This is a genomic window from Mycobacterium sp. 852002-51971_SCH5477799-a (genome assembly GCF_001667145.1).
Classification (GTDB): domain Bacteria; phylum Actinomycetota; class Actinomycetes; order Mycobacteriales; family Mycobacteriaceae; genus Mycobacterium.
Map to the genome: position 1 here is coordinate 115,343 of NZ_LZIF01000014.1, position 43,948 is coordinate 159,290.

At 67.3% G+C, this 43,948-nt stretch carries 55 protein-coding genes and 1 pseudogene (1 of these 56 only partly in view); 46 read left to right on the top strand and 10 right to left on the bottom strand.

Features of this window, described 5'->3' with window-relative positions; translation table 11 throughout:
• Together A5753_RS01480 and A5753_RS01485 are read left to right on the top strand one after the other, a co-directional pair.
• Window positions 1-611, top strand: the 3' portion of a protein-coding gene (locus A5753_RS01480) for a PaaX family transcriptional regulator C-terminal domain-containing protein (protein WP_067122444.1). 109 nt of this gene lie to the left of the window's left edge; the window shows 611 of its 720 coding nt (coding positions 110-720); its start codon lies off the left edge, out of view; it ends in the stop codon at window positions 609-611.
• Window positions 608-1,375, top strand: a complete 768-nt coding sequence (locus tag A5753_RS01485) for a crotonase/enoyl-CoA hydratase family protein (RefSeq protein WP_067122447.1) — start codon at window positions 608-610, stop codon at window positions 1,373-1,375. Before A5753_RS01480 ends, A5753_RS01485 begins: the two co-directional genes overlap by 4 nt.
• 51 nt (window positions 1,376-1,426) lie before the next feature.
• Here A5753_RS01485 and A5753_RS01490 read toward each other — a convergent pair whose 3' ends face one another.
• The gene (locus tag A5753_RS01490) at window positions 1,427-1,921 is read right to left on the bottom strand and encodes a DUF3060 domain-containing protein (RefSeq protein ID WP_067122450.1); all 495 of its coding nucleotides are present in this window, start codon (window positions 1,919-1,921) and stop codon (window positions 1,427-1,429) included.
• A gap of 42 nt (window positions 1,922-1,963) precedes the next feature.
• Entirely contained in the window at window positions 1,964-2,341 is a 378-nt protein-coding gene (locus A5753_RS01495; RefSeq protein ID WP_067122453.1) for a DUF3060 domain-containing protein, read from the bottom strand.
• Window positions 2,342-2,534: 193 nt separating this feature from the next.
• On the opposite strand from A5753_RS01495, the gene A5753_RS01500 reads away from it, so the two are divergent.
• From A5753_RS01500 to A5753_RS01540, 9 genes are all read left to right on the top strand, one after another.
• Window positions 2,535-3,179: a TetR/AcrR family transcriptional regulator gene (locus tag A5753_RS01500; RefSeq protein ID WP_067122597.1), complete on the top strand. Its 645-nt coding sequence runs from the start codon at window positions 2,535-2,537 to the stop codon at window positions 3,177-3,179.
• Window positions 3,180-3,457: 278 nt separating this feature from the next.
• On the top strand, window positions 3,458-3,832 hold the full coding sequence (gene rpsL, locus A5753_RS01505; RefSeq protein ID WP_007767794.1) for a 30S ribosomal protein S12: 375 nt from the start codon (window positions 3,458-3,460) through the stop codon (window positions 3,830-3,832).
• Window positions 3,832-4,302 carry a 30S ribosomal protein S7 gene (gene rpsG / locus A5753_RS01510; protein WP_007767793.1) on the top strand — a complete coding sequence of 157 codons (471 nt, stop codon included), beginning with the start codon at window positions 3,832-3,834 and terminating at the stop codon, window positions 4,300-4,302. Before rpsL ends, rpsG begins: the two co-directional genes overlap by 1 nt.
• Before the next feature lie 85 nt (window positions 4,303-4,387).
• Complete coding sequence (gene fusA, locus A5753_RS01515; protein ID WP_067122456.1) at window positions 4,388-6,493, top strand: elongation factor G; 2,106 nt, start codon at window positions 4,388-4,390, stop codon at window positions 6,491-6,493.
• Window positions 6,494-6,603: 110 nt separating this feature from the next.
• Window positions 6,604-7,794 carry an elongation factor Tu gene (tuf, locus tag A5753_RS01520; RefSeq protein ID WP_067122458.1) on the top strand — a complete coding sequence of 397 codons (1,191 nt, stop codon included), beginning with the start codon at window positions 6,604-6,606 and terminating at the stop codon, window positions 7,792-7,794.
• Window positions 7,795-7,954: 160 nt separating this feature from the next.
• The gene (locus A5753_RS01525; RefSeq protein WP_067122461.1) at window positions 7,955-8,731 is read left to right on the top strand and encodes a PE family protein; all 777 of its coding nucleotides are present in this window, start codon (window positions 7,955-7,957) and stop codon (window positions 8,729-8,731) included.
• A 90-nt stretch (window positions 8,732-8,821) separates the two neighbouring features.
• The gene (locus tag A5753_RS01530; protein WP_067122600.1) at window positions 8,822-9,661 is read left to right on the top strand and encodes an SHOCT domain-containing protein; all 840 of its coding nucleotides are present in this window, start codon (window positions 8,822-8,824) and stop codon (window positions 9,659-9,661) included.
• A gap of 90 nt (window positions 9,662-9,751) precedes the next feature.
• Complete coding sequence (locus A5753_RS01535; protein WP_067122465.1) at window positions 9,752-10,579, top strand: mycofactocin-coupled SDR family oxidoreductase; 828 nt, start codon at window positions 9,752-9,754, stop codon at window positions 10,577-10,579.
• Between the two features lie 25 nt (window positions 10,580-10,604).
• Window positions 10,605-11,792 carry an NAD(P)/FAD-dependent oxidoreductase gene (locus A5753_RS01540; RefSeq protein ID WP_067122467.1) on the top strand — a complete coding sequence of 396 codons (1,188 nt, stop codon included), beginning with the start codon at window positions 10,605-10,607 and terminating at the stop codon, window positions 11,790-11,792.
• A 41-nt stretch (window positions 11,793-11,833) separates the two neighbouring features.
• On the opposite strand, the gene A5753_RS01545 is transcribed toward A5753_RS01540, so the two are convergent.
• On the bottom strand, window positions 11,834-12,880 hold the full coding sequence (locus tag A5753_RS01545; RefSeq protein WP_067122603.1) for a DUF2332 domain-containing protein: 1,047 nt from the start codon (window positions 12,878-12,880) through the stop codon (window positions 11,834-11,836).
• Window positions 12,877-13,473, bottom strand: coding sequence for a mycofactocin system transcriptional regulator (gene mftR / locus A5753_RS01550; RefSeq protein WP_067122470.1), 597 nt, complete (start codon window positions 13,471-13,473; stop codon window positions 12,877-12,879). The genes A5753_RS01545 and mftR overlap by 4 nt, the downstream gene beginning before the upstream one ends.
• 99 nt (window positions 13,474-13,572) lie before the next feature.
• On the opposite strand from mftR, the gene mftA reads away from it, so the two are divergent.
• The 22 genes from mftA (at window position 13,573) to A5753_RS01660 (ending at window position 31,947) form a co-directional block, all read left to right on the top strand.
• Window positions 13,573-13,662: a mycofactocin precursor MftA gene (gene mftA / locus A5753_RS01555; protein WP_067122473.1), complete on the top strand. Its 90-nt coding sequence runs from the start codon at window positions 13,573-13,575 to the stop codon at window positions 13,660-13,662.
• The gene (gene mftB / locus A5753_RS01560) at window positions 13,647-13,973 is read left to right on the top strand and encodes a mycofactocin biosynthesis chaperone MftB (RefSeq protein ID WP_197694548.1); all 327 of its coding nucleotides are present in this window, start codon (window positions 13,647-13,649) and stop codon (window positions 13,971-13,973) included. The genes mftA and mftB overlap by 16 nt, the downstream gene beginning before the upstream one ends.
• Window positions 13,970-15,175, top strand: coding sequence for a mycofactocin radical SAM maturase (gene mftC / locus A5753_RS01565; RefSeq protein ID WP_067122480.1), 1,206 nt, complete (start codon window positions 13,970-13,972; stop codon window positions 15,173-15,175). The genes mftB and mftC overlap by 4 nt, the downstream gene beginning before the upstream one ends.
• Before the next feature lie 2 nt (window positions 15,176-15,177).
• Window positions 15,178-16,365 carry a pre-mycofactocin synthase MftD gene (gene mftD / locus A5753_RS01570; protein ID WP_067122483.1) on the top strand — a complete coding sequence of 396 codons (1,188 nt, stop codon included), beginning with the start codon at window positions 15,178-15,180 and terminating at the stop codon, window positions 16,363-16,365.
• A 163-nt stretch (window positions 16,366-16,528) separates the two neighbouring features.
• Window positions 16,529-17,260, top strand: coding sequence for a mycofactocin biosynthesis peptidyl-dipeptidase MftE (mftE, locus tag A5753_RS01575; protein ID WP_067122486.1), 732 nt, complete (start codon window positions 16,529-16,531; stop codon window positions 17,258-17,260).
• Entirely contained in the window at window positions 17,257-18,669 is a 1,413-nt protein-coding gene (mftF, locus tag A5753_RS01580) for a mycofactocin biosynthesis glycosyltransferase MftF (protein WP_067122489.1), read from the top strand. The genes mftE and mftF overlap by 4 nt, the downstream gene beginning before the upstream one ends.
• Before the next feature lie 8 nt (window positions 18,670-18,677).
• Entirely contained in the window at window positions 18,678-20,117 is a 1,440-nt protein-coding gene (mftG, locus tag A5753_RS01585; RefSeq protein WP_067122492.1) for a mycofactocin system GMC family oxidoreductase MftG, read from the top strand.
• Between the two features lie 275 nt (window positions 20,118-20,392).
• Complete coding sequence (locus tag A5753_RS01590; RefSeq protein ID WP_197694549.1) at window positions 20,393-20,992, top strand: TetR/AcrR family transcriptional regulator; 600 nt, start codon at window positions 20,393-20,395, stop codon at window positions 20,990-20,992.
• A gap of 417 nt (window positions 20,993-21,409) precedes the next feature.
• Window positions 21,410-21,715 (top strand): 30S ribosomal protein S10, encoded by a 306-nt coding sequence (rpsJ, locus tag A5753_RS01595; protein WP_003873519.1) that lies wholly within the window; start codon window positions 21,410-21,412, stop codon window positions 21,713-21,715.
• Between the two features lie 13 nt (window positions 21,716-21,728).
• Window positions 21,729-22,382, top strand: a complete 654-nt coding sequence (rplC, locus tag A5753_RS01600; protein WP_067122497.1) for a 50S ribosomal protein L3 — start codon at window positions 21,729-21,731, stop codon at window positions 22,380-22,382.
• Window positions 22,379-23,062, top strand: a complete 684-nt coding sequence (rplD, locus tag A5753_RS01605; protein WP_156655855.1) for a 50S ribosomal protein L4 — start codon at window positions 22,379-22,381, stop codon at window positions 23,060-23,062. Before rplC ends, rplD begins: the two co-directional genes overlap by 4 nt.
• Window positions 23,063-23,365 (top strand): 50S ribosomal protein L23, encoded by a 303-nt coding sequence (gene rplW / locus A5753_RS01610; protein ID WP_007773589.1) that lies wholly within the window; start codon window positions 23,063-23,065, stop codon window positions 23,363-23,365.
• 27 nt (window positions 23,366-23,392) lie between these two features.
• Complete coding sequence (gene rplB / locus A5753_RS01615) at window positions 23,393-24,235, top strand: 50S ribosomal protein L2 (RefSeq protein WP_064883828.1); 843 nt, start codon at window positions 23,393-23,395, stop codon at window positions 24,233-24,235.
• A 17-nt stretch (window positions 24,236-24,252) separates the two neighbouring features.
• On the top strand, window positions 24,253-24,534 hold the full coding sequence (gene rpsS, locus A5753_RS01620; protein WP_008260806.1) for a 30S ribosomal protein S19: 282 nt from the start codon (window positions 24,253-24,255) through the stop codon (window positions 24,532-24,534).
• Window positions 24,531-25,085 (top strand): 50S ribosomal protein L22, encoded by a 555-nt coding sequence (rplV, locus tag A5753_RS01625; protein WP_067122503.1) that lies wholly within the window; start codon window positions 24,531-24,533, stop codon window positions 25,083-25,085. The genes rpsS and rplV overlap by 4 nt, the downstream gene beginning before the upstream one ends.
• Window positions 25,085-25,924 (top strand): 30S ribosomal protein S3, encoded by an 840-nt coding sequence (gene rpsC / locus A5753_RS01630; RefSeq protein WP_067122507.1) that lies wholly within the window; start codon window positions 25,085-25,087, stop codon window positions 25,922-25,924. The genes rplV and rpsC overlap by 1 nt, the downstream gene beginning before the upstream one ends.
• A gap of 3 nt (window positions 25,925-25,927) precedes the next feature.
• Window positions 25,928-26,344, top strand: coding sequence for a 50S ribosomal protein L16 (gene rplP / locus A5753_RS01635; protein WP_007773582.1), 417 nt, complete (start codon window positions 25,928-25,930; stop codon window positions 26,342-26,344).
• On the top strand, window positions 26,344-26,577 hold the full coding sequence (gene rpmC, locus A5753_RS01640) for a 50S ribosomal protein L29 (RefSeq protein ID WP_066999296.1): 234 nt from the start codon (window positions 26,344-26,346) through the stop codon (window positions 26,575-26,577). Before rplP ends, rpmC begins: the two co-directional genes overlap by 1 nt.
• Window positions 26,577-26,921 (top strand): 30S ribosomal protein S17, encoded by a 345-nt coding sequence (gene rpsQ, locus A5753_RS01645; protein ID WP_067122510.1) that lies wholly within the window; start codon window positions 26,577-26,579, stop codon window positions 26,919-26,921. Before rpmC ends, rpsQ begins: the two co-directional genes overlap by 1 nt.
• 52 nt (window positions 26,922-26,973) lie before the next feature.
• Window positions 26,974-29,334, top strand: coding sequence for an arylsulfatase (locus tag A5753_RS01650; protein WP_067122514.1), 2,361 nt, complete (start codon window positions 26,974-26,976; stop codon window positions 29,332-29,334).
• A 110-nt stretch (window positions 29,335-29,444) separates the two neighbouring features.
• The gene (locus A5753_RS01655; RefSeq protein ID WP_067122517.1) at window positions 29,445-30,335 is read left to right on the top strand and encodes a formylglycine-generating enzyme family protein; all 891 of its coding nucleotides are present in this window, start codon (window positions 29,445-29,447) and stop codon (window positions 30,333-30,335) included.
• A gap of 118 nt (window positions 30,336-30,453) precedes the next feature.
• On the top strand, window positions 30,454-31,947 hold the full coding sequence (locus A5753_RS01660) for an HNH endonuclease signature motif containing protein (protein ID WP_067122520.1): 1,494 nt from the start codon (window positions 30,454-30,456) through the stop codon (window positions 31,945-31,947).
• A 15-nt stretch (window positions 31,948-31,962) separates the two neighbouring features.
• Here the strand turns inward: A5753_RS01660 and A5753_RS23530 are convergent.
• Together A5753_RS23530 and A5753_RS24175 are read right to left on the bottom strand one after the other, a co-directional pair.
• Window positions 31,963-32,398 (bottom strand): annotated as a pseudogene (locus A5753_RS23530) (adenylate/guanylate cyclase domain-containing protein); the annotation flags it as partial.
• Window positions 32,399-32,443: 45 nt separating this feature from the next.
• The gene (locus A5753_RS24175) at window positions 32,444-32,617 is read right to left on the bottom strand and encodes a hypothetical protein (RefSeq protein ID WP_156655857.1); all 174 of its coding nucleotides are present in this window, start codon (window positions 32,615-32,617) and stop codon (window positions 32,444-32,446) included.
• A 327-nt stretch (window positions 32,618-32,944) separates the two neighbouring features.
• On the opposite strand from A5753_RS24175, the gene rplN reads away from it, so the two are divergent.
• From rplN to rplO, 10 genes are all read left to right on the top strand, one after another.
• A complete protein-coding gene (gene rplN, locus A5753_RS01670) occupies window positions 32,945-33,313 on the top strand; it encodes a 50S ribosomal protein L14 (RefSeq protein ID WP_067122526.1) in 369 nt (122 codons plus the stop codon).
• On the top strand, window positions 33,314-33,631 hold the full coding sequence (rplX, locus tag A5753_RS01675; RefSeq protein ID WP_066999320.1) for a 50S ribosomal protein L24: 318 nt from the start codon (window positions 33,314-33,316) through the stop codon (window positions 33,629-33,631). It begins immediately after the preceding gene.
• A complete protein-coding gene (rplE, locus tag A5753_RS01680) occupies window positions 33,631-34,194 on the top strand; it encodes a 50S ribosomal protein L5 (protein WP_067122532.1) in 564 nt (187 codons plus the stop codon). The genes rplX and rplE overlap by 1 nt, the downstream gene beginning before the upstream one ends.
• Window positions 34,195-34,198: 4 nt before the next feature.
• Window positions 34,199-34,384, top strand: a complete 186-nt coding sequence (locus tag A5753_RS01685; protein ID WP_007167851.1) for a type Z 30S ribosomal protein S14 — start codon at window positions 34,199-34,201, stop codon at window positions 34,382-34,384.
• 85 nt (window positions 34,385-34,469) lie between these two features.
• Window positions 34,470-34,868 (top strand): 30S ribosomal protein S8, encoded by a 399-nt coding sequence (gene rpsH, locus A5753_RS01690; RefSeq protein WP_065056829.1) that lies wholly within the window; start codon window positions 34,470-34,472, stop codon window positions 34,866-34,868.
• Window positions 34,869-34,879: 11 nt separating this feature from the next.
• On the top strand, window positions 34,880-35,419 hold the full coding sequence (gene rplF / locus A5753_RS01695; RefSeq protein WP_067122535.1) for a 50S ribosomal protein L6: 540 nt from the start codon (window positions 34,880-34,882) through the stop codon (window positions 35,417-35,419).
• 41 nt (window positions 35,420-35,460) lie between these two features.
• Window positions 35,461-35,829, top strand: a complete 369-nt coding sequence (gene rplR / locus A5753_RS01700; protein ID WP_197513717.1) for a 50S ribosomal protein L18 — start codon at window positions 35,461-35,463, stop codon at window positions 35,827-35,829.
• 49 nt (window positions 35,830-35,878) lie between these two features.
• Entirely contained in the window at window positions 35,879-36,562 is a 684-nt protein-coding gene (rpsE, locus tag A5753_RS01705; protein WP_067122541.1) for a 30S ribosomal protein S5, read from the top strand.
• Window positions 36,559-36,795 carry a 50S ribosomal protein L30 gene (rpmD, locus tag A5753_RS01710; protein WP_067122543.1) on the top strand — a complete coding sequence of 79 codons (237 nt, stop codon included), beginning with the start codon at window positions 36,559-36,561 and terminating at the stop codon, window positions 36,793-36,795. The genes rpsE and rpmD overlap by 4 nt, the downstream gene beginning before the upstream one ends.
• Window positions 36,792-37,235 carry a 50S ribosomal protein L15 gene (gene rplO / locus A5753_RS01715; RefSeq protein ID WP_067122546.1) on the top strand — a complete coding sequence of 148 codons (444 nt, stop codon included), beginning with the start codon at window positions 36,792-36,794 and terminating at the stop codon, window positions 37,233-37,235. The genes rpmD and rplO overlap by 4 nt, the downstream gene beginning before the upstream one ends.
• On the opposite strand, the gene A5753_RS01720 is transcribed toward rplO, so the two are convergent.
• A complete protein-coding gene (locus tag A5753_RS01720; protein WP_067122548.1) occupies window positions 37,236-38,162 on the bottom strand; it encodes an LLM class flavin-dependent oxidoreductase in 927 nt (308 codons plus the stop codon). It lies immediately after the preceding gene.
• 38 nt (window positions 38,163-38,200) lie between these two features.
• Here A5753_RS01720 and sppA point away from each other — a divergent pair, with 38 nt between their 5' ends.
• Window positions 38,201-39,973 carry a signal peptide peptidase SppA gene (gene sppA, locus A5753_RS01725; RefSeq protein WP_067122551.1) on the top strand — a complete coding sequence of 591 codons (1,773 nt, stop codon included), beginning with the start codon at window positions 38,201-38,203 and terminating at the stop codon, window positions 39,971-39,973.
• On the opposite strand, the gene A5753_RS01730 is transcribed toward sppA, so the two are convergent.
• The 3 genes from A5753_RS01730 to A5753_RS01740 are packed head-to-tail and all read right to left on the bottom strand — an operon-like array spanning window position 39,970 to window position 42,757.
• A complete protein-coding gene (locus A5753_RS01730) occupies window positions 39,970-40,884 on the bottom strand; it encodes a class I SAM-dependent methyltransferase (RefSeq protein ID WP_067122555.1) in 915 nt (304 codons plus the stop codon). The genes sppA and A5753_RS01730 overlap by 4 nt on opposite strands.
• A 10-nt stretch (window positions 40,885-40,894) precedes the next feature.
• Window positions 40,895-41,797 (bottom strand): class I SAM-dependent methyltransferase, encoded by a 903-nt coding sequence (locus tag A5753_RS01735; RefSeq protein ID WP_067122558.1) that lies wholly within the window; start codon window positions 41,795-41,797, stop codon window positions 40,895-40,897.
• Window positions 41,798-41,809: 12 nt separating this feature from the next.
• The gene (locus tag A5753_RS01740) at window positions 41,810-42,757 is read right to left on the bottom strand and encodes a class I SAM-dependent methyltransferase (protein WP_067122561.1); all 948 of its coding nucleotides are present in this window, start codon (window positions 42,755-42,757) and stop codon (window positions 41,810-41,812) included.
• Window positions 42,758-42,854: 97 nt separating this feature from the next.
• On the opposite strand from A5753_RS01740, the gene A5753_RS01745 reads away from it, so the two are divergent.
• The gene (locus A5753_RS01745) at window positions 42,855-43,631 is read left to right on the top strand and encodes an SDR family oxidoreductase (protein WP_067122564.1); all 777 of its coding nucleotides are present in this window, start codon (window positions 42,855-42,857) and stop codon (window positions 43,629-43,631) included.
• Window positions 43,628-43,948: alcohol dehydrogenase catalytic domain-containing protein (locus tag A5753_RS01750; protein ID WP_156655858.1), on the top strand; the 321-nt coding region annotated here is incomplete at its 3' end. The genes A5753_RS01745 and A5753_RS01750, both read left to right, overlap by 4 nt.

Here is a 43,948-nt window from a genome sequence, read left to right on the forward strand (position 1 = left end):
AGGAGTCGACGCTTCGCGTGGCGCTGACCCGCATGGTCGGTGCCGGCGACCTGATCCGGGCCACGGACGGCTACCGGCTCTCCGACCGCCTGCTGGCTCGTCAACGACGCCAGGACGACGCCATCGACCCGCGGGTGCATCCGTGGAACGGGGAGTGGATCACCCTCATCGTGACCAGCGTGGGGAATGACGCGCGCACCCGCGCAGCGCTGCGAACCACGTTGCACGACAAGCGCTTCGGTGAACTCCGCGAAGGGGTGTGGATGCGCCCCGACAACATCGGCGCAGACCCCGGTACCGAGGTCCTCGCCCAGGCGAGGGTGCTGCGGGCCCGCGACGACGACCCCGCCGAACTGGCCGCGCAGCTGTGGGACCTGCCCGCCTGGGCTCAAACCGGCCATCGGCTGCTCGACGAGATGTCCGCGGCGCCAGATATTCCCGGTCGTTTCCTGGTGGCCGCTGCGATGGTGCGGCACCTGCTCAGCGACCCGGTGCTGCCCGTCGAGCTGCTGCCGCCCGACTGGCCCGGCGCCAGGTTGCGGGCGGCATACCATGGCTTTGCCGCTGAGCTGCTTCGGCGGCGCGAACCACTATTCGCGGAGGCGACATGACTGACCCGGTGCGTATCGAGCGCAACGGCCCGGTGACCACGGTGATCATCAACCGACCGGGGGCCCGCAACGCGGTCAACGGTCCGACGGCCGCCGCGCTCTACGCGGCGTTCGAGGAGTTCGATAGCGATGACACCGCATCGGTGGCCGTACTGTGGGGCGATAACGGAACATTTTGCGCCGGAGCCGATTTGAAGGCCTTCGGTACGTCCGACGCCAACGCCGTCCATCGCACCGGCCCGGGTCCGATGGGCCCGACCCGGATGGTGCTGTCCAAACCCGTAATCGCGGCGGTCAGCGGCCACGCCGTCGCGGGCGGCCTGGAATTGGCCATCTGGTGTGACCTGCGGGTGGCCGAGGAGGACGCCGTGTTCGGCGTGTTCTGCCGGCGCTGGGGCGTTCCGCTGATCGACGGCGGCACCGTGCGGTTGCCCCGGCTGATCGGGCACAGCCGCGCGATGGACATGATCCTCACCGGCCGCGGGGTGCCCGCGGAGGAAGCCCTTGCCATCGGGTTGGCGAATCGGGTTGTCCCCAAAGGCCAGTCGCGCCATGCCGCGGAGGAGATGGCGGCGCAACTGGCGGCGCTGCCGCAGCAGTGCCTGCGTTCGGACCGGCTTTCGGCGCTACACCAATGGGGGACAACGGAATCCGAGGCGATGGACTTCGAATTCGCCAGCATCTCCCGGGTGGCCGCGGAGGCGAACGAAGGAGCCGGGCGTTTCGCGGCGGGTGCCGGCCGGCACGGGGCACCGGCCGGCTAGGCACGGGGCGCCGCCGGCTAGGTACGGGCGCCGGGTGCCGGCCCGGTGCGGTCAGCCGCCCTTGTTGATCGTGTTGCCCGAACCGATCTCGTCGACCTTGGGGGCGCCGTCCTTGTAGGTGATGGTGTTGTCCATCCCCAGCACGGTGATTCGGGTGTTGACCTTGTCGAAGGTGATCTTGTTGTTGGCGCCGGTGATGGTGGTCGACTCGCAGGTGCCCGTAACGGTCAACGTGTTGTTCGAGCCGCCGACGTTCAGCGACTTGCCGTTGGCGCAGTCGAGGGTGGTGGTGGTGCCCATCGATCCGTAGTTCATCATGTTCCCGATCTCGAGGGACGCGGTGGTGCTCGCCCCGCTCGATCCCGTCGTCGGCGCGGCGCCGGCACTGGTCGTCGCGGTCGTCGCGGTGCTCTTGGTGGTGGTCGTCGACGAGCCCGACGGCGGGCCGGCCGTCGAACTGCAGCCCGCCAGCACCAGGGCTGCGGCGGCCGGTGTCAATCCGAGCACGGTCAGGCGCAGCGAACGGTCACGGATGTAGGCGGGCATCGTTCCTCGATTCTTGATCGGATTAGGTTGTGGCGCCGAGGTTTAGCCCGGCACCTGTTGGAGCCGGTTGGTCATGCCCAGTTCGCGGCCGCGGTCCCACAGGGCGGGCTGACCGCCCTTGTAGAACACCGTTTGGTCGTAGCCGTACACGGTGATGTCGTGCGACACCGAGTCGGCGATGACGGTGTTCGACGAACCCATCACCGTGACGGCGTAACAGTTGCCCAACGCGGTGACGTTGTTGCGGGTGCCGTTCACCATCAGGGTGGCGTCGTTGCAGTCGACGGTCTGCTCGATGCCCTCGCCCACGACGTGGGTGTCACCGTTCTTGGCCTGCGCGACGTGCGGCGCGGCGGCGGCGGTGGCAACGACGGCGATGGCACAGGTGGCCAGTGACCCGGCGACAGTCGTCCACTTCACTGCGGGCCCCCTCTTGGACAGGTCGGCTGCTCGAAACGGAGCAAGCATGACATTACGTCCAGTTGCCGGCCCGGCGGGAGACTTTGAATTCCTTTGCCCGGTGCTCATATCCCCATGACATTAGTGTCCGGACGGTCGTCAACTAGAGTCATTAGTTAACCGCAACCCGTTCATGCGATCGAAGGGCGACGCCATGGCAGCTCGACCGGATCCGCCGTCGGCGGCCGGGCGTCAACGCACGGGGCGGCCCGCCTCCCGTCCGGCCAAGCTGAGCCGGGACGGGATCATCGACGGCGCCCTGACGTTCTTGGATCGCGAGGGCTGGGACGCCCTGACCATCAACGCGCTGGCGATGCAGCTGGGCACCAAGGGGCCGTCGCTGTATAACCACGTCGACAGCCTGGAGGATTTGCGCCGTGCGGTGCGGATCCGCGTCGTCGACGACATCATCACGATGCTCAACCGGGTTGGCGAGGGCCGCGCCCGCGACGACGCGGTGCTGGTGATGGCCGGTGCCTACCGCAGCTACGCGCACCACCACCCCGGCCGCTACTCGGCCTTCACGCGGATGCCCTTGGGCGGCGACGATCCCGAATACACGGCCGCGACCCGCGGCGCGGCCGCACCGGTGATCGCGGTGCTGTCCTCCTACGGCCTGGACGGCGAGGCGGCCTTTCACGCGGCGATCGAGTTCTGGTCCGCGATGCACGGCTTCGTTCTACTGGAGATGACCGGCGTGATGGACGAGATCGACACCGACGCGTTGTTCTCCGACATGGTGCTGCGGCTGGCGGCGGGCCTGGAAAGGCGCACCGCCGCCGATGGTGCCCTGCACTAGCCGAAGGGCGACCCGCTACTACGAACTAGCGCCGCCGTCGCTTTGACCTGCGAGACCGGCGGCGGGTATTGTGGTTCCTCGTGCCTGGCGGCTTACGGCGCCTAACCGTAAGGGAGTGGATGCCGGGCGAATTCGCGTGTCCACGAAGCATCGGACCTCCTCCGGTGCGCAGCGCATGCGACACACCCGGGCGCGGGGTGATGCGGCCGGACATAACTGCAGTACACAGACTTGAGAACGCTCGAAGTATGCCGAACACGAACACAGAAAGCCGGTAGATGCCAACCATTCAGCAGCTGGTCCGCAAGGGTCGCCGCGACAAGGTCGCCAAGGTCAAGACCGCGGCCCTGAAGGGCAGCCCGCAGCGCCGTGGCGTATGCACCCGCGTGTACACCACCACCCCGAAGAAGCCGAACTCGGCGCTTCGGAAGGTCGCCCGCGTGAAGCTGACGAGCCAGGTTGAGGTCACCGCCTACATCCCCGGCGAAGGCCACAACCTGCAGGAGCACTCGATGGTGCTGGTGCGCGGTGGCCGTGTGAAGGACCTCCCCGGTGTCCGGTACAAGATCATTCGCGGTTCGCTCGACACCCAGGGTGTCAAGAACCGCAAGCAGGCTCGCAGCCGTTACGGCGCCAAGAAGGAGAAGAGCTAATGCCGCGCAAGGGGCCCGCGCCGAAGCGCCCGCTGGTCAATGACCCGGTCTACGGGTCGCAGCTGGTGACGCAGCTGGTGAACAAAGTTCTGCTGGACGGGAAGAAATCGCTGGCCGAGCGCATTGTTTATGGAGCGCTCGAGAACGCCCGGGAAAAGACGGGTACCGACCCGGTGATCACGCTCAAGCGCGCGATGGACAACGTCAAGCCCTCCCTCGAGGTGCGCAGCCGCCGCGTCGGTGGCGCTACGTACCAGGTTCCCGTCGAGGTGCGTCCGGATCGCTCCGTGACGCTGGCTCTGCGTTGGTTGGTCAGCTTCTCCAAGCAACGCCGCGAGAAAACCATGGTCGAGCGGCTGGCCAACGAGATCCTGGACGCCAGCAATGGCCTCGGGGCCGCCGTCAAGCGGCGCGAGGACACCCACAAGATGGCCGAGGCCAACCGCGCCTTTGCGCACTATCGCTGGTAGGGGCTCCAACGGCGCGAAAGGCAGTGTGGCCGGGCGCCAACCGACAGCGAACTAACCAAGCAATCGAAAGAGTGGGAAGACTTCTGTGGCACAGAAGGACGTGCTGACCGACCTGACCAAGGTCCGCAACATCGGCATCATGGCGCACATCGACGCCGGCAAGACGACGACGACCGAGCGCATCCTCTACTACACCGGTATCAGCTACAAGATCGGTGAGGTGCACGACGGCGCCGCCACCATGGACTGGATGGAGCAGGAGCAGGAGCGGGGGATCACCATCACCTCCGCGGCTACCACCTGCTTCTGGAAAGACAACCAGATCAACATCATCGACACCCCCGGGCACGTCGACTTCACCGTCGAGGTGGAACGCAGCCTGCGCGTGCTCGACGGTGCCGTGGCCGTCTTCGACGGCAAGGAGGGTGTCGAGCCGCAGTCCGAGCAGGTCTGGCGGCAAGCCGACAAGTACGACGTCCCGCGCATCTGCTTCGTCAACAAGATGGACAAGATCGGGGCTGACTTCTACTTCTCCGTGAAGACCATGGAGGAGCGGCTCGGCGCCAACGCCATCCCGATTCAGCTGCCCGTCGGCTCCGAGGGTGACTTCGAGGGCATCGTCGACCTGGTCGAGATGAACGCCAAGGTGTGGCGCGGCGAGACGAAGCTCGGCGAGACCTACGACACCATCGAGATCCCGGCCGAGCTGGCCGAGAAGGCCGAGGAGTACCGCACCAAGCTGCTCGAGGCCGTCGCCGAGACCGACGAGGCGCTGCTGGACAAGTACCTCGGCGGCGAGGAGCTCACGGTCGAGGAGATCAAGGGCGCCATCCGCAAGCTGACCATCAACTCGGAGGCCTACCCGGTGCTGTGCGGCAGCGCCTTCAAGAACAAGGGTGTGCAGCCGATGCTGGACGCAGTGATCGACTACCTGCCCTCGCCGCTGGACGTGCCGCCGGCCGTCGGCCACGTTCCGGGCAAGGAGGACGAAGAGGTCACCCGCAACCCGTCGACCGACGAGCCGTTCTCCGCGCTCGCGTTCAAGGTCGCGACGCACCCCTTCTTCGGCAAGCTGACCTACGTCCGGGTGTACTCGGGCAAGGTCGACTCCGGCAGCCAGGTCATCAACGCCACCAAGGGCAAGAAGGAGCGGCTGGGCAAGCTGTTCCAGATGCACTCCAACAAGGAGAACCCGGTGGAGACGGCGTCGGCCGGTCACATCTATGCGGTGATCGGACTCAAGGACACCACGACCGGTGACACCCTGAGCGACCCGAACCAGCAGGTCGTGCTGGAGTCGATGACGTTCCCCGACCCGGTCATCGAGGTGGCCATCGAGCCCAAGACCAAGAGCGACCAGGAGAAGCTGTCGCTGTCGATCCAGAAGCTCGCCGAGGAGGATCCGACCTTCAAGGTCCACCAGGACACCGAGACCGGCCAGACCGTCATCGGTGGGATGGGCGAGTTGCACCTGGACATCCTGGTCGATCGCATGCGGCGCGAGTTCAAGGTCGAGGCGAACGTCGGTAAGCCACAGGTCGCTTACAAGGAGACCATCCGCCGCGTGGCGGAGAAGGTCGAATTCACCCACAAGAAGCAGACCGGTGGCTCGGGCCAGTTCGCGAAGGTGCTGATCAACCTCGAGCCGTTCCACGGCGAGGACGGCGCGACCTACGAGTTCGAGAACAAGGTCACCGGTGGCCGTATCCCGCGTGAGTACATCCCGTCGGTGGACGCCGGAGCCCAGGACGCGATGCAGTACGGCGTGCTGGCCGGCTACCCGTTGGTGAACTTGAAGGTCACCCTGCTCGACGGGGCGTTCCACGAGGTCGACTCGTCGGAGATGGCGTTCAAGATCGCAGGTTCGCAGGTGCTGAAAAAGGCTGCGCAGCAAGCACAACCGGTCATCCTGGAACCGATCATGGCCGTCGAGGTCACCACGCCCGAGGACTACATGGGTGACGTGATCGGCGACCTGAACTCCCGCCGTGGCCAGATCCAGGCCATGGAGGAGCGGAGCGGTGCGCGCGTCGTCAAGGCGCACGTGCCGCTGTCGGAGATGTTCGGCTACGTCGGCGACCTGAGGTCCAAGACTCAAGGCCGGGCGAATTACTCCATGGTCTTCGACTCGTACGCCGAAGTGCCGGCGAACGTGTCCAAGGAGATCATCGCCAAGGCGACGGGCCAGTAAGCCTCAGCTCGGAGTACCCTTGCCGGGTCATTGCAAAGCCTTGGGCGCGGCACAACTGAAAACACCAACACTGCTTTAACAAGCACCAACTAGTCCAGGAGGACACACAAGTGGCGAAGGCGAAGTTCGAGCGGACGAAGCCGCACGTCAACATCGGGACCATTGGTCACGTTGACCACGGCAAGACCACGCTGACCGCGGCTATCACCAAGGTTCTGCACGACAAGTACCCCAACCTGAACGAGTCCCGCGCGTTCGACCAGATCGACAACGCGCCCGAGGAGCGTCAGCGCGGTATCACCATCAACATCTCCCACGTGGAGTACCAGACCGAGAAGCGTCACTACGCGCACGTCGACGCCCCGGGTCACGCCGACTACATCAAGAACATGATCACCGGTGCGGCCCAGATGGACGGCGCCATCCTGGTGGTCGCCGCCACCGACGGCCCGATGCCGCAGACTCGTGAGCACGTGCTGCTCGCCCGTCAGGTCGGCGTGCCCTACATCCTGGTCGCGCTGAACAAGGCCGACATGGTCGACGACGAGGAGCTGCTCGAGCTCGTCGAGATGGAGGTCCGCGAACTGCTGGCCGCCCAGGAGTTCGACGAGGACGCGCCGGTCGTGCGGGTCTCGGCGCTCAAGGCGCTCGAGGGCGACGCTAAGTGGGTCGAGTCCGTCGAGCAGCTGATGGAGGCCGTCGACGAGTCGATCCCGGACCCGGTCCGCGAGACGGAGAAGCCGTTCCTGATGCCTGTCGAGGACGTCTTCACCATCACCGGTCGTGGCACGGTGGTCACCGGGCGTGTCGAGCGCGGCATCATCAACGTCAACGAAGAGGTCGAGATCGTCGGTATCAAGCCGACCAGCACCAAGACCACCGTCACCGGTGTGGAGATGTTCCGCAAGCTGCTCGACCAGGGCCAGGCCGGCGACAACGTCGGGCTGTTGCTGCGCGGTATCAAGCGTGAGGACGTCGAGCGTGGCCAGGTTGTGGTCAAGCCCGGCACCACCACGCCGCACACCGAGTTCGAGGGCAGCGTCTACATCCTGTCCAAGGACGAGGGCGGTCGGCACACGCCGTTCTTCAACAACTACCGTCCGCAGTTCTACTTCCGCACCACCGACGTGACCGGTGTGGTGACGCTGCCGGAGGGCACCGAAATGGTGATGCCCGGTGACAACACCAACATCGCGGTCAAGCTGATCCAGCCCGTCGCCATGGACGACGGTCTGCGGTTCGCGATCCGTGAGGGTGGCCGCACCGTCGGCGCCGGCCGGGTCGTCAAGATCATCAAGTAACTTCGGATCACCGCAAAGCCCGGATTGCCGACTCGGCAATCCGGGCTTTGCGCGTTGGGACTACTGGTACCAAAGCGGAAGAGTCCCTGCGGCCGCGGTGCCGCCTGGTTTAGGATTTGCCCATCTTCTTCCTGACCGGAGCGTTCGCGCGGGGGGTGCCATGTCGTTCGTTCAAGCGACGCCCGAATTCGTCGAGGCCGCCGCGGGGGACCTGGCCAGGATCGGGTCGACGATCACCTCGGCCAACACCGCCGCGTTGGGTCCGACTTCGGGTGTGCTGGCCCCCGGCGCCGACGAGGTGTCGGCCAGTATCGCCGCACTCTTCGATGCGCACTCCCAGGTCTATCAGGCGCTCAGCGCCCAGGCGACCGCGTTCCACAGCCAGTTCGTCGAGCTGATGAACGGCGGCGCCGCGCACTACGCCTTCGCCGAGGCCGCCAACACCGCGCCGTTGCGGGCCGCGGCGGCCCAGGCGTCGGTGGCCGCGCAGGTACCGGCGGTGAGCGCCGGCGCCGTGGGTACGTCCGCGCCGGCCGCACCCGCGGGACCGCTGGTGGCGGCGGCGGCCCCGGCCGCGGCCGCGGCGCCACCGGTCGCGCCGGCCGGCACGCCGGTTGCGGCGGCTCCGGCGGGATCGGCGACGCTAGCCTCGGCCACCACGCCCGCCGGCGCGGCGCGAGCGGTGACACCGGCCTACGCTGCGGCGAGTTCTCCGGCCACCGTCCAGCCGGCGGCACCGGCGGCATTGCCGGCGTCGGTAGCGACACCGGCCGCCACTCCCGCCGCGGCCCCGCAGGCCGCAGTGCCGCCGCAGACCTCGCCGGCCACCACCATGCCGGTGTCCGCGCGCGCCGCGCCGCACGCCGCGGCCACCGCGCAGCCCGCGACGGGCACGCCGGTCAAGCGGGTGCCGGTGGTGCCCGCCGAACCGAGGTAAGGGCCCGGCGCGGTTTGCGTGTATCGCATTCGCCGCGACTCCTTGAGCGCTAATGTGACACGGATTCCCCAGCAAGCCGAGGAGGGGCATGTGTTAGCGCGCTACCTGAAGGCACAGTTGATCGTTTTGCTGTGCGGCGGCCTGGTCGGACCGATCTTCTTGGTCGTGTACTTCAACCTAGGGCAAGACAACCTGCTGCAGTGGATGTTCTACGTCGGCCTGCTGATCACCGTTGCCGATGTGTTGGTCGCGCTCGCGTTGGCGAACTACGGCGCCAAGTCGTCGGCCAAGGCTGCCGCGCTCGAGCAGAACGGGGTGTTGGCGCTCGCGCAGATCACCGGGATCACCGAAACCGGGACGTGGGTGAACAACCAGCAGGTCGTCAAGGTGCACCTGCACATCGCCGGCCCTGGAATCATGCCGTTCGACAGTGACGACCGGGTGATCGCCAGCGTCACCCGGCTCGGCAACCTCAACGCCCGCAAGGTGGTGGTGCTGGTCAACCCCACCACCAGCGAATACCGGATTGACTGGGAGCGAAGCGCTTTGGTCAACGGCCTGGTGCCCGCGCAGTTCACCGTGGCTGACGACAACAAGACCTACGACCTGAGCGGACAGGCCGGCCCGTTGATGGAGATCCTGCAGATCCTCAAGGCCAACAACGTCGCGCTCAATCAGATGGTCGACATCCGGTCGAACCCGGCTCTGCGCGCCCAGATCCAGGCGGTGGTGCGCCGAGCGGTCGAACAGCAGACCCTGGCGGCGCAACCGGCCCCGGCCGCCGCGGCGCCTGCGGCGGCGGCGGTCGTCACACCACCCGAACCGTCGATCGCCGCGCGGTTGCAAGAACTAATGGACCTGCACGCCAGCGGGGCGCTGACCGACGACGAGTACACCAGCCGGCGCGCGTCGATCATCTCCGAAATCTAGATGCTCGTCCGGCGACGCCGGGTGAATTAGAACACGTTTCAGTTGCGCTGCTAGCCTGACTTGATCTATCGGCGGTCGAAGGGGTTGCACGTGGCTGGACAGGCCGGATCACTGCAGGGGCGGGTCGCATTCATCACCGGGGCCGCCCGCGGGCAGGGACGCTCGCACGCGGTGCGGCTGGCCCGCGAGGGCGCCGACATCATCGCGCTGGACATCTGCGCTCCGGTGTCCGCCAGCGTGACGTACACACCGGCCACCCGCGAAGACCTCGACGAAACCGCCCGCCTGGTGGAGAACGAGGGGCGCAAGATCTTGAGGCGCGAGGTCGACGTCCGCGACGACGCCGCGCTTCGGGAGTTGGTCGCCGACGGGATCGAGCAGTTCGGCCGGCTCGACGTCGTGGTGGCCAACGCGGGGGTGCTGAGCTGGGGCCGCATCTGGGAGCTCACCGACGAGCAGTGGGACACGGTCATCGGGGTCAACCTGACCGGCACCTGGCGCACGCTGCGCGCCACCGTGCCCGCGATGATCGAGGCGGGAAATGGTGGCTCCATCGTCGTGGTCAGCTCGTCGGCGGGCATCAAGGCCACGCCGGGCAACGGCCACTACTCGGCCAGCAAACACGGACTGACGGCGCTCACCAATACCCTCGCCATCGAGCTCGGCGAATTCGGCATCCGGGTCAACTCCATCCATCCGTACTCGGTGGACACCCCGATGATCGAACCCGAGGCGATGATGGAGATTTTCGCCAAGTATCCCAACTTCGTCCACAGCTTTCCGCCAATGCCGGTGCAGCCCAATGGATTCATGGCGGCCGACGAAGTGGCCGATGTGGTGGCGTGGCTTGCCGGCGACGGCTCGGGCACCCTCACCGGCACGCAGATTCCCGTGGACAAGGGCGCCCTGAAGTACTGAGCGGCCATCGTGCTAAGAACTCCACGTGAGCAGTGACGAAAGCGCCAACAACGGGATCGTGATCGTGGGCGGCGGATTGGCCGCCGCGCGCACCGCCGAGCAACTGCGAAAGGCGGAGTATCCCGGGCCCATCACGATCGTCAGCGACGAGGTGCACCTGCCCTACGACCGCCCGCCGCTGTCCAAAGAGGTGCTGCGCAAAGAGGTCGACGACACCGCGCTCAAACCGCGCGAGTGGTACGACGACAACGACATCACGCTGCGGCTGGGGTCGGCCGCGAAGAGTCTGGACGCCGCCGCGCAGACGGTGACTCTGGAGGACGGGACGACGCTGGGCTACGCCGAACTGGTCATCGCCACGGGCCTGGTGCCCCGCCGTATCCCGGCCATCCCGGATCTCGAGGGCATCCGCGTGCTGCGGTCTTTCGACGAAAGCCTGGCGCTGCGCGAGCACGCGTCCGCGGCGCAACGGGCCGTGGTCATCGGCGCCGGCTTCATCGGCTGCGAGGTGGCGGCCAGCCTGCGCAGCCTGGGCGTGGACGTGGTACTGGTGGAGCCGCAGCCCACCCCGCTGGCCGCGGTGCTCGGCGAACAGATCGGGCAGCTGGTCGCGCGGCTGCACCGCGCCGAAGGCGTGGACGTTCGCCTCGGCGTCGGGGTGTCCGAGGTGCGCGGTGACTCACACGTCGAGGCGGTGGTGTTGAGCGACGGCACCGAGCTGCCGGCCGACATCGTCGTGGTCGGCATCGGGTCGCGCCCGGCGACCGAATGGCTCGAAGGCAGCGGAGTCGCGGTCGACAACGGCGTCATCTGCGACGAGGCCGGGCGCACCAGCGCGCCGAACGTATGGGCGCTCGGCGACGTCGCATCCTGGCGCGACGCGACGGGACACCAAGGGCGCGTGGAACATTGGAGCAACGTCGCCGATCAGGCCCGGGCCGTGGTGCCCGCGATGCTGGGCCAGGATGTGCCGCCGGTGGTCGTCGTCCCCTACTTCTGGAGCGACCAATACGACGTCAAGATCCAGTGCCTGGGCGAGCCGGAAGCCGACGACATCGTCCATATCGTCGAGGACGACGGCCGTAAGTTCCTGGCCTACTACGAACGCGACGGGGCGCTGGTCGGGGTGGTCGGCGGCGGGATGCCCGGCAAGGTCATGAAGGCCCGCGCCAAGATCGCCGCGGCCGTGCCCATCGCCGAAATGCTTGGCTGACACGGTCTTTCGTCCGACGGCGGCCGCTGGCACCTAGTCTTCTATTGCCAGTCGACGGGCGGGCCGTGCGGATGACATTCGCCCAGCACCTGCGGAGCGCCCCCCGGCCACACGCGTGCCCGGACCAAGAACTTGATCGATTCGCCCGGCCCGTCCCGCGCGGGCTCCATCGTGAGATGGGCGAACGGCGAGCGCGCATCCGCCCGTCCGGCCAGCGCATCCACGTGCGCGCGCACCGCTGCGCGTTCGTCGGCGGACAGATACTGCCAGGTGATCGAATGCCACAGGACGGTCAGCGCCCCCTCGGCCAATGTCAGGCCGGCGACCGCGTCGGCGGCCGTCCGACGCTCGAGCACGGCCGGGACCCGGCGGGCCACCTCGATGGCACCGCGCAGCCGCGCCAGCCGGGCACCCTGATCGGGCCACACATAGCTCAGCACGGTCATTTCCCCGTCGGCGTCGCCCACGTCGATGGGCGCGATGTCATACCCATGACGCGCCACGATCCGCACGTCGCGCCGGGGCGGCAGCGCGCCGCGCCACGCGTCGGCGATGGTCACCGGCGAGTCGGCCGGCCCCCAGTGGCCGCCGGCGAATTCGTAGCGGTACTGATCTCCACGCAGGTTCAGCCCGGCGCTCGACCCGATCTCGAAAAGCCTTATGGGCAAGCCGAATTCGTGGCTGATGTGCAGCAGTCCGCCGATCAGAGCGGCCGATCGGCCCACCTCGTTGGTCTGCGGTGGCTGGCCGAGCGCGGCGCGCAGCACGTCGACGTGACCGGCGGCGGTGTCCAGGATTTCCGGCCAGGCGGATCGGGCATCCCAGCCGCCCCCGGCACTGGGGTAGAAGCGGCGCAACCGCGCCGCCCGGCCGTCTAGCACCAGCCGGTGCAGCCCGCCGAGCAACCGCAGCGGCACCGCGTCGCGCGACGGCGCGTCCTCGCGCCCGGACAGCACGGTCGCGAAGACCCCGCCGGCTTCGACGTCGCCGGCCACCAACTCGAACAGCTCGCCATACATCGGCGAGCCCGACGAGGCGCAGAACCTGCCCTGTGACCGCAGGGTGTGCACCAGGTGCTCGACCGTCACCTGTCCCACCCGTCGAGTCCCGCGCCGACAATGTCGTAGGCATTGCCCAGGGCGACCGGCAGCGGGACGGATTCGTCGCTCAGCCAGTGTTCGTAGGCAGACAAGGCGACCCCGAGCATCGTCCAGGCGACGGTCTGGGGCGCCAGATCCGTCGCCTTGCAGTCCAGGCGGCGCGCCACGAACCCGGCGATCACCTCGCGCCAGCCCGCATACATCGTCATCGAATACGCTTGCAGCTCAGCGGTTTGCAGGATGACCCGCATGCGCTGGCGGTGCCGGGCCATCTCGGATTCGTCAAAAGTGTTGAACGCCAACAATGCAGCGCGCAGCGCATCGCCCAGGTGCACGTCCGCATCGACGTTGTCGAGCAGATCGCGCAGATGGGCGAGGTGGTTGTCGAAATCGCCCCAGGGGATGGCGTTCTTGGACGCGTAGTACCGGAACAGGGTCCGGCGGGAGATACCTGCGGCCTGAGCGACATCGTCGACGCTCACGTCGGCGAAACCGCGGGCGGTGAACATGTCGATGGCGACGTCGGTGATGTGGTGCGGGGTGGTCGAGCGGCGCCTGCCCACCCGCGGCTGCGGCACCATCGGACCCCGCCCTTCCATTTCGGCACTCGATGCCATATTCTGACGGCGAGTGTGACTCAGATCCCATCGTTGTCAAGACCGGACGAAAGGCAAGGCCCCGTGGACCACGAGACCGAAACTGACCCCCAGCTCGTCATCGAGACGCTGGTCGAAGAGGTGTCCATCGACGGCATGTGCGGGGTCTACTGACCGTGCCCGCGCCCGCGCAGGCTCGGACGGCGACCTCGTTCGATCCTGATCGCGGCTGGCGATTGCACCCGCAGGTGGCGGTTCGGCCGGAACCGTTCGGCGCGCTGCTCTACCACTTCGGCACCCGCAAGCTGTCGTTTCTGAAGAACCGCACCATCCTCACGGTGGTGCAGTCGCTGGCCGACCATCCCGACATCCGGTCCGCCTGCCGCGCGGCCGGTGTCAACGACGCCGCGCAGGCACCGTATCTGCATGCGCTGGGTGTGCTCGTCGAATCCAACATGCTGGTGCCCAGGGAGGATGATCAATGACAACAGCGGCCCCTGTACCCCGGCTGATCGAGCAGTTCGAGCATGGGCTCGACGCGCCGATCTGCCTCACCTGGGAGCTGACGTATGCCTGCAATCTGGCCTGCGTGCACTGCCTGTCGTCGTCGGGCAAGCGGGACCCGCGAGAGCTGTCCACCCGTCAATGCATGGATATCATCGATGAGCTGGAACGCATGCAGGTGTTCTACGTCAACATCGGTGGTGGGGAACCCACTGTGCGTCCGGACTTTTGGGAACTGGTCGACTACGCGACCGAACATCATGTCGGCGTGAAGTTCTCCACCAACGGCGTCCGGATCACGCCCGAGGTCGCCGCGCGGCTGGCTGCCAGCGACTACGTCGACGTGCAGATCTCGCTGGACGGCGCCACCGCCGAGGTTAACGACGCCGTCCGCGGACCCGGATCATTCGACATGGCGGTGCGCGCGCTGGAAAACCTTGCCGACGCCGGTTTCTCCGACGCCAAGATCTCCGTTGTCGTCACCCGGCACAACGTCAACCAGCTCGACGAATTCGCCGCGCTGGCAAGCCGATACGGCGCCACGCTGCGGATCACCCGGCTCCGCCCGTCCGGGCGTGGCGCGGATGTCTGGGAAGAGCTGCACCCCACCGCCGATCAGCAGGTTCAGCTGTATGACTGGCTGGTCGCCAAGGGCGAGCGGGTGCTCACCGGCGACTCGTTCTTCCACCTCGCTCCGCTCGGCCAATCCGGCGCCCTGGCCGGTCTGAACATGTGCGGCGCGGGCCGCGTCGTCTGCCTGATCGACCCGGTCGGCGACGTCTACGCCTGCCCATTCGCCATCCACGACCGTTTCCTGGCCGGAAATGTGTTGAAGGACGGCGGTTTTGACAACGTCTGGAAAAACGCCCCGCTGTTCCGCGAGTTGCGCGAGCCCCAGTCGGCGGGCGCCTGCGGCAGCTGCGGGCACTACGACAGCTGCCGGGGTGGATGCATGGCCGCCAAATTCTTCACCGGCCTGCCGCTGGAAGGACCGGACCCCGAATGCGTCCAGGGCCACAGCGCAACGGCGCTGGCGCACGACCGCGAGACGCCGCGTCCCCGCGCCGATCACTCCCGCGGCAAGCGCATCCGCCAACCGGTGCCGCTCACGCTGTCCCTGCGGCCGCCGGCCGTCACGCCGGCAGCGCCGCCGGCCCGCATGTGTAACGAAAGCCCGGTGTAGCAATGGCCGACGCATGGTTCGAAACCGTCGCCATCGCGCAGCAACGCGCTAAGCGGCGGCTGCCGAAATCGGCCTATTCGTCGCTGATTTCGGCCAGCGAAAAGGGAGTCACGGTCTCCGACAACGTGGCAGCCTTCAGCGAACTCGGATTCGCGCCGCACGTGATCGGTGCGCAGGAGAAGCGTGACCTGTCGACCAGCGTTATGGGACAAGACATTTCGCTGCCCGTCCTGATCTCACCGACCGGCGTGCAGGCGGTGCACCCCGACGGGGAGGTCGCCGTGGCGCGAGCCGCCGCGGCCCGCGGCACCGCCATGGGACTGTCGTCGTTCGCCAGCAAGCCGATCGAAGAGGTCATCGCGGCCAACCCCAAAGTGTTCTTCCAGGTCTACTGGCTGGGTGACCGCGACGCGATCGCCGCGCGGGTCGAGCGCGCCCGCGCAGCCGGAGCGGTGGGGCTGATCGTCACCACCGACTGGAGCTTCTCGCACGGCCGGGACTGGGGCAGCCCGTCGATCCCGGAGAAGATGGACTTCAAGACCATCGTCAAAATGAGCCCGGAGGTCATCACCAAGCCGCGGTGGTTCCTGCAGTGGGCGAAGACCATGCGGCCGCCGGAGCTGCGGGTGCCCAACCAGGGCCGTCGCGGCGAGCTTGGCCCCCCTTTCTTCCAGGCGTACGGGGAGTGGATGGGCACCCCGCCGCCGACCTGGGAGGACATCGCCTGGCTTCGCGAACTGTGGGGCGGGCCGTTCATGCTCAAGGGCGTGATGCGCGTCGATGACGCCAAAAGGGCGGTGGATGCCGGGGTTTCGGCGATTTCGGTCTCGAATCACGGGGGCAACAATCTGGATGGCACGCCGGCCTCGATCCGTGCACTGCCCGCGGTGGCGGCAGCCGTCGGCGATCAGATCGAGGTGCTGCTCGACGGCGGGGTCCGGCGCGGGAGTGACGTCGTCAAGGCCGTCGCGTTGGGAGCGCGCGCGGTGATGATCGGCCGCGCCTACCTGTGGGGGCTGGCCGCGGCCGGCCAACCGGGTGTGGAAAACGTTCTCGACATCTTGCGGGGCGGCATCGACTCGGCGCTGATGGGTCTGGGGCTGTCCTCGGTTCACGACCTCGGGCCCGACCACATCCTGGTGCCCCCCGGATTCACCCGGGCGCTGGGCGTGCCCTCGGGCGGCGCGTAGCCAAAGCCTGGCCATCCCGGGCGGAGATATCCGGATTAAGTGACGCTTGCGCAAATCGTGATACGGGCGGGGTAACCGTGACGGACGAGCCCACGATTCGAACGCCAGGTGAACGGCCCAGAAAAAAAGTTTTTTTCAGGCTCCAACAATTGGTGCACGCCAGGTGAATTCGTCCTACCATCACCGAGTGTCCGTACTCGGCGACTTGGGATCCGCGACGTCGAGCCAGCTGTCAAGCATGTCGGCTTCGGTATTGGTTCCGCTGGGGTCGACCGAACAACACGGTCCGCATCTGCCACTGGACACCGACACCCGGATCGCGACGGCGGTCGCCGGCGGCGCTGCACCGCGCCTTGGACACGATTGGCTGGTGGCACCCGCCATCGCCTATGGCGCCAGCGGCGAGCACCAAAGTTTCGCCGGAACGATCTCGCTCGGCACCGAGGCGTTGACGCTGCTGCTGGTCGAGTACGGCAGGTCAGCGGCTGCCTGGGCCCGGCGCCTGGTCTTCGTCAACGGCCACGGCGGCAACGTCACGGCGTGCAGCCGGGCGGTGGCCCAGTTGCGCACCGAGGGCCGCGACGTCGGCTGGTCCCCCTGCCTGACCTCCGGCGGCGACGCCCACGCCGGCCATACCGAAACATCACTGTTGCTGCACATCTCGCCGGCCGACGTCCGGACCGGCCAGTGGGTGGCAGGCAACACCGCGCCCCTGCCCGAACTGCTCGGGTCGATGCGCCGTGGGGGAGTCGCGGCCGTCAGCCCGGTCGGCGTGCTGGGCGACCCGACCACCGCTACCGCCGCCGAGGGCAAGCGGATCTTCACCGAGATGGTCGACGGGTGTGTCCGTCGAGTCATCCGGTGGCGACCCGGGCCGGACGGGATGCTGACGTGACGGCGCCCCGGTTGCCGAACGGGTTCGCCGTTCAGGTCGACCGCCGCGTGCGGGTGCTCGGCGACGGCTCGGCGCTGCTCGGCGGTTCGCCGACCCGGCTGCTCAAGTTGGCCCCCGCCGCGCAGGACATGCTCTCGGATGGCCGGCTGAAGGTGCGCGACGACCTCAGCGCCCAACTCGCCCGCACGCTGCTGGACGCCACGGTGGCGCATCCGCGCCCCGCTGGTGGCCCGTCGCACCACGACGTGACGGTGGTAATTCCGGTGCGGGACAACCTTTCTGGAGTGCGCCGCTTGGTCAGCTCATTACGTGGCCTGCGCGTCGTCGTGGTGGACGACGGCTCGTTTCCTCCGGTCGAACCGGAAGACTTCGTCGGCGCGCACTGCGACATCGAGGTGCTGCGCCACCACCGCAGCAAGGGCCCGGCGGCCGCCCGCAACACCGGGCTGGGGACGTGCCGGACGGACTTTGTCGCGTTCCTGGACTCCGACGTCGCACCGCGCCGGGGCTGGCTGGAGGCCCTGCTCGGTCACTTCTGCGATCCCACGGTCGGCCTGGTCGCGCCCCGCATCGTCGGCCTGTCGCACAACGAGAACGTGGTGGCGCGTTACGAGGCGGTGCACTCCTCGCTCGACCTCGGTGAGCGCGAGGCGCCGGTTCTGCCGCACAGCACGGTGTCCTACGTGCCCAGCGCGGCGATCATCTGCCGGTGCTCGGCGATCCGGGGGGTCGGCGGGTTCGACGAGACCCTACAGTCCGGCGAGGACGTCGACCTGTGCTGGCGGCTCATCGAGGCCGGCGCTCGGCTGCGCTACGAGCCGATCGCCATGGTCGCTCACGACCACCGCACCGAGTTGCGGGATTGGCTTGCGCGCAAAGCCTTTTACGGTGGCTCGGCGGCCCCGCTTTCGGTACGCCACCCGGACAAGACGGCGCCGGTGGTGATTTCCGGCTGGGCGCTGATGACCTGGATCCTGATGGCGTTCGGGTCCACCCTGTCGCGGCTGGTGTCCGTCGTCTTCGCCGTGCTGACCGGTCACCGGATCGCGCGGGCGATGCGCAGCGCGGAGACGTCGATGGCCGATGTCGCGATGATCGCGGGCCGCGGCCTGTGGTCGGCGGCGTTGCAGCTGGCGTCGGCGCTGTGCCGGCACTACTGGCCGCTGGCGTTGCTGGCCGCGGCCATGTCGCGTCACTTCAGGCGGGTCGTTCTGGTCGCGGCCGTCATGGACGGGGTGGTCGACTGGCTTCGCCGCCGCGACGCCATCAGCGACGATGTCGAACCGATCGGGCTGCCGACCTACCTGGTGCTCAAACGCGTCGACGACCTGGCGTACGGGCTCGGGTTGTGGTGGGGTGTGCTACGGGAGCGCAACGCGCGCGCCCTGAAGCCCCAGATCCGGAGTTAACCACCACCTTGACCACAGCCGCCTCGCACAGCGATGTGCTGATCGTCGGCGCCGACAGTGCAGGATCGGTTGTTGCGGAACGCCTTTCCGCCGATCCGCGGCGCACGGTGACGGTCCTCGAGGCGGGACCGGCGCTCGACGACCCGGGACTGCTGGCCCAGACCGCCAACGGGTTGCAGTTGCCGATCGGGGTCGGCAGTCCGCTGGTCCAGCGCTATCAGACCCGCCTCACCGACGAACCCGCCCGCCAGCATCCTCTGGTGCGCGGGGCGACGGTGGGCGGATCGGGCGCCATCAACGGCGGCTACTTCTGCCGCGGGTTGCCGCGCGACTTCGATCGCATCGCGATCGAGGGCTGGGGATGGTCCGACGTCCTGAACAGCTTCCGCGCCATCGAGACCGACCTGGACTTCGTTGGTCCCGCCCACGGCGACAGCGGTCCCATCCAGGTGCGCCGCACGCACGAAATGACCGGGACCACTGAGCGATTCATCGCCGCCGCCGAGCGGGCCGGATTCGGCTGGATCGCCGACCTCAATGACACTGCGCCAAAGCAGGTTTCGGGTATAGGCGCCGTCCCGCTCAATATCGTCGACGGTGTGCGGCGCGGCCCGGGCGCGGGCTACCTGATCCCGGCTCTGAGCCGGCCGAACCTGAACCTGCGTGCGCGGACCCGGGCCGCCCGGCTACGTTTCGCCGGCACGGTTGCGGTCGGCGCCGACGCGATCGGTCCAGGCGGACGGATGACCATGACCGCCGACCGGATCGTGTTGTGCGCCGGCTCTATTGAAACGGCCCGGCTACTCATGGCCTCGGGTATCGGCGACGAACCGATGCTGACCGGCGTGGGGGTGCCGGTGGTGGTGCCGCTGCCGGTGGGCGCGTCGTTCAGTGACCATGCCGAGTGGGTGCTGCCCACTGATTGGACGGTGGCGCCCGGACGGCCGGTGCTCGAGGTGGTGCTGAGCACGGCCGACGATCTCGAGATCAGGCCTTACACGGGCGGATTCGTGGCGATGACCGGTGACGGCACTGCCGGCCATGCCGACTGGCCCCACATCGGGGTGGCGCTGATGCAGCCACGCGCGCGCGGGCGCATGACCTTGGTCTCGGCCGATCCCGACGTGGCGCCGCGAATCGAACACCGCTACGACAGCGAGCCCGAAGACGTCGTGGCGCTGCGCCGCGGCAGCGAGCTGGCCCGCGAATTGTCCGACGGCACAATCGATGCCGCGGCGGCCATCTGGTCGACGTCTCAACACCTTTGCGGCACCGCGCCGATGGGCACCGACGACGACCCGCACGCCGTCGTCGACTCCCGCTGCCGCGTGCTCGGCATTGACAACCTGTGGGTGATCGACGGCTCGATCCTCCCGGTGATCACCAGCCGCGGCCCGCACGCCACGATCGTGATGATCGGGCACCGGGCCGCGGAATTCGTGCAGTGACGCGACAGCGGGTGCCGCACCGGCCGTAGCTGGGGACCGTCGCGACCGGGAGCCCACACTCCGATCGCCCGAAGCTGTCGCCGACGCCGATCGCGTCAGTACGCTGGCCAGATCGGACGAGGGTTTCGACATGCGGTGCGCCTCCTCGGAACGCGCAAAGTTTCGAGACCAATAGTCTTGTAGGCAGGCCAATAGTCCCGTGTTGAAACAGGAGGTGGGTCACAATTCCCGCCGAGACGTCCGACCCGCGCCCCGCGAGGTCGCGGGCCAGGCTGCTGGAAGCCGCTGTCACCCTGTTGCGTGCCGGGGGTCCCAGCGCGGTGACCGTCGACGCCGTCACCCGCACCGCCAACGTGGCCAGGGCGACCCTGTATCGCCACTTCCCAAGCGGCAACGATTTACTGGCAGCCGCTTTCAACAGCCTGATCCCGGCGTCGCCCACCCCGCCGGCCGAGGGTTCGCTGCGCGACCGTCTGGTCGCGGTTGTGCTGGCCCAAGCCGAATCCGTGGCGCAGGCGCCCACCCTCATGACCGCCATGTCCTGGCTGGCGCTGGGACGCGATCTGGAGGGCCTACCCGAGCCGCGGCGCAGCGGTAACGCCGACAGCGCGGCGATCACCACCCTGCGTGAGCGCATCGCCCAGCAGTACGCGGAGCCCTTCGACGCCATCTTCGACAGCCCCGAGGCCGCCGAGCTGGGGGAAGTGGACCGGTCGCGGGCGATCGCCCTGCTCATCGGCCCGCTGGTGCTGGGCCGCCTGTCCACGCTGCCCGATTTCGACTACCGCCAGTGCGCGCTGGCCGCCGTCGACGGCTTCTTACATGTGCAGTGCGGCAGAGCCGGCACGGCCGACGTCGAATCGGCGGGGGCGTAAGCGTCCCGCTGCCCGCCGCCTCGACCCGCCTGACCAGTGCGTTTACGCTCCGGTGCTACCGTCCTCGAGTCGGGTGCGGTGGATTCGGCCCGAGATCGCGGCCGAATTTTGTCGGGGCACGATCTTCAGGCATACTGTTCAGGTTGCCTTGAGCCGGGTTTGCGCCTGGTCGGGCATACGACCAGCGTCCAAACGGGCGCGTCCGGTCCCATCCTTTGAGAGCGACGAATTTCGATCGCGGATGAGGCTGCGTGAGGGTGACACACCCGACCGCGGGGGCCGGTGGACCACGACAGGTAAACAGCGGCGCAGTATCCGGCGCAACGCTCGATCGGCCCAGAGTTGGCCGGACCGATCGGCGCGCCGGTGGCACCAGGCCCGGATTCGGGCCTCAACAGGAGTGAGGGTAGGAGAAGCGTGGCGGGACAGAAGATCCGCATCAGGCTTAAGGCCTACGACCATGAGGCTATCGACGCGTCGGCGCGCAAGATCGTCGAGACCGTCGTCCGCACGGGTGCCAGCGTTGTAGGTCCGGTGCCGCTGCCGACTGAGAAGAACGTGTATTGCGTCATCCGCTCTCCGCACAAGTACAAGGACTCGCGGGAGCACTTCGAGATGCGCACGCACAAGCGGCTGATCGACATCCTCGACCCGACGCCGAAGACCGTCGACGCGCTGATGCGCATCGACCTTCCGGCCAGTGTCGACGTCAACATCCAGTAGGAGATCCAGACTCATGGCAAGAAAAGGCATTCTGGGTACCAAGCTGGGCATGACGCAGGTGTTCGACGAGAACAACAGGATCGTGCCGGTCACGGTCGTCAAGGCCGGCCCGAACGTGGTGACCCGGATCCGTACCCCCGAGCAGGACGGCTACAGCGCCGTGCAGCTGGCCTACGGCGAGATCAGTCCCCGCAAGGTCAACAAGCCGGTGACCGGTCAGTACGCCGCCGCGGGCGTGAACCCGCGCCGGTTCCTGGCCGAGCTGCGCCTGGAAAACCCCGAGGCGGCCGCCGAGTACGAGGTCGGCCAGGAGCTGACGGCGGAGATCTTCGCCGACGGCGTCTACGTCGACGTCACGGGCACCTCCAAGGGCAAGGGCTTCGCCGGCACCATGAAGCGTCACGGCTTCAGTGGTCAGGGCGCCAGCCACGGTGCCCAGGCGGTGCACCGCCGCCCGGGTTCGATCGGCGGCTGCGCCACCCCCGCCCGGGTGTTCAAGGGCACCAGGATGTCGGGCCGGATGGGTAGCGATCGCGTGACCGTCCAGAACCTGTTGGTGCACAAGGTCGATACCGAGAACGGCGTGCTGCTGATCAAGGGCGCGGTCCCCGGCCGCACCGGTGGACTCGTCGTGGTCCGCAGCGCGGTCAAACGAGGTGAGAAGTGATGGCAGAAGGCTCCAAGACGCTCAAGATCGACGTCAAGACGCCGGGCGGCAAGGTCGAGGGCTCGATCGAGCTGCCGGCCGAATTGTTCGACGCCCCGGCCAATATCGCGCTGATGCACCAGGTCGTCACCGCGCAGCGGGCGGCGGCGCGTCAGGGCACGCACTCGACCAAGACGCGCGGCGACGTCAGCGGCGGTGGCCGTAAGCCGTACCGGCAGAAGGGAACCGGCCGGGCCCGACAGGGTTCGACACGCGCCCCGCAGTTCACCGGCGGTGGCGTCGTGCACGGCCCCAAGCCCCGTGACTACAGCCAGCGCACGCCCAAGAAGATGATCGCCGCGGCGTTGCGCGGCGCACTGTCCGACCGGGCGCGCAACGGCCGCATCCACGCGATCACCGAGCTGGTGTCGGGTCAGACGCCTTCCACCAAGAACGCCAGGGCGTTCCTGGGCACGCTGACCGACCGCCGGCGGCTGCTCGTCGTGATCGGCCGCAGCGACGAGGCCGGCGCCAAGAGCGTGCGCAACCTGCCCGGTGTGCACATCCTGACCCCCGACCAGCTCAACACCTATGACGTGCTGCGCTCCGACGACGTGGTGTTCAGCGTTGAGGCGCTGGGCGCCTACATCGCCGGGGCCACCGGCGGTGCCGCCGACAACGATGTGGAGGTATCGGCGTAGATGGCGACCATCACTGACCCCCGCGACATCATTCTCGGCCCGGTCATCTCGGAGAAGTCCTATTCGCTGCTCGACGACAACGTGTACACGTTTGTGGTGCACCCCGATTCGAACAAGACGCAGATCAAGATCGCTATCGAGAAGATCTTCTCCGTCAAGGTCGCATCGGTGAACACCGCGAACCGGCAAGGTAAGCGCAAGCGCACCAGGACCGGATTCGGCAAGCGCAAGAGCACCAAGCGGGCCATCGTCACGCTGGCGCCGGGTAGCAAGCCGATCGATCTGTTCGGGGCACCGGCGTAGCCGCCGCGAGAGGAAACCTGATTAGACATGGCAATTCGTAAGTACAAGCCGACGAGCCCAGGCCGTCGCGGCTCGAGCGTGTCCGATTTCTCCGAGGTCACTCGTTCCGCCCCGGAGAAGTCGCTGGTGCGCCCGCTGCACGGCCACGGTGGGCGAAACGCGCACGGCCGCATCACCACCCGCCACAAAGGTGGTGGCCACAAGCGCGCCTATCGGGTGATCGACTTCCGTCGCAACGACAAGGACGGCGTGAACGCCAAGGTCGCGCACATCGAGTACGACCCGAACCGGACCGCCAACATCGCGTTGCTGCATTTCCTGGACGGCGAGAAGCGCTACATCATTGCGCCGCAGGGGCTTTCGCAGGGTGACGTGGTGGAGTGCGGGCCGAACGCGGACATCAAGCCGGGTAACAACCTGCCGCTGCGCAACATCCCGGCCGGTACCGTGATCCACGCCGTGGAACTGCGACCGGGCGGTGGCGCCAAGCTGGCGCGCTCCGCGGGGTCGAGCATTCAGCTGCTCGGTAAAGAGGGCACCTACGCGTCGCTGCGCATGCCCAGCGGTGAGATCCGCCGCGTCGACGTGCGCTGCCGCGCCACAGTCGGCGAGGTCGGCAACGCCGAGCAGGCGAACATCAACTGGGGCAAGGCCGGCCGGATGCGGTGGAAGGGCAAGCGCCCTTCGGTCCGTGGTGTGGTCATGAACCCGGTGGACCACCCGCACGGTGGTGGTGAGGGTAAGACCTCCGGTGGTCGCCACCCGGTGAGCCCGTGGGGCAAGCCCGAGGGCCGCACGCGCCACCCGAACAAGGCCAGTAACAAGCTCATTGTCCGACGCCGGCGCACCGGCAAGAAGCACGGTCGCTAGGAAGTCAGGAGTAGCACATGCCACGCAGCCTGAAGAAGGGCCCGTTCGTCGATGGCCACCTGCTCAAGAAGGTGGACACGCAGAACGAGAAAAACACCAAACAGGTGATCAAGACATGGTCGCGGCGTTCGACGATCATTCCTGACTTCATCGGCCACACCTTCGCCGTCCACGACGGACGCAAGCACGTCCCGGTGTTCGTCACCGAGTCGATGGTGGGTCACAAGCTTGGTGAATTCGCGCCCACCCGCACCTTCAAGGGACACATCAAGGACGACCGGAAGGCCAAACGGCGATGACCACAACGGAATTCCCATCGGCGGTGGCCAAAGCGCGTTTCGTGCGGGTGTCGCCGAGAAAGGCCCGCCGGGTGATCGACCTGGTGCGCGGCCGTTCGGTGGCCGACGCGCTCGACATCTTGCGCTGGGCGCCGCAGGCGGCCAGCGAGCCGGTGGCCAAGGTGATCGCGAGTGCCGCGGCCAACGCGCAGAACAACGACGGGCTGGACCCGGCGACCCTGGTCGTCGCCACCGTCTACGCCGACGAGGGACCCACCGCCAAGCGCATCCGTCCGCGCGCCCAGGGCCGTGCGTTCCGGATTCGCAAGCGCACCAGCCACATCACGGTCGTGGTGGAAAGCCGGCCGGGCAAGGACCAGGGGTCGGCGAAGTCGACCCGGGCCCGTCGCGCCGAGGCCAGCAAGGCCGCCTCGAAGGCACCCGCCAAGAAAGCGCCGGCCAAGAAGGCGCCGGCCAAGAAAGCCGCCACCAAAGCGCCCGCGAAGAAGGCCGCACCGAAAGCCGAAGCCAAGACGTCTGAGACCTCTGACGCGAAGGGAGGCTCAGACTAGTGGGCCAAAAGATCAATCCGCACGGCTTCCGGCTGGGCATCACCACCGACTGGAAGTCACGCTGGTACGCCGACAAGCAGTACGCGGACTACGTCAAGGAAGACGTCGCGATCCGGCGGCTGCTCTCGACCGGCCTGGAGCGGGCCGGGATCGCCGACGTGGAGATCGAGCGCACCCGTGACCGGGTCCGCGTCGACATCCACACCGCGCGTCCGGGGATCGTCATCGGCCGTCGCGGCACCGAGGCCGACCGGATCCGTGCCGACCTGGAGAAGCTGACCGGCAAGCAGGTGCAGCTCAACATCCTCGAGGTCCGAAACCCGGAGTCCCAGGCGCAATTGGTGGCCCAGGGCGTCGCCGAACAATTGAGCAACCGCGTGGCGTTCCGCCGGGCGATGCGCAAAGCGATCCAGTCCGCGATGCGTCAGCCCAACGTCAAAGGCATCCGGGTGCAGTGCTCCGGCCGTCTCGGTGGTGCCGAGATGAGCCGCTCGGAGTTCTACCGCGAGGGCCGGGTTCCGCTACACACGCTGCGCGCCGACATCGACTACGGCCTCTACGAAGCCAAGACCACTTTCGGCCGAATCGGCGTGAAGGTGTGGATCTACAAGGGCGACATCGTCGGTGGGAAGCGTGAATTGGCCGCCGCGGCTCCGGCGGGCGCCGAGCGTTCGCGTCGCGAGCGTCCGTCGGGCACCCGTCCGCGTCGCAGTGGGGCGTCGGGCACCACGGCCACCAGCACCGAAGCCGGTCGCGCCGCAGCGAGCGCCGAAGAGGGCGCAGCAGCCGCCGCGACCCAGACCGCACCCGCTGCAGAACCACAAAGCACGGAGAGCTGAATCATGTTGATTCCCCGCAGGGTTAAACACCGCAAGCAGCATCACCCCCGCCAGCGCGGTATCGCCAGTGGCGGCACGGCGGTGAACTTCGGTGACTATGGCATCCAGGCTCTGGAGCACGCCTACGTCACCAACCGGCAGATCGAGTCCGCTCGTATCGCCATCAACCGGCACATCAAGCGTGGCGGCAAGGTGTGGATCAACGTCTTCCCCGATCGCCCGCTGACCAAGAAGCCCGCCGAAACCCGGATGGGTTCGGGTAAGGGTTCGCCGGAGTGGTGGGTCGTCAACGTCAAGCCGGGCCGGGTGCTGTTCGAACTCAGCTACCCCAACGAGCAGACCGCCCGGGCGGCCCTGACGCGTGCAATTCACAAGTTGCCGATAAAGGCACGCATCGTGACTCGAGAGGATCAGTTCTGATGGCAGTGGGAACTTCGCCTGGCGAACTGCGTGAGCTCACCGAAGAGGAGCTGACCGAGCGTTTGCGCGAATCCAAGGAAGAGCTGTTCAACCTGCGTTTCCAGATGGCGACCGGACAGCTCACCAACAACCGCCGGCTCCGCACGGTGCGTCAGGAGATCGCGCGCGTGTACACCGTGCTGCGCGAACGAGAACTGGGCTTGGCTTCCGGGCCCGACGGTAAGGAATCGTGATGGCAGAAGCCAAGAAGACCGCCCCCAAGAAGGCCGCAACCGAGGCCGCGTCGAAGGACAAGGGCCCCAAGAACACTCCGGTCAACCCGAAGGTGCGGGGCCGCCGCAAGGTGCGCATCGGCTACGTGGTGAGCGACAAGATGCAGAAGACCATCGTGGTCGAGCTCGAGGACCGCGTGCGTCACCCGCTGTACGGCAAGATCATCCGGACCACCACCAAGGTCAAGGCGCACGACGAGAACAGCACTGCCGGAATCGGCGACCGCGTCTCGCTGATGGAGACCCGCCCGACGTCGGCGACCAAGCGTTGGCGGCTCGTCGAAATTCTGGAAAAGGCGAAGTAAGCCCTTTTAGCTAGCGGCAGCGAGCGCCCGGTCCCGGGTGTAGTCTGCGGCGATGGCGACTGGGTCGGGGCAGTTCAACGGCAAGATCGAGCTCGACATCCGGGATTCAGAACCGGACTGGGGGCCCTACGCCGCACCGACCGCACCGCAGAACGCGCCCAATGTCCTGTACCTGGTGTGGGATGACACGGGCATAGCGACCTGGGACTGCTTCGGTGGCCTGGTCGAAATGCCCGCCATGTCGCGCATCGCCGAGCGCGGCATCCGGCTCTCGCAATTCCACACCACCGCGCTGTGTTCGCCGACCCGGGCGTCCTTGCTCACCGGCCGCAACGCCACGACCGTCGGCATGGCCACCATCGAGGAGTTCACCGAGGGCTTCCCCAACGCCAACGGCCGCATCCCGTTCGAAACCGGCCTGCTCTCCGAGGCTCTCGCCGAACGGGGATATAACACCTACTGCGTGGGCAAGTGGCACCTGACGCCCCTGGAGGAATCGAACCTCGCCTCAACGAAGCGGCACTGGCCGACCTCGCGCGGCTTCGAACGGTTCTACGGGTTCATGGGCGGGGAGACCGATCAGTGGTATCCGGACCTGGTCTACGACAACCACCCGGTGAGTCCGCCGGGCACCCCGGAGGACGGCTACCACCTCTCGAAGGACATCGCCGACAAGACGATCGAGTTCATCCGCGACGCCAAAGTGATTGCGCCCGAGAAGCCTTGGTTCTCCTACGTATGTCCCGGCGCCGGGCACGCGCCGCACCACGTCTTCTCCGAGTGGGCGGACCGCTACGCCGGCAAGTTCGACATGGGATACGAGCGCTACCGCGAGGTGGTGCTGGAGCGGCAGAAGGCACTGGGCATCGTGCCCGCCGACACCGAATTATCGCCGGTGAACCCGTATCTCGACGTGAAGGGGCCGGGCGGCGAGCCGTGGCCGCTGCAGGACACGGTGCGGCCCTGGGATTCCCTGAACGATGAGGAGAAGAGGCTGTTCTCCCGGATGGCCGAAGTGTTCGCCGGGTTCCTGAGCTACACCGACGCCCAAATCGGCCGGATCCTGGACTATCTCGAGGACTCGGGCCAGCTGGACAACACCATCATCGTGGTCATCTCCGACAACGGCGCCAGCGGTGAGGGCGGCCCGAACGGATCGGTCAACGAGGGCAAGTTCTTCAACGGCTACATCGACACCGTCGAGGAAAGCATGAAACTGTTCGACCACCTTGGTGGCCCCGAGACCTACAACCATTACCCGATCGGATGGGCGATGGCGTTCAACACCCCGTACAAGCTGTACAAGCGCTACGCCTCACATGAGGGCGGCATCGCCGACACGGCGATCATCTCGTGGCCCAACGGAATTGCCGCGCACGGGGAGGTCCGCGACAACTACGTCAACGTCTGCGACATCACCCCGACCGTCTACGACCTGCTGGGCATGACGCCGCCGGACACCGTCAAGGGCATCACGCAGGAGCCGCTGGACGGCGTGAGTTTCAAAGCGGCCCTGGCCGATTCGGCCGCCGACACTCCGAAGAGCACCCAGTTCTACACCATGTTGGGTACCCGCGGGATCTGGCACGAGGGCTGGTTCGCCAACACCGTGCACGCGGCCACCCCGGCCGGCTGGTCGCATTTCGACGCCGACCGCTGGGAACTGTTCCACATCGAGGCCGATCGCAGCCAGTGCCACGACCTGGCAGCCGAAAACCCGGACAAACTCGAAGAACTCAAGGCGCTGTGGTTCTCGGAGGCGGCCAAGTACAACGGGTTGCCGCTGTCAGATCTGAACATCCTGGAGACGCTGGGGCGGTCGCGGCCGTATCTGGTCAGCGATCGCGACAGCTACCTCTACTATCCCGATTGCGCCGATGTGAGCATCGGTGCCGCCGCCGAAATTCGTGGTAGATCGTTCTCGGTGCTGGCCGAGGTGACCGTCGACACCACCGGCGCCGAGGGTGTGCTGTTCAAGCAGGGCGGCGCGCACGGCGGGCATGTGCTGTTCATCCAGGACGGCCGGCTGCACTATGTGTACAACTTCCTCGGCGAGCGCCAGCAGGAGGTCTTTTCATCCGACGCCGTGCCCCTCGGCAGACATCTGTTCGGCGCCAGCTATTCCCGCACCGGAACGGTCGAGAACAGTCACACGCCGCTGGGCGACGTCACCCTGTTCATCGACGACCAGGTCGTCGGCACCTTGGCGGCGGTGACCACTCACCCCGGAACCTTCGGGCTGGCCGGTGCCGGTATCACGGTCGGGCGCAACGGTGGCTCGGGGGTGTCCAGCCGTTACAAGGCGCCGTTCGCGTTCACCGGCGGCACCATCACCCAGGTCACCGTCGACCTGTCCGGCCGGCCCTACGTGGACGTGGAAGCCGAGATTGCCCTGGCCTTTTCGCGGGACTGACGTGGCGGCACGCCAAGAAGCTCACCCCGTTTCGGTGCGTCGACGGCTCTCCACTGCCCACCTGGTATCGGCAATCCGACCATGGCGCTCGACCGGCGTAGCCTGACGGGGTGCTAAGCGAGCTGGTCGACCTCCCGGGCGGTTCCTTCCGCATGGGCTCGACCAGCTTCTACCCCGAAGAGGCGCCGATCCACACCGCGACGGTGGACCGGATTGCGGTGGAACGGCATCCGGTGACCAACGCCCAGTTCGCCGAATTCGTCGACGCCACCGGGTATGTGACGGTGGCCGAGCAGCCCATCGACCCGGCACTGTACCCGGGAGCGAATGCGGACGACTTATGCCCGGGCGCAATGGTTTTCCGACCGACACCCGGGCCGGTCGACCTGCGCGACTGGCGCCAATGGTGGCAGTGGGTGCCGGGGGCGAGCTGGCGTCACCCGTTCGGGCCCGACAGCGACGTCGCGGACCTCGGCGATCATCCGGTCGTGCAGGTGGCGTATCCGGACGCGGCGGCCTATGCGCGATGGGCCGGTCGGCGGCTGCCGACCGAGGCCGAGTGGGAGTACGCGGCCCGGGCCGGATCCACGACGACTTACGCGTGGGGCGACGAGGCCACGAGCGATGGCCGACTGATGGCCAACACCTGGCAGGGCGACTTCCCGTACCGCAATGAGGGGGCGCTCGGCTGGGTGGGAACGTCGCCCGTTGGGATGTTCGCCCCCAACGACTTTGGGCTTGTCGACATGATCGGCAACATATGGGAGTGGACCGCTACCGAGTTCGCCGCGCATCACCGGCTCGACCAGCCGCCCAAGTCCTGCTGCACCCCGTCGGGTCCCGCCGATCCGTCCGTCAACCAGACGCTGAAGGGCGGCAGCCACCTGTGCGCGCCGGAGTACTGCCACCGCTACCGTCCGGCGGCCCGGTCACCGCAATCGCAGGACACCGCGACCACGCACATCGGGTTTCGCTGCGTGGCGGACGCGCCGTCCGCGTAGCAAATCCGGAGCACCGCGCCCGCCAGCTGCGCCCGAGATGCGGCGGGCAGGCCCCGGCTGACCGCAACTTGTCAGTGTCCTCCGGCATAATCGAATGTATGTTCGAAGACGTGAATGTATGTTCGAAGACGTGATCGCCCGGTTCGACGAGTTGGTCGAGCGGCACTATCCGTCACGAACGGCGGCATCCACGGCGCTGTTGGAGCGGATTGGGTTGTTTTCGCGCATCGAAAACCGCGCTGCGGGTGAGCAGTTGGCGGCGATCGGGGAGTTGTTTTCGTACCGACTTTCGCGCTGTTCGGAGTGCGAGGAGTGGGCAGTGGACACCGAGGCGGCGGTGAGTGCGGAAGTCGCCGCGGAGTTGCGGATCAGCCAGGGACTGGCCGCCAGCCGAGTGAGGTATGCCCGCGCGATGCGTGAGCGGCTGCCACAAGTGGGCGCGGTCTTTCGGGCCGGTGATCTCGATTACCGAATGTTTCAAACGATCGTGTTCCGCACCGATCTGATCAGCGACCCCGACGTGTTGGGCGCCGTGGACGCCGCGCTGGCCGCCAGTGTCACCAGGTGGCCGTCGCTGAGTCAGGGCCGGCTGGCCGCGCAGGTGGACAAGGTGGTGGCTCGCGCCGATGCGGACGCGGTACGGCGCCGCAAGGAACGCGTGGCTGATCGTGAGATCTGCATCGTCGATGCGGGCGAGGGCATGTCGCATATCGAAGGCAGCCTGATGAGTCCGGACGCGCACGCGCTGGATAAGCGGTTGGACGCACTGGCGGCCACGGTATGTGAGCACGATCCGCGCACCCGCGATCAACGTCGCGCTGATGCGTTGGGGGCGTTGGCTGCCGGTGCGGACCGGTTGGGCTGCCGGTGCGGGCGATCAAATTGCGCCGCGGGGAAACGGCGTGCCGCCGGACCGGTGATAATCCATGTGATCGCAGAGCATTCCACGCTGCGTGATGGCCCAGGGCCGGCCGCCGAGGTGGGTGCTGAGGGATTGATCCCGCCCGAGCTGATAGCTGAACTGGCCGCCTCGGCGAAGCTGGTGCCGCTGGTGCATCCCGGTGACGCGCCACCGGAGCCGGGTTATGTGCCCTCCAAGGCGCTGGCCGATTTCGTGCGCTGTCGAGATTTGACCTGTCGCTGGCCCGGGTGCGACGTTCCCGCCACCGACTGCGATGTGGACCATACGATTCCCTACAGCGACGGCGGGGCCACCCATGCGTCAAACCTCAAGTGCTACTGCCGCACTCATCATTTGGTCAAAACTTTCTGGGGGTGGCGCGACCAGCAACTGCCCGATGGGTCGCTGATCCTTAACTCCCCGGGCGGGCGCACCTATGTCACGACGCCGGGCAGCGCACTGCTGTTTCCGAGTCTGTGCCGGCCCACCGGCGCGATACCGGCCCTCCAAGCCGTCCCAGTCCCGGATTACTGCGGTGACCGCACCGTCATGATGCCCACCCGCCGGCGCACCCGCGCCCAGGACCGCGCCCATCGCGTCGCCGCCGAACGCAGGCAAAACCACCAAGCCCGGCGAGCGAAACGTCGAGAACGCGAGGCCGCCTATTTCGGTCCCGCACCCCCCGGCGACGACGACCCTCCGCCATTCTGACTGCGGCGCAACCACTTACGAAGAGGTGACGGCGTACAGGCGCCACTCGCCGGGCACGCCCTTGAGCTGGTGAGTGCCGCGTTCCTCGAATTGGAGCCCTGAGCTGATCACGAGGTCGCGCAGCGTGCTGGAGACCAGCACGTCGTTCGGCCGGGCCAGGGCGCTCACCCGCGCGCCGATGCGCACGGCGATGCCGCCGATGTCGTCGCCGCGTATCTCGCACTCGCCGGTGTGCAGACCGGCCCGCGTCCGGATGCCAAGTGCTTGCACCGCGTTGCGAATTGCCATTGGCGGGGAAGCCGTCACCCGACGTGTTCACCTCGCGGTCGCGAAACCTTGCGAGCTGTGACCGTACGACCGCGTCGTGTGCATCCAGCAGGGCACGCCAGTCCCGGTCGCCGATCTCCGCGGCGCGGCGCGTCGACTCGACGATGTCGGTGAACAGCGTCGAGGTCGAACCCTTCGTGGAGCTGGGAAAGCGTCTCCGAGCCTTCGATCACGACGAGCGTTGGTACGAGACGGATGCGTGGCCGCGAACAGCGCGGCTGGCACTACCGCACCGGCGGCCGAACCAGTTCGAAACGAAAACGATGTCGCGCTCGTCCTCCTGCGACGCCCGATAGGCGACGCGCAAACCGTCGTTCATCGCATAGCGCGTCTGCGAGAACATTGCGGAAGTGTAGTTCTCGGCGAGCCGCTCAGCAGACGTTTCCGCAGTTCAAGAGCGTGCAAGGGACGTGTTCCTCGACATCGCGGTGCCTTCATTTGAGGAAGACGTCCCCGGTCCCGCTCGCCTTCGCGCAGAATTTGGCTCTGAGCTGGTCGTCCCCTAGACTCTAGGGGTTGCCTTGGGCAGACCTCGGCCGGTGAAAATCGGCCCCGCGTGCCCTTCGGTGACAAAGACCGCGCACGTCAGGTTTTTGGTGGGTCATGCCCGCCGAATGCTCACCCAGGTGGGTTCTCCTGCCGTGCTCACGCAACCAGGTCAGGAGATCGAGTGATTCAGCAGGAATCGCGACTGAAGGTCGCCGACAACACCGGCGCCAAGGAGATCTTGTGCATCCGTGTGCTCGGCGGTTCGTCGCGACGCTACGCCGGCATCGGTGATGTCATCGTCGCCACCGTCAAGGACGCCATCCCCGGTGGCAACGTCAAGCGTGGGGATGTCGTCAAGGCCGTGGTGGTGCGCACGGTCAAGGAGCGCCGTCGCGCCGACGGCAGCTACATCAAGTTCGACGAGAACGCCGCGGTGATCATCAAGCCCGACAACGACCCGCGCGGGACGCGCATCTTCGGGCCGGTGGGCCGCGAACTGCGCGAGAAGCGGTTCATGAAGATCATCTCGCTTGCCCCGGAGGTTTTGTAAATGAAGGTCCGTAAAGGCGACACCGTCCTGGTCATCGCCGGCAAGGACAAAGGCGCCAAAGGCAAGGTGCTGCAGGCTTACCCGGAACGCGACCGAGTGCTGGTCGAGGGCGTCAACCGGATCAAGAAGCACACCGCGATTTCGACCAACCAGCGCGGAGCACAGTCGGGCGGCATCGTCACCCAGGAAGCCCCCATCCACGTCTCCAACGTGATGGTCGTCGACTCGGACGGTAAGCCCGCCCGCGTCGGTTACCGCGTCGACGAGGAGACCGGCAAGCGGGTTCGTATCTCCAAGCGCAACGGCAAGGACATCTGATGAGCACTGCAGAAAAAGTTCAGCCGCGCCTGAAAGAGCGCTACCGCAGCGAGATTCGCGATTCGCTGCAGCAGCAGTTCGGCTACGCCAACGTCATGCAGATCCCGACGGTGACCAAGGTCGTCGTCAACATGGGTGTCGGCGATGCGGCCCGGGACGCGAAGTTGATCAACGGCGCGGTCAGCGACCTGAGTCTGATCACCGGGCAACGCCCCGAGATCCGTCGCGCGCGCAAGTCCATCGCACAGTTCAAACTGCGGGAGGGCATGCCCATCGGTGCGCGGGTCACCCTGCGCGGGGACCGGATGTGGGAATTCCTGGACCGGCTCACCTCGATCGCGCTGCCGCGTATCCGCGACTTCCGCGGGCTGTCGCCCAAGCAGTTCGACGGCGTCGGTAACTACACCTTCGGGCTCGCCGAGCAGTCGGTGTTCCACGAGATCGACGTGGACAAGATCGACCGGGTCCGCGGCATGGACATCAACGTCGTCACCTCGGCGACGAATGACGACGAAGGGCGAGCGCTGTTGCGGGCCCTCGGCTTTCCGTTCAAGGAGAACTGAGTAGATGGCAAAGAAGGCACTGGTCAACAAGGCCGCACGCAAGCCGAAGTTCGCGGTGCGCGGCTACACGCGTTGCAACAGGTGCGGCCGCCCCCGCGCGGTCTTCCGCAAATTCGGCCTGTGCCGGATCTGCCTGCGCGAGATGGCGCACGCGGGCGAACTGCCCGGCGTGCAGAAGAGCAGCTGGTAACAGCCCTAACCCCCACGACCAACCGAAAACAGGTGCGCGACAGGCCCGGACCGGGAACCACCGCGAGGAAGGTACCAACGCTGTCATGACGATGACGGACCCGATCGCAGACTTCTTGACACGTCTGCGCAACGCCAATTCGGCGTATCACGACGAGGTGACGCTGCCGCACTCCAAGATCAAGGCGAACATCGCCCAGATCCTCAAGAGCGAGGGCTACATCACCGATTACCGGACCGAGGATGCTCGGGTCGGCAAGTCGCTGATCGTTCAGCTCAAGTACGGGCCCAGCCGGGAGCGCAGCATCGCCGGCTTGCGCCGCGTGTCCAAGCCCGGTTTGCGGGTGTACGCGAAATCCACCAATCTGCCGCGCGTGCTCGGTGGCCTGGGTGTGGCGATCATCTCCACTTCCTCGGGCCTGCTGACCGACCGCCAGGCAGCCCGACAGGGCGTGGGCGGCGAAGTCCTCGCGTACGTGTGGTGAGGGGATAGACGATGTCGCGTATTGGTAAGCAGCCGGTTCCGGTTCCGTCCGGAGTCGACGTAACGATCGATGGCCAGAAGGTCTCGGTGAAGGGCCCCAAGGGCACCCTGGATCTAACGGTCGCCGAACCGATCACCGTGGCGCGCAACGATGATGGCGCGATCGTGGTCACCCGCCCCAACGACGAGCGGCGCAACCGCTCGCTGCACGGGCTGTCGCGCACCCTGGTGTCCAACCTGGTCACCGGCGTGACGCAGGGCTACACCACCAAGATGGAGATCTTCGGCGTGGGTTACCGCGTGCAGCTCAAGGGCTCCAACCTCGAGTTCGCGCTGGGCTACAGCCACCCCGTGGTGATCGAGGCGCCGGACGGCATCACGTTCGCCGTGCAGTCGCCGACCAAGTTCACGATCACCGGGATCGACAAGCAGAAGGTCGGCCAGATCTCGGCGAACATCCGCCGTCTGCGCCGCCCCGACCCGTACAAGGGCAAGGGTGTGCGCTACGAGGGTGAGCAGATCCGCCGCAAGGTCGGAAAGACAGGTAAGTAATCATGGCGCAAACAAAAGCTGACACCGCCGAACGAAAGCCGGTGGGGCAGAGCGTTTCCGCGACTCGGCGTGTCTCCCGGTTGCGCAGGCACGCGCGGCTGCGCAAGAAGGTCGCCGGTACCCCGCAGCGTCCGCGGCTGGTGATCAACCGGTCCTCGCGACACATTCACGTGCAACTGGTCAACGACGAGAACGGGACCACGGTCGCCGCCGCGTCGTCGATCGAGGACGATGTGCGCAGCCTGCAGGGGGACAAGAAAGCCCGCAGCGTGCGGGTGGGACAGCTGATCGCCGAGCGCGCCAAGGCCGCCGGCATCGACACCGTGGTCTTCGACCGTGGCGGATACACCTACGGCGGACGGATCGCGGCGCTGGCCGATGCCGCACGCGAGAACGGATTGCAATTCTAATGACAAGCGGAATGACGAAGAGCTTGAACACGACTGGAAGGACCGCATAATGGCGGAGCAGCCGACCGGCGGACAGGGCGCCGGCGACAGCCGTGACTCGCGTGGGGATCGCGACAGCCGCGGTCGCCGCGACGGCGGCGGTCGTGGCGGCCGCGACCGCGACGGCGACAAGAGCAACTACCTGGAGCGGGTTGTCGCGATCAACCGTGTCTCCAAGGTGGTCAAGGGTGGTCGCCGTTTCAGCTTCACCGCATTGGTGATCGTCGGCGACGGCCACGGCATGGTCGGTGTCGGCTACGGCAAGGCCAAGGAAGTACCCGCGGCGATCGCCAAGGGCGTCGAGGAGGCCCGCAAAAGCTTCTTCCGGGTGCCGCTGATCCGCGGGACCATCACCCACCCGGTGCAGGGTGAGGCGGCCGCCGGCGTGGTGCTGCTGCGCCCCGCCAGCCCCGGTACCGGTGTGATCGCCGGCGGCGCCGCGCGTGCGGTGCTGGAATGCGCCGGCGTGCACGACATCCTGGCGAAGTCGCTGGGTAGTGACAACGCGATCAACGTGGTGCACGCGACCGTCGCCGCCCTGAAGTTGCTGCAGCGGCCCGAGGAGGTGGCCGCTCGCCGCGGCCTGCCCATCGAGGACGTTGCGCCGGCCGGAATGCTCAAGGCCCGCCGCGAAAGCGACGCGATGGCCAGTGCGGCGGCACGCGAGGCCCAGACTTCGGGGACACAACCATGAGTAGTCAACTGAAGATCACCCAGGTGCGCAGCACCATCGGGGCCCGCTGGAAGCAGCGGGAGTCCCTACGCACCCTGGGCCTGCGGCGGATTCGCCACTCGGTGATCCGCGAGGACAACGCGCAGACCCGCGGCCTGATCGCTGTGGTCAGCCACCTCGTCGAGGTGGAGCCTGCCGAGGCGACGGCCACGGCCACGGGCACGGGCACGGGCACCGGAGGTAGCAAGAAATGACGATCAAGCTGCACGATCTCAAGCCCGCGCGCGGTTCGAAGACCGCCCGCACCCGGGTCGGTCGCGGTGAGGGCTCCAAAGGCAAGACCGCCGGTCGCGGGACCAAGGGCACCAAGGCACGCAAGAACGTGCCGTCGACCTTCGAGGGTGGCCAGATGCCGATCCACATGCGGCTGCCCAAGCTGAAGGGCTTCCGCAACCGGTTCCGCACCGAGTACGAGATTGTCAACGTCGGCGACCTCAATAGGCTTTTCCCGCAAGGCGGTTCGATCGGCGTGGACGAGTTGGTGGCCAAGGGCGCGGTTCGCCGCAACTCGCTGGTCAAGGTCCTCGGCGACGGCAAGCTGACGGTCAAGGTCGAGGTGACGGCGCACAAGTTCAGCGGCAGCGCGCGCGAGAAGATCACCGCCGCGGGCGGTTCGGCGACCGAGCTGTCGTAGCTAGGTCAGCTGCGGAATCACTTCCGCGGCAAGGCGTTCCATCTGCTCGCGGTTTTCTGCCGCGTCGGTGCCGAGGGGATTCAGCAGCACCATCTGCGCCCCGGCGTCGATGACCTCACGCAACCCGCGGACCACGTCGTCAGGTCTGCCGGACACCGGCACGTCCTGCACGCCGGGCATCCGTCCGTAGATGCGGTCCAGCCCGTCGAGCACCCGTTCCCGGGCCCTGGCGGCGTCGTCGTCGAGCATCAGGTAGACCCGTTTGCCGATGGTGAATTTCGCGGGGTCCTTCTGTTGCTCGTCGAGCTCGCGGCGCACGACGGTCACCGCCCCGGCGAACGCCTCGGTGGTCGACGAGCCGGCGCCCAGGAACGAATCGCCGTGCCGCACCGCGCGGGCCAGCGCCTTGGGCGCGAGGCCGCCGAACCAGATCGGCGGGTGAGGCCGCTGTACCGGCTTGGGCTGAATGGGCAAGTCGTCGACGTCGCGAAATCGACCGTGAAACGTCACCCTCGGCTCGTCGGACCACGCCGCCTTCATCAGCTCCAGACCCTCGGTGAAGTAAGAGATGAAGGTGTCCTTGTCTACGCCGAATGCGGCGAATTTCCGCCCACCGCCGCCGGGCGCGACACCGAGGTCGAGCCGGCCGTGGCTAAGTCGGTCGACGGCGGTGGCGGCCGAGGCCAACTGCAGCGGGTCGTGCAACGACGTCACCAGGACCGCGACGCCCAGGCGCAGCCGCTCGGTACAGGCCGCGCAATACGCCAGCAGTTCCAGCGGCGCCAGCAACGGTGCGGGCCCGATGATCTGCTCGAGCAGCCAGCCGCCCTCGAAGCCGAGTTCTTCGGCGCGCGCGAGAAACGCGCGCAACCCCGCCCCGTCGAAGCCGTCGTAGTCGAACTGCGGGATCGCGATGGCAAAGCTCACCCGACCACCGTACGGCCGTGCATCGGTAGTCTGCAGACATGTTCGCTTTCCTGCCTTCGATCCCCGGCGTCGACGATGTTCGGGCCCTCGCCGGACGGGTCGATACCGCCCGCCATCATGGCGTGCCCAACGGTTGCGTGCTCGAATTGGACCTGCGCGCGATGCCGCCGGAGACGTCGGGCTTTGATCCGCTGGCCATCATCAGCGGCGCGAGCCGACCGACAGCGCTGCGCGACATGGTGGCCGCCATCCACCGCGCGGCCGAGGACCCGCGGGTCGCCGGGCTGATCGCCCGTGTGCAACTCACGGCGTCGCCGTCGGCCGCGGTGCAGGAGCTACGCGAGGCAATCGTGGCCTTCACCGCCGCCAAGCCGTCACTCGCCTGGGCCGAGACCTACCCGGGGACGCTGTCGTACTACCTGGCTTCGGCTTTCGGTGAAATTTGGATGCAGCCGGCCGGAAGCGTCGGACTGATCGGCTTCGCCAGCAATGCCACCTTCCTGCGCGACGCGTTCGACAAAGCCGGCATCGAACCCCAATTCGTCGCGCGCGGCGAATACAAGTCGGCGGTAAACCGTTACACCGAGCAGGGATTCACCGAGGCCCACCGCGAGGCCGTCACGCGGATGTTGCGCAGCGTGCAAGAGCAGGTATGGGACGCAGTCGCGCAATCCCGCAAGCTCGACGCCGCTACGCTCGACGCACTGGCCGATCGTGCCCCGCTGTTGCGCGAGGAGGCGTTGGCCTCGGGCTTGGTCGACCGGATCGGCTTCCGGGACGAAGCCTATGACCGCATCGCGGAAATGGTTGGGGTGCAGGATGTTTCCGATACAACACCACCGCGGCTGTACGTGTCGCGTTATGCGGGTGCTGCCCGGCCACGGCTGACCCCGCCGGTGCCTTCGGTTCCTGGACGCCGCGCCAAGCCGACGGTGGCGGTCGTCAACGTCGACGGCGAGATCGTCGACGGTCGTGGCGGCCCCCAGTTCCTGCCGTTCGGCAGCCCCACCGTCGGCGGCGACACCATCGCCGCGGCGCTGCGGGAAGCCGCCGCCGACGAATCCGTCTCCGCGATCGTGCTGCGGGTGAACAGCCCGGGCGGCTCGGTCACCGCATCGGAAACCCTTTGGCGCGAAGTGAAGAGGGCTCGCAAGCGGGGCAAGCCCGTGGTGGCGTCGATGGGTGCGGTCGCCGCATCCGGTGGCTACTACATCGCGGTGGCCGCCGACGCGATCGTGGCCAGCCCCACAACCATCACAGGTTCGATCGGCGTGTTCACCGGCAAGCTGGTGATCCGCGATTTGATGCAGCGGTTGGGCGTCGGGCTGGAAACCGTGCGTACCAACGCCAATGCCGATGCCTGGTCGATCGAATCACCGTTCACCCCGGAACAGCGCGCCCGCCAAGAGGCCGAAGCCGACTTGGTGTACGCGGATTTCGTGGAGCGGGTCGCCGACGGGCGCAATCTGACCACCGAGGCCGTCGACCGGGTCGCCCGGGGCCGGGTGTGGACCGGCGCCGACGCACGCGAGCGGGGCCTGGTCGACGAACTGGGCGGCTTTAGAGCCGCGTTGCGCCGGGCGAAAATCCTTGCCGGACTGGACAAGGACACCGACGTGCGGATCGTGACCTACCCGGGCGGATCACTGCTGGATATGTTGCGGCCGCGGGCCTCCTCGCAGCCGACCGCGGCGTCGCTGCCCGATGCGCTCGGCGCGCTGCTAGGCCGCACCATCGGCGGCATCCTGGACAACGTCGAGCGGTCCTACAGCGGGGCCAGCGCGCTGTGGCTGGGACCCCGCCGCCTCTAGTCTCTGAGCTCGGCGCTGATGAAGACGATCTCGCCGAGGGGATCGTCGTTCGCCGGTGCGGGCACCTCGATGCCGTTGCGCCCGAAGAGTTCCGTACGGGTCACGCCCTCGGCCCGCCATCCGATGCTCGACAGGTAGTCGACGACGTGGTTGCGTTCGCCCGCGTAGACCAGCGACGCCATGTCGATGTCGACGCCGTGCTCGCGGAATGACCCGGACATCTCGCGCACCCGTTCCGCATCGAAATCCACGATGCCGGGCACGAATTCGGTGGCGATGGTGCTGCCGGGCGCGCTGAGCGCGGTGATGTTGTCGAACAGCCGATCCTGGGCCTCCGGCGGCAGGTAGATCAGCAGTCCCTCGGCCAGCCAGGCCGTCGGAGCCGCCGTGTCGAATCCCGCCGCTTTCAGCGCGGCGGGCCAGTCCGCGCGCAGATCGATGGGAACGGTGCGCCGCGATGCCGTCGGCTCGGCACCCACATCGGCCAGGGTCGCGCTCTTGAACTCGATCACCCGCGGCTGGTCGATCTCGTAGACCACCGTGCCGGCCGGCCAGGGCAACCGGTAGGCGCGCGAATCGAGCCCGGAAGCCAGGATCACCACCTGGCGCACCCCGCCGCCGGTGGCGTCGATGAAATAATCGTCAAAGTACTTGGTGCGCACGGCCATTCCGTCGACCATCGATTGCAGACGCACCGGCGAAGCGTTCTCGATGGCTTCCACATCGAGATCGCCGTCCATCATCTTGGTGAAGAACTCCACCCCGACCGCGCGCACCAGCGGTTCGGCGAACGGATCGTTGATCAAACCCCGGGGATCTTTGGTCGCCATCGCGCGCCCAGCCGCGACCATGGTCGCGGTCGCGCCGACGCTGGACGCCAGATCCCACTCGTCGTCGTGAGTGCGTGACATGGTGCAAACCCTACTTCAGGGTCGCGGCGACGTAGCTGAGGTCGCCGAATGCCGCGACCACTTCTTCGGGGAACTCGAACCCGTTGTGCGCGTAAAGTTCCCTGACGGGGTGGGCCGTCACATCCCAGCCGTGCTCCGTCAGGTAGTCGACGACGACGCTGCGCTCACCTTGGTAGAACAGGTCGCCCGCGTCGAGGTCGAACCCGGCGCGTCGCCACCGCTCGGTGATGCGCGCCACGCGCTCTTCGGTGAAGGAATTGGGGTCCGGCACGTGTTCGGTCGCCAGGCGGCTGCCCGGCGCGCTGAGCGCGGTGATGTTGTCGAACAGCCGGTCCTGAGCCTCGGGCGGCAGGTAGGGCAGCAGCCCTTCGGCGCTCCACGCGGTCGGCTGGGTGACGTCGAATCCGCCCTCGCGCAAGGCAGCCGGCCAGTCGTCGCGCAGGTCGATGCTGATGGTGCGGCGCTCGGCGGTCGGAGCGGCACCGAGGCCGGCTAGCGTGCTGGTCTTGAACGCGATGACCTGTGGTTGGTCGATCTCGTAAACCACCGTGTCCGCGGGCCACGGCAGGCGGTAGGCCCTAGTGTCCAGGCCGGAAGCCAGGATCACCGCTTGGCGGACACCGGAATTGATGAAGAAGTCGTCGAAAAACCTGGTGCGTACCGTGATCTGCTCGGCCCTGGTCTTGCGGTTCAGCAGCGGGTCGTCGGCGAAATCGACCTCGCCGTCGATGATCCGGATGAAGGGGTCTAACCCGACGGCGCGGACCAGGGGATCGGCCAGTTGATCGTCGAGCAGCGGCTTGGGTCCCTGCGACGCCACGGCGCGCGACGCGGCGACCATCGTCGCCGTCGCCCCCACGCTGGACGCCAAGTCCCAGCTGTCGCCCTCGGTCCTTCCGGTGTCAGCGGTCATTGCGGATGGCTCCTACTTCTCGAGGGTTCCGCTCGTGTACAGCATCTCGCCCATGCGCATGTCGTCGTCGGTGAGCGGGTCAAGACCGTTGGCCGCGAACAGTTCTCCGATGCTGGCGCTGTTCAGCCGCCAGCCGCGCTCGGCCAGGTACGGAGCCGCCTCGTTGCGGTCGCCGAAGTAGACCAGGCCCGCCATGTCCAGCTCGAAACCGTGCGCACGCCAGCGCTCGGAGATCGTCTGCATGCGCTCCTTCATCTTCTCCTCGTCGCCGGGCTCGGGGTTGGGGGCGCTCTCGGTGGCCAGCCGGCTGCCCGACGCGCTGAGCTCGGTGATGGTGTCGAGCAGGCGGTCCTGCGCCTCGGGCGGCAGGTAGCCGAGCAGGCCCTCGGCGCTCCACGCGGCGGGCTGGGACGGGTCGAAACCGGCGTCGCGCAGCGCGGTGGGCCAGTCGTCGCGCAGATCGACGGCCACCACCCGGCGCTCGGCGGTGGGGGCAGCCCCGAGGTCGGCCAGCGAGCGGGTCTTGAATTCGATGACCTGCGGCTGGTCGACCTCGTAGACCACGGTCCCGGCCGGCCACCGCAGCCGGTAGGGGCGGGCGTCCAGCCCGGCGGCCAGGATCACCGCCTGCTTGATACCCGCGTTGGTCGCGTCCAGGAAGAACTCGTCGAAGAACTTGGTTCGCACCGCCATGTTGTCGGCCATCCGCGACATCGCCCCGGCGGACCCGGCGGCACCGTCGTGCACGTCGTTCAACTCGGCGGGATCCAGCTCGCCGCTGGCCAGCCGGGAGAGCAGTTCCACACCGACCAACTTGACCAGCGGCTCGGCGAACGGATCGTCGATCAGTGGCTTGTCGGCGCGGGTGGCCATCGCGCGGGCCGCCGCGACCATCGTCGCGGTCACGCCGACGCTGGACGCCAGGTCCCAGGTGTCGCCTTCGTACCTGGTGGAAGTCATGTTTGTGCCCCTATCGGAGGTAGTCAATCTAATATTTAGCCAATATAACAAGCTTCCCCCACTGTACGCTTCCCGCGATTCGCGGCAACCTTTACTGATGGCGTACGCGGCGGCTGGTAAACGGGTGCTCATCACGGGTGCCTCGGCGGGATTGGGGGCGGCCCTGGCGCGGCAGCTGGCCGCCCGGGACGCGGTGGTGGGGCTGATAGCGCGCCGACGGGATCGGCTGGGCGAGGTGCTGGCCGACTGCCGTCGCACCTCACCCGGATCGGCGATGTTCGTGGCCGACCTGGCCGACACGTCGGCGCTGCGTGACCTGGCGCTGCGGGCCTGGGATGCGCTCGGCGGCATCGACGTGCTGATCAACAACGCCGCGATGCCCAAGCGGCGCAGCGTCGTCGCACTGGACCCGGGCGAGGCCGAAGACGTCATGCGGGTCAACTTCTTCGCCCCGATGCGCCTGACGCTAACGCTGTTGCCGCGGATGCTGGCACGCGGATCGGGCATGATTGTCAACGTGTCCAGCGTCGGCGGCCGGCTCGGAATTATCCACGAAACCGCCTACTGTGCAAGCAAATTCGCGCTCTGCGGGTGGAGTGAGGCGATGGCCGTCGATCTGCATGACACGCAGATCGCGGTGAAGCTGATCGAGCCCGGGCCGGTCGACACCGAGATATGGGACCACCCGGGCAGCGAGGAACCGCTTTATCGGGGACCCAAGATGCCGGCCGACGTGGTGGCCGACGGAATCATCGAGGCGTTGGGCAGTGAGCGCTTCGAGCACTACGTTCCCGACATGAAGGCCGTAGTGGATGCCAAGAACGCCGACCTGGATGCGTTCATCGCCGGGGCGGCCGGGATGGCGTCGTCATGAAGGCGCTCGTCTACGGCGTGCCGCCGGAGCCTTTCGAGGTTCCCGACGACGCCAACCAGTTGACCCGGAACCTGGCGCAGACCCCGACCGCCCTGCGCGATCTGCCGGATCCGGAACTGCCGCACGAGGACTGGGTGATCACCCGGCCGCGGCTGACCGGAATCTGCGGGTCGGATTCCAAGCAGATACTGATGGACTTCGGCGAGGGCGACACCGACAACGCCATGGCGGCGTTTTGTTCGTTCCCGCAAGTCATGGGCCACGAGGTGGTCGCCGACGTGGTGGCGCTAGGCCCCAAGGCCCGGGGGCTGCAGGTG

Bases quoted from the DNA above. Each gene is read 5' to 3' on its own strand.
- A5753_RS01735 (WP_067122558.1), bottom strand. From the start codon at position 41,797: ATGACCGCTGACACCGGAAGGACCGAGGGCGACAGCTGGGACTTGGCG.
- rpmD (WP_067122543.1), top strand. From the start codon at position 36,559: ATGAGTAGTCAACTGAAGATCACCCAGGTGCGCAGCACCATCGGGGCC.
- rplO (WP_067122546.1), top strand. From the start codon at position 36,792: ATGACGATCAAGCTGCACGATCTCAAGCCCGCGCGCGGTTCGAAGACC.
- rpmC (WP_066999296.1), top strand. From the start codon at position 26,344: ATGGCAGTGGGAACTTCGCCTGGCGAACTGCGTGAGCTCACCGAAGAG.
- mftC (WP_067122480.1), top strand. From the start codon at position 13,970: ATGACAACAGCGGCCCCTGTACCCCGGCTGATCGAGCAGTTCGAGCAT.
- A5753_RS01650 (WP_067122514.1), top strand. From the start codon at position 26,974: ATGGCGACTGGGTCGGGGCAGTTCAACGGCAAGATCGAGCTCGACATC.
- A5753_RS01485 (WP_067122447.1), top strand. From the start codon at position 608: ATGACTGACCCGGTGCGTATCGAGCGCAACGGCCCGGTGACCACGGTG.
- A5753_RS01500 (WP_067122597.1), top strand. From the start codon at position 2,535: ATGGCAGCTCGACCGGATCCGCCGTCGGCGGCCGGGCGTCAACGCACG.
- rplB (WP_064883828.1), top strand. From the start codon at position 23,393: ATGGCAATTCGTAAGTACAAGCCGACGAGCCCAGGCCGTCGCGGCTCG.
- A5753_RS24175 (WP_156655857.1), bottom strand. From the start codon at position 32,617: ATGTTCTCGCAGACGCGCTATGCGATGAACGACGGTTTGCGCGTCGCC.
- rpsH (WP_065056829.1), top strand. From the start codon at position 34,470: ATGACGATGACGGACCCGATCGCAGACTTCTTGACACGTCTGCGCAAC.
- rplC (WP_067122497.1), top strand. From the start codon at position 21,729: ATGGCAAGAAAAGGCATTCTGGGTACCAAGCTGGGCATGACGCAGGTG.
- rpsG (WP_007767793.1), top strand. From the start codon at position 3,832: ATGCCGCGCAAGGGGCCCGCGCCGAAGCGCCCGCTGGTCAATGACCCG.
- rpsE (WP_067122541.1), top strand. From the start codon at position 35,879: ATGGCGGAGCAGCCGACCGGCGGACAGGGCGCCGGCGACAGCCGTGAC.
- mftD (WP_067122483.1), top strand. From the start codon at position 15,178: ATGGCCGACGCATGGTTCGAAACCGTCGCCATCGCGCAGCAACGCGCT.
- A5753_RS01660 (WP_067122520.1), top strand. From the start codon at position 30,454: ATGTTCGAAGACGTGATCGCCCGGTTCGACGAGTTGGTCGAGCGGCAC.
- rplV (WP_067122503.1), top strand. From the start codon at position 24,531: ATGACCACAACGGAATTCCCATCGGCGGTGGCCAAAGCGCGTTTCGTG.
- A5753_RS01685 (WP_007167851.1), top strand. From the start codon at position 34,199: ATGGCAAAGAAGGCACTGGTCAACAAGGCCGCACGCAAGCCGAAGTTC.
- sppA (WP_067122551.1), top strand. From the start codon at position 38,201: ATGTTCGCTTTCCTGCCTTCGATCCCCGGCGTCGACGATGTTCGGGCC.
- rplW (WP_007773589.1), top strand. From the start codon at position 23,063: ATGGCGACCATCACTGACCCCCGCGACATCATTCTCGGCCCGGTCATC.
- A5753_RS01730 (WP_067122555.1), bottom strand. From the start codon at position 40,884: ATGTCACGCACTCACGACGACGAGTGGGATCTGGCGTCCAGCGTCGGC.
- mftR (WP_067122470.1), bottom strand. From the start codon at position 13,473: ATGGTGCCGCAGCCGCGGGTGGGCAGGCGCCGCTCGACCACCCCGCAC.
- rpsL (WP_007767794.1), top strand. From the start codon at position 3,458: ATGCCAACCATTCAGCAGCTGGTCCGCAAGGGTCGCCGCGACAAGGTC.
- rplE (WP_067122532.1), top strand. From the start codon at position 33,631: ATGAGCACTGCAGAAAAAGTTCAGCCGCGCCTGAAAGAGCGCTACCGC.
- rpsQ (WP_067122510.1), top strand. From the start codon at position 26,577: ATGGCAGAAGCCAAGAAGACCGCCCCCAAGAAGGCCGCAACCGAGGCC.
- A5753_RS01490 (WP_067122450.1), bottom strand. From the start codon at position 1,921: ATGCCCGCCTACATCCGTGACCGTTCGCTGCGCCTGACCGTGCTCGGA.
- rplX (WP_066999320.1), top strand. From the start codon at position 33,314: ATGAAGGTCCGTAAAGGCGACACCGTCCTGGTCATCGCCGGCAAGGAC.
- A5753_RS01740 (WP_067122561.1), bottom strand. From the start codon at position 42,757: ATGACTTCCACCAGGTACGAAGGCGACACCTGGGACCTGGCGTCCAGC.
- rplF (WP_067122535.1), top strand. From the start codon at position 34,880: ATGTCGCGTATTGGTAAGCAGCCGGTTCCGGTTCCGTCCGGAGTCGAC.
- A5753_RS01525 (WP_067122461.1), top strand. From the start codon at position 7,955: ATGTCGTTCGTTCAAGCGACGCCCGAATTCGTCGAGGCCGCCGCGGGG.
- rpsS (WP_008260806.1), top strand. From the start codon at position 24,253: ATGCCACGCAGCCTGAAGAAGGGCCCGTTCGTCGATGGCCACCTGCTC.
- rplP (WP_007773582.1), top strand. From the start codon at position 25,928: ATGTTGATTCCCCGCAGGGTTAAACACCGCAAGCAGCATCACCCCCGC.
- A5753_RS01745 (WP_067122564.1), top strand. From the start codon at position 42,855: ATGGCGTACGCGGCGGCTGGTAAACGGGTGCTCATCACGGGTGCCTCG.